This is a genomic window from Bradyrhizobium sp. LeoB3, from assembly GCF_055456055.1.
Map to the genome: position 1 here is coordinate 53,824 of NZ_JBVBEF010000015.1, position 57,398 is coordinate 111,221.

The 57,398-nt window shown below is 64.2% G+C and carries 49 protein-coding genes (1 of these 49 running past the window's edge); 25 read left to right on the forward strand and 24 right to left on the reverse strand.

What is annotated here, in order from left to right; genetic code table 11:
• A protein-coding gene (locus tag ACZXDY_RS13470) for an ABC transporter substrate-binding protein (RefSeq protein WP_028166447.1) crosses the window boundary here: on the forward strand, window positions 1–646 show its end. 695 nt of this gene lie to the left of the window's left edge; the window shows 646 of its 1,341 coding nt (coding positions 696–1,341); its start codon lies off the left edge, out of view; it ends in the stop codon at window positions 644–646.
• Here ACZXDY_RS13470 and ACZXDY_RS13475 read toward each other — a convergent pair.
• On the reverse strand, window positions 633–773 hold the full coding sequence (locus tag ACZXDY_RS13475) for a hypothetical protein (protein WP_155255375.1): 141 nt from the start codon (window positions 771–773) through the stop codon (window positions 633–635). The genes ACZXDY_RS13470 and ACZXDY_RS13475 overlap by 14 nt on opposite strands.
• Here ACZXDY_RS13475 and ACZXDY_RS13480 point away from each other — a divergent pair.
• The 6 genes from ACZXDY_RS13480 to ACZXDY_RS13505 all read left to right on the forward strand — a co-directional run bounded on the left by ACZXDY_RS13480 (window position 772) and on the right by ACZXDY_RS13505 (window position 6,855).
• The gene (locus tag ACZXDY_RS13480) at window positions 772–1,710 is read left to right on the forward strand and encodes a carbohydrate ABC transporter permease (protein ID WP_464345817.1); all 939 of its coding nucleotides are present in this window, start codon (window positions 772–774) and stop codon (window positions 1,708–1,710) included. The two genes, ACZXDY_RS13475 and ACZXDY_RS13480, sit on opposite strands and share 2 nt — an antisense overlap.
• Entirely contained in the window at window positions 1,710–2,624 is a 915-nt protein-coding gene (locus ACZXDY_RS13485; RefSeq protein WP_028166449.1) for a carbohydrate ABC transporter permease, read from the forward strand. Before ACZXDY_RS13480 ends, ACZXDY_RS13485 begins: the two co-directional genes overlap by 1 nt.
• Before the next feature lie 4 nt (window positions 2,625–2,628).
• The gene (locus tag ACZXDY_RS13490) at window positions 2,629–3,729 is read left to right on the forward strand and encodes an ABC transporter ATP-binding protein (protein ID WP_464345818.1); all 1,101 of its coding nucleotides are present in this window, start codon (window positions 2,629–2,631) and stop codon (window positions 3,727–3,729) included.
• Between the two features lie 33 nt (window positions 3,730–3,762).
• A complete protein-coding gene (locus tag ACZXDY_RS13495) occupies window positions 3,763–4,752 on the forward strand; it encodes a hydroxyacid dehydrogenase (protein WP_464345819.1) in 990 nt (329 codons plus the stop codon).
• A gap of 158 nt (window positions 4,753–4,910) precedes the next feature.
• Window positions 4,911–6,335, forward strand: a complete 1,425-nt coding sequence (locus tag ACZXDY_RS13500) for an amidase (RefSeq protein WP_464345820.1) — start codon at window positions 4,911–4,913, stop codon at window positions 6,333–6,335.
• A 103-nt stretch (window positions 6,336–6,438) separates the two neighbouring features.
• Entirely contained in the window at window positions 6,439–6,855 is a 417-nt protein-coding gene (locus tag ACZXDY_RS13505; protein ID WP_456644903.1) for a hypothetical protein, read from the forward strand.
• 134 nt (window positions 6,856–6,989) lie between these two features.
• On the opposite strand, the gene ACZXDY_RS13510 is transcribed toward ACZXDY_RS13505, so the two are convergent.
• Complete coding sequence (locus ACZXDY_RS13510; RefSeq protein ID WP_464345821.1) at window positions 6,990–7,508, reverse strand: DUF1993 domain-containing protein; 519 nt, start codon at window positions 7,506–7,508, stop codon at window positions 6,990–6,992.
• A 92-nt stretch (window positions 7,509–7,600) separates the two neighbouring features.
• On the opposite strand from ACZXDY_RS13510, the gene ACZXDY_RS13515 reads away from it, so the two are divergent.
• The gene (locus tag ACZXDY_RS13515) at window positions 7,601–8,383 is read left to right on the forward strand and encodes a transporter substrate-binding domain-containing protein (protein ID WP_464345822.1); all 783 of its coding nucleotides are present in this window, start codon (window positions 7,601–7,603) and stop codon (window positions 8,381–8,383) included.
• Between the two features lie 191 nt (window positions 8,384–8,574).
• Window positions 8,575–9,390, forward strand: coding sequence for a DUF2147 domain-containing protein (locus ACZXDY_RS13520; protein WP_464345823.1), 816 nt, complete (start codon window positions 8,575–8,577; stop codon window positions 9,388–9,390).
• A gap of 132 nt (window positions 9,391–9,522) precedes the next feature.
• Here the strand turns inward: ACZXDY_RS13520 and ACZXDY_RS13525 are convergent, their stop codons facing one another.
• Window positions 9,523–9,927: a (R)-mandelonitrile lyase gene (locus ACZXDY_RS13525; protein ID WP_028166457.1), complete on the reverse strand. Its 405-nt coding sequence runs from the start codon at window positions 9,925–9,927 to the stop codon at window positions 9,523–9,525.
• A gap of 23 nt (window positions 9,928–9,950) precedes the next feature.
• Window positions 9,951–10,649, reverse strand: coding sequence for a ribonuclease activity regulator RraA (locus ACZXDY_RS13530; protein ID WP_028166458.1), 699 nt, complete (start codon window positions 10,647–10,649; stop codon window positions 9,951–9,953).
• Between the two features lie 210 nt (window positions 10,650–10,859).
• Between ACZXDY_RS13530 and pxpB the strand changes: the two genes are divergently transcribed.
• The 3 genes from pxpB to ACZXDY_RS13545 are packed head-to-tail and all read left to right on the forward strand — an operon-like array spanning window position 10,860 to window position 13,440.
• Entirely contained in the window at window positions 10,860–11,591 is a 732-nt protein-coding gene (pxpB, locus tag ACZXDY_RS13535) for a 5-oxoprolinase subunit PxpB (RefSeq protein WP_464345856.1), read from the forward strand.
• Window positions 11,588–12,631, forward strand: a complete 1,044-nt coding sequence (locus ACZXDY_RS13540; RefSeq protein WP_464345824.1) for a 5-oxoprolinase subunit C family protein — start codon at window positions 11,588–11,590, stop codon at window positions 12,629–12,631. The genes pxpB and ACZXDY_RS13540 overlap by 4 nt, the downstream gene beginning before the upstream one ends.
• A 35-nt stretch (window positions 12,632–12,666) precedes the next feature.
• On the forward strand, window positions 12,667–13,440 hold the full coding sequence (locus ACZXDY_RS13545) for a LamB/YcsF family protein (protein ID WP_464345825.1): 774 nt from the start codon (window positions 12,667–12,669) through the stop codon (window positions 13,438–13,440).
• A gap of 146 nt (window positions 13,441–13,586) precedes the next feature.
• On the opposite strand, the gene ACZXDY_RS13550 is transcribed toward ACZXDY_RS13545, so the two are convergent.
• The 5 genes from ACZXDY_RS13550 to ACZXDY_RS13570 all read right to left on the reverse strand — a co-directional run bounded on the left by ACZXDY_RS13550 (window position 13,587) and on the right by ACZXDY_RS13570 (window position 19,392).
• Window positions 13,587–13,739 (reverse strand): hypothetical protein, encoded by a 153-nt coding sequence (locus tag ACZXDY_RS13550; protein WP_165435523.1) that lies wholly within the window; start codon window positions 13,737–13,739, stop codon window positions 13,587–13,589.
• 176 nt (window positions 13,740–13,915) lie between these two features.
• Window positions 13,916–15,511 carry a sulfite reductase subunit alpha gene (locus tag ACZXDY_RS13555; protein WP_464345826.1) on the reverse strand — a complete coding sequence of 532 codons (1,596 nt, stop codon included), beginning with the start codon at window positions 15,509–15,511 and terminating at the stop codon, window positions 13,916–13,918.
• Window positions 15,508–17,286, reverse strand: a complete 1,779-nt coding sequence (locus tag ACZXDY_RS13560; protein WP_464345827.1) for a NirA family protein — start codon at window positions 17,284–17,286, stop codon at window positions 15,508–15,510. Before ACZXDY_RS13560 ends, ACZXDY_RS13555 begins: the two co-directional genes overlap by 4 nt.
• 352 nt (window positions 17,287–17,638) lie before the next feature.
• Window positions 17,639–18,805: a CmpA/NrtA family ABC transporter substrate-binding protein gene (locus ACZXDY_RS13565; RefSeq protein ID WP_464345828.1), complete on the reverse strand. Its 1,167-nt coding sequence runs from the start codon at window positions 18,803–18,805 to the stop codon at window positions 17,639–17,641.
• Window positions 18,802–19,392 carry an ANTAR domain-containing response regulator gene (locus tag ACZXDY_RS13570; protein WP_464345829.1) on the reverse strand — a complete coding sequence of 197 codons (591 nt, stop codon included), beginning with the start codon at window positions 19,390–19,392 and terminating at the stop codon, window positions 18,802–18,804. Before ACZXDY_RS13570 ends, ACZXDY_RS13565 begins: the two co-directional genes overlap by 4 nt.
• Before the next feature lie 196 nt (window positions 19,393–19,588).
• Here ACZXDY_RS13570 and rimO point away from each other — a divergent pair, with 196 nt between their 5' ends.
• The 3 genes from rimO (at window position 19,589) to ACZXDY_RS13585 (ending at window position 23,251) form a co-directional block, all read left to right on the forward strand.
• Entirely contained in the window at window positions 19,589–20,908 is a 1,320-nt protein-coding gene (rimO, locus tag ACZXDY_RS13575; RefSeq protein ID WP_464345830.1) for a 30S ribosomal protein S12 methylthiotransferase RimO, read from the forward strand.
• Between the two features lie 276 nt (window positions 20,909–21,184).
• A complete protein-coding gene (locus ACZXDY_RS13580; protein WP_028166466.1) occupies window positions 21,185–21,826 on the forward strand; it encodes a membrane protein in 642 nt (213 codons plus the stop codon).
• Window positions 21,827–22,054: 228 nt separating this feature from the next.
• Entirely contained in the window at window positions 22,055–23,251 is a 1,197-nt protein-coding gene (locus tag ACZXDY_RS13585; protein WP_464345831.1) for an acetylornithine transaminase, read from the forward strand.
• A 97-nt stretch (window positions 23,252–23,348) separates the two neighbouring features.
• On the opposite strand, the gene ACZXDY_RS13590 is transcribed toward ACZXDY_RS13585, so the two are convergent.
• From ACZXDY_RS13590 to pcsA, 3 genes are all read right to left on the reverse strand, one after another.
• Window positions 23,349–24,323: a quinone oxidoreductase family protein gene (locus tag ACZXDY_RS13590; protein WP_464345832.1), complete on the reverse strand. Its 975-nt coding sequence runs from the start codon at window positions 24,321–24,323 to the stop codon at window positions 23,349–23,351.
• A gap of 80 nt (window positions 24,324–24,403) precedes the next feature.
• On the reverse strand, window positions 24,404–25,129 hold the full coding sequence (locus tag ACZXDY_RS13595) for a TerC family protein (RefSeq protein WP_028166469.1): 726 nt from the start codon (window positions 25,127–25,129) through the stop codon (window positions 24,404–24,406).
• Window positions 25,126–25,866, reverse strand: a complete 741-nt coding sequence (gene pcsA / locus ACZXDY_RS13600) for a phosphatidylcholine synthase (protein ID WP_051397005.1) — start codon at window positions 25,864–25,866, stop codon at window positions 25,126–25,128. The genes ACZXDY_RS13595 and pcsA overlap by 4 nt, the downstream gene beginning before the upstream one ends.
• 134 nt (window positions 25,867–26,000) lie before the next feature.
• Here pcsA and ACZXDY_RS13605 point away from each other — a divergent pair, with 134 nt between their 5' ends.
• On the forward strand, window positions 26,001–27,191 hold the full coding sequence (locus ACZXDY_RS13605) for a UbiH/UbiF family hydroxylase (RefSeq protein WP_464345833.1): 1,191 nt from the start codon (window positions 26,001–26,003) through the stop codon (window positions 27,189–27,191).
• Between the two features lie 6 nt (window positions 27,192–27,197).
• Here ACZXDY_RS13605 and ACZXDY_RS13610 read toward each other — a convergent pair whose 3' ends face one another.
• Window positions 27,198–28,151, reverse strand: a complete 954-nt coding sequence (locus tag ACZXDY_RS13610; protein WP_028166472.1) for an AEC family transporter — start codon at window positions 28,149–28,151, stop codon at window positions 27,198–27,200.
• A 118-nt stretch (window positions 28,152–28,269) separates the two neighbouring features.
• On the opposite strand from ACZXDY_RS13610, the gene hspQ reads away from it, so the two are divergent.
• Window positions 28,270–28,602: a heat shock protein HspQ gene (hspQ, locus tag ACZXDY_RS13615; protein WP_028166473.1), complete on the forward strand. Its 333-nt coding sequence runs from the start codon at window positions 28,270–28,272 to the stop codon at window positions 28,600–28,602.
• 110 nt (window positions 28,603–28,712) lie between these two features.
• On the opposite strand, the gene ACZXDY_RS13620 is transcribed toward hspQ, so the two are convergent.
• On the reverse strand, window positions 28,713–29,543 hold the full coding sequence (locus tag ACZXDY_RS13620) for an invasion associated locus B family protein (protein WP_028166474.1): 831 nt from the start codon (window positions 29,541–29,543) through the stop codon (window positions 28,713–28,715).
• 378 nt (window positions 29,544–29,921) lie between these two features.
• Between ACZXDY_RS13620 and ACZXDY_RS13625 the strand changes: the two genes are divergently transcribed.
• From ACZXDY_RS13625 to ACZXDY_RS13635, 3 genes are all read left to right on the forward strand, one after another.
• A complete protein-coding gene (locus tag ACZXDY_RS13625) occupies window positions 29,922–31,637 on the forward strand; it encodes an extracellular solute-binding protein (protein ID WP_464345857.1) in 1,716 nt (571 codons plus the stop codon).
• Between the two features lie 49 nt (window positions 31,638–31,686).
• Entirely contained in the window at window positions 31,687–33,204 is a 1,518-nt protein-coding gene (locus tag ACZXDY_RS13630) for an AMP-binding protein (RefSeq protein WP_464345834.1), read from the forward strand.
• 195 nt (window positions 33,205–33,399) lie between these two features.
• Window positions 33,400–34,626 carry a GGDEF domain-containing protein gene (locus tag ACZXDY_RS13635; RefSeq protein ID WP_464345835.1) on the forward strand — a complete coding sequence of 409 codons (1,227 nt, stop codon included), beginning with the start codon at window positions 33,400–33,402 and terminating at the stop codon, window positions 34,624–34,626.
• A gap of 25 nt (window positions 34,627–34,651) precedes the next feature.
• Here ACZXDY_RS13635 and ACZXDY_RS13640 read toward each other — a convergent pair whose 3' ends face one another.
• Together ACZXDY_RS13640 and ACZXDY_RS13645 are read right to left on the reverse strand one after the other, a co-directional pair.
• Window positions 34,652–36,046: a mercuric reductase gene (locus ACZXDY_RS13640; RefSeq protein WP_464345836.1), complete on the reverse strand. Its 1,395-nt coding sequence runs from the start codon at window positions 36,044–36,046 to the stop codon at window positions 34,652–34,654.
• A gap of 400 nt (window positions 36,047–36,446) precedes the next feature.
• The gene (locus tag ACZXDY_RS13645; RefSeq protein ID WP_464345837.1) at window positions 36,447–39,425 is read right to left on the reverse strand and encodes an autotransporter outer membrane beta-barrel domain-containing protein; all 2,979 of its coding nucleotides are present in this window, start codon (window positions 39,423–39,425) and stop codon (window positions 36,447–36,449) included.
• Window positions 39,426–39,951: 526 nt separating this feature from the next.
• Between ACZXDY_RS13645 and ACZXDY_RS13650 the strand changes: the two genes are divergently transcribed.
• On the forward strand, window positions 39,952–40,692 hold the full coding sequence (locus ACZXDY_RS13650; RefSeq protein ID WP_464345838.1) for a helix-turn-helix transcriptional regulator: 741 nt from the start codon (window positions 39,952–39,954) through the stop codon (window positions 40,690–40,692).
• A 9-nt stretch (window positions 40,693–40,701) separates the two neighbouring features.
• On the opposite strand, the gene ACZXDY_RS13655 is transcribed toward ACZXDY_RS13650, so the two are convergent.
• From ACZXDY_RS13655 to ACZXDY_RS13665, 3 genes are all read right to left on the reverse strand, one after another.
• Window positions 40,702–41,145, reverse strand: a complete 444-nt coding sequence (locus ACZXDY_RS13655) for a hypothetical protein (protein WP_464345839.1) — start codon at window positions 41,143–41,145, stop codon at window positions 40,702–40,704.
• Window positions 41,146–41,325: 180 nt separating this feature from the next.
• The gene (mfd, locus tag ACZXDY_RS13660; RefSeq protein ID WP_456644881.1) at window positions 41,326–44,844 is read right to left on the reverse strand and encodes a transcription-repair coupling factor; all 3,519 of its coding nucleotides are present in this window, start codon (window positions 44,842–44,844) and stop codon (window positions 41,326–41,328) included.
• Window positions 44,841–45,125, reverse strand: coding sequence for an FAD assembly factor SdhE (locus ACZXDY_RS13665; protein ID WP_464345840.1), 285 nt, complete (start codon window positions 45,123–45,125; stop codon window positions 44,841–44,843). Before ACZXDY_RS13665 ends, mfd begins: the two co-directional genes overlap by 4 nt.
• Before the next feature lie 207 nt (window positions 45,126–45,332).
• Here ACZXDY_RS13665 and recG point away from each other — a divergent pair, with 207 nt between their 5' ends.
• Window positions 45,333–47,441 carry an ATP-dependent DNA helicase RecG gene (recG, locus tag ACZXDY_RS13670; protein ID WP_464345841.1) on the forward strand — a complete coding sequence of 703 codons (2,109 nt, stop codon included), beginning with the start codon at window positions 45,333–45,335 and terminating at the stop codon, window positions 47,439–47,441.
• A gap of 10 nt (window positions 47,442–47,451) precedes the next feature.
• Here recG and ACZXDY_RS13675 read toward each other — a convergent pair whose 3' ends face one another.
• The 4 genes from ACZXDY_RS13675 to glmU form a co-directional block, all read right to left on the reverse strand.
• Window positions 47,452–48,309 carry a DUF1932 domain-containing protein gene (locus ACZXDY_RS13675; RefSeq protein ID WP_464345842.1) on the reverse strand — a complete coding sequence of 286 codons (858 nt, stop codon included), beginning with the start codon at window positions 48,307–48,309 and terminating at the stop codon, window positions 47,452–47,454.
• Window positions 48,310–48,399: 90 nt separating this feature from the next.
• A complete protein-coding gene (locus ACZXDY_RS13680; protein ID WP_165435607.1) occupies window positions 48,400–49,182 on the reverse strand; it encodes a DUF502 domain-containing protein in 783 nt (260 codons plus the stop codon).
• A gap of 92 nt (window positions 49,183–49,274) precedes the next feature.
• Window positions 49,275–51,101 (reverse strand): glutamine--fructose-6-phosphate transaminase (isomerizing), encoded by a 1,827-nt coding sequence (gene glmS / locus ACZXDY_RS13685; RefSeq protein WP_464345843.1) that lies wholly within the window; start codon window positions 51,099–51,101, stop codon window positions 49,275–49,277.
• Between the two features lie 384 nt (window positions 51,102–51,485).
• Entirely contained in the window at window positions 51,486–52,844 is a 1,359-nt protein-coding gene (glmU, locus tag ACZXDY_RS13690; RefSeq protein WP_464345844.1) for a bifunctional UDP-N-acetylglucosamine diphosphorylase/glucosamine-1-phosphate N-acetyltransferase GlmU, read from the reverse strand.
• 168 nt (window positions 52,845–53,012) lie between these two features.
• Between glmU and ACZXDY_RS13695 the strand changes: the two genes are divergently transcribed.
• Together ACZXDY_RS13695 and ACZXDY_RS13700 are read left to right on the forward strand one after the other, a co-directional pair.
• Entirely contained in the window at window positions 53,013–54,341 is a 1,329-nt protein-coding gene (locus ACZXDY_RS13695; RefSeq protein WP_464345845.1) for a hypothetical protein, read from the forward strand.
• A 96-nt stretch (window positions 54,342–54,437) separates the two neighbouring features.
• Window positions 54,438–54,818: a hypothetical protein gene (locus tag ACZXDY_RS13700; protein ID WP_028165524.1), complete on the forward strand. Its 381-nt coding sequence runs from the start codon at window positions 54,438–54,440 to the stop codon at window positions 54,816–54,818.
• On the opposite strand, the gene ACZXDY_RS13705 is transcribed toward ACZXDY_RS13700, so the two are convergent.
• Window positions 54,778–56,403, reverse strand: coding sequence for a glycoside hydrolase family 17 protein (locus tag ACZXDY_RS13705; RefSeq protein WP_464345846.1), 1,626 nt, complete (start codon window positions 56,401–56,403; stop codon window positions 54,778–54,780). The genes ACZXDY_RS13700 and ACZXDY_RS13705 overlap by 41 nt on opposite strands.
• Before the next feature lie 245 nt (window positions 56,404–56,648).
• Between ACZXDY_RS13705 and ACZXDY_RS13710 the strand changes: the two genes are divergently transcribed.
• Entirely contained in the window at window positions 56,649–57,236 is a 588-nt protein-coding gene (locus tag ACZXDY_RS13710; RefSeq protein WP_028165526.1) for a hypothetical protein, read from the forward strand.
• Window positions 57,237–57,398 lie beyond the last annotated feature (162 nt).

The window sequence follows — 57,398 nt, forward strand, 5'->3', positions numbered from 1 at the left end:
TGCCAAGGGCAACCTGACCGTGAAGACCGATGCGGTGCGGCAGTCGCTCGAATTCTACAAGAAGCTGATCGCGTTCCTGCCGCCGGATGTGTCGGCATGGGACGACGCTTCCAACAACAAGTGGCTGGTCTCGGGCAAGGGGGCGATGATCATGAATCCGCCCAGCGCCTGGGCCGTCGCCAAACGCGACGCGCCGCAGATCGCCGAACAGTGCTGGACGCACGGCTTCCCGGCCGGACCGAAAGGCCGCTTTGCGCCCTATCTGCCTTTCTTCTGGAACATCTGGGCGTTCTCGAAGAACAAGGCAGCCGCCAAAAGCCTCTTGGTCCACCTGTCGCAGCCGGCATCGGTCGAGAAGATGGTGGTGGCGAGCGGCGGCTATGACCTGCCCGCCTATGAGAATCTGACGAAGCTGAAGGTGTGGGAGGAGGAAGGGCCCCCGAAGGGCACTCTCTTCAGCTATCCGGACCCCTACCATAGGCAAACGCTGTCGATCGCGGCCTCGCCGGCGCCGCCCAAGGTCGCGCAGCAAATCTATGCGCAGGCAACCCTAACCAAGATGTGCCTGCGTTTTGCCCAGGGCGAAGCGATGGAAAAGACGCTCGCCTGGGCCGAAGGCGAGTGTGAAGGCTTCATGCGGAGCTGAGAGCGAGCGTGTCGTCGCGGTGGCCGTAACCGGCCGCCGCGGCGCGGACCGTCACCGCTGTTGGCGGCATCAGGTCCGACGTTCCGGATTCTCCGTTGGAATAACTCTCGCGAGGAAGATCGATCATGGCCGATGTCGCCCTTCACCCGAACCGTGTCCCGGCAACAAAAGCCACACGGAGGCGCAACGGTTTACACAATGCGCTGAGGCGCAAGTCGACGGTCGCGTTCCTGATGACGCTGCCGCTGATCCTCCTCGTCGCGGCGTTCGTCATCTATCCCGCGCTCTACTCCCTGCATCTGGCGACGCTGAACAAGTCGATGACGAAATTCATCGGCCTCGGCAATTTCGAGTTCCTGTTCAAGCGCGACACGTTCTGGCTGGTCGTGAAGCAGTCCTGCATCTTCGCGATTTCGGCCGTGATCTTCAAAGCGTTGATCGGCTTCATCGTCGCGCATTTCGTGCACAACGTTCCCGCCAACAAGCAGCGCAGATGGCGCGGCATGTTGCTGGTGCCGTGGGTGATCCCACCGGCGATGAGCACGCTGGCCTGGCTGTGGCTGTTTGATCCCTCCTATAGCGCCTTCAATTATAGCCTGTCCTTCTTCGGCATCGGGCCTATCCCATGGACCGGCGATGCGAATTGGGCGCGTTTCTCCGTCATCCTCGTCAACGTCTGGTATGGCGCGCCCTTCTTCATGATCATGTATCTGGCGGCGCTGAAATCGGTGCCCGAGCAGCTCTATGAGGCGGCCGCGATCGATGGCGCCAATTGGTGGCAGCGCATCTGGTACGTGACGCTTCCGATGATGCGCAACATCATCGCGATCACGACGCTGTTCTCGCTGATCGTCACCTTCGCCAATTTCGATATCGTCCGCATCCTCACCGCCGGCGGCCCGCTCGACCACACCCACATCTTCGCGACCTGGGCGTTCCGGGTCGGCATCGAGGGCAGCGACATTCCGCTCGGCGCCAGCGTCTCGCTGTTCATGGTGCCGATCCTCGCGGTGGCGGCGATCTTCATCCTGCGCGATATCTCCAAGCGGGGGAACGAAGCCTGATGAGCACAATCACGATCGACAAGGCCGGACCGACCCGTAAGGTCAAGAAATACGGCAGCATCAGCCGCGACCGCGCCTGGGCGCTGCGCTGGTCGTACTTCTTCCTGGTGCTGTTCGCGATCTTCTCGCTGACACCGCCGCTCTATATGCTGATCACTTCGCTGAAGAGCAGCGCCGAGATCTCGGCGGCGACCAATCCATGGTGGGTATATCATCCGACGCTTGAGAACTATATCGGGCTGCTGACATCGAACCAGTTCCTGCGTTTCTTCTGGAATTCGGCCTGGGTCTCGATCATCGTCGTCACCATCACCATGCTGATCAGCGTCCCCGCAGCATTTGCACTTGCACGGATGAAGTTCTGGGGTTCGGCAACGCTCGCGACCGGCGTGTTCCTGACCTACCTCATTCCGGACACGCTGCTCTTCATCCCGCTGTTCAAGATGTTCGTCCTGATCGGCGACTGGACCGGCATCCAGCTCATCAACCGCTGGTACGTGCTGCTCTTCATCTATCCGACGCTGACGGTGCCGTTCTGCACCTGGATCATGATCGGCTACTTCGCCTCGATCCCGAAGGAGCTCGATGAGGCCGCGATCATCGACGGCGCGTCCTGGTTCCAGACGCTGACGCGGATCTTCATTCCGGTCGCGCTACCCGGCCTGATCGCGGCGACGATCTTCGCCTTCACGGTCTCCTGGGCCCAGTTCCTCTATCCCCTGGTGTTCACGACCTCGACCGACCAGCTCGTGCTCCCGGTCGGCATCATCACCACCCTGATCAAGGGCGACGTGTTCAACTGGGGACAGATCATGACCGGGGCGCTGCTCGGCGCCGCGCCGCCGCTGATCATCTACGCCTTCCTGATGGACTATTACATTGCCGGCCTGACCGCCGGCGCGACAAAGGGTTGAACTCATGGCCGAAGTTTCGCTGCGGAAAGTCGTGAAGCGCTATGACGAAGTCGAAGCGGTGCGCGGCATCGATCTCGACATCGCCGACCATGAGTTCGTGGTGCTGGTCGGTCCATCCGGCTGCGGCAAGTCGACGACGCTGCGGATGATCGCGGGGCTGGAAGACATCTCGGACGGCGATATCACAATCGGCGGCGACATCGTCAACGACGTGCCGCCGAAGGACCGCGACATCGCGATGGTGTTCCAGAACTATGCGCTCTATCCGCATATGACGGTGGCCGAGAACATGTCGTTCGGGCTGCGGCTGAAGCACTATCCCAAAGCCGAGATCAAGAGCCGGGTCGCGGAAGCGGCCCGCATGCTCGACATCACCGACCTGATCGACCGCAAGCCGAAGCAGCTCTCCGGCGGCCAGCGTCAGCGCGTCGCCATGGGTCGCGCCATCGTGCGTAATCCCAAGGTGTTCCTGTTCGACGAACCCTTGTCCAACCTCGACGCCAAATTGCGCGTGCAGATGCGGATCGAGATCAAGAAGGTGCACCAGAAGGTCCGCACCACCACGGTGTACGTGACCCACGACCAGGTCGAGGCCATGACGCTCGCCGACCGCGTGGTGGTGATGAACCACGGCCGCATCGAGCAGATCGGCACGCCGAATGAACTCTACCACAAGCCGGCGACCCGCTTCGTCGCCAGCTTCATCGGCTCGCCCGCGATGAACTTCATGCCCTGCCGGCTCGAGGATGTCGACGGCCGGCTGCATCTGCGCCTGACCGACCGCCTCGCCTTTCCGGTGCCGCCGGCACGTTCCGCCCGCTACCAGGCGGTGCCGCGCACCGAGAGGCTCCTGCTCGGAATCAGGCCGGAACACATCGCCGAGGCCCGGCCGCATCCGCACCCGGGAGTCGAGCCGTTCGAGGCCGTGCTCGACGTCACCGAGCCGATGGGCATGGAGACCCTGGTCTATTTCACCCTCGAGGACACCCAGATCTGCGGCCGGGTCAATCCCAACGCCGGCGCGCAGGATGGTGCCCCGCTCCGCTTGGCTGTGGACCTCAACAACATGCATTTGCTAAACGAGGTGACCGGCGTCGTCCTTTGACGACGCAATTCACGTGCTAGCCAAGGGCAGGAAATGGCCACCAACAAGAAGAAGATTTTTGTCACTCAGACACTCTCATCGGGAGCACGGGCTCTCCTCAACGAACGGGACGACGTCGAACTCGTCGAATTTCCCAACCTGATCTCCGCCAGGGATTTCGCGGCCTTGTTGAAGCAGCATGCGCCGGTCCATGGTGTCGCACTTGGCCCCACCCCATTCGGCGAGCCGGAGCTCGAGGCGTCCGGAGACATGCAGGTGGTGACGCGGATCGGCGTCGGTTACGACGCGGTCGACGTCCCTGCGCTCTCGCGCCGCAAGGTACCACTGATGGTGGCAGGTACGGCGAACTCGCCGTCAGTGGCCGAACAGGCCCTGTTCATGATGCTGACGCTGGCCAAGCGCGCACAGGAAATGCATGCCGTGGTCAAGGACGGCACCTGGGCGAACCGGCTCGGCGTGCTGCCCTTCGATCTCTATGGCAAGACGGTATTGATCGTCGGCTTTGGCCGCATCGGCACCCGCACCGCCAAACGGTGCCTGGCGATGGAAATGCAGGTGCTGGTTTACGATCCCTACAAGCCGGCCAGCGAAATCGCGGCCGCCGGCTGCGAGGCGGTGCCGGATCTCGACGCGGCACTGCCGCGTGCTGATTTCATCACCATCCATTGCCCGAAGACGCCGGAAACGATCGGCATGTTCAACGCGGCGCGCTTCAGACTCATGAAGCCGACCGCCTATCTCATCAACACCGCCCGCGGCGGCATCGTCGATGAGAAGGCGCTGCACGATGCGCTGGTATCGGGCAGGCTTGCCGGCGCCGGCCTTGACGTGTTCGAGCAGGAGCCGCCGCCGGTCGGCCAGCCGCTCCACAGCCTGCCGAACGTGATCATGGCCCCACACGTTGCCGGGGTCACGGTCGAAGCCGTCGACCGGATGAGCGAGCAGACCGCACGCAACATCCTGAGCGTCCTTGACGGCGCGCCGCTGCGGCAGAACGTCATCAACCAGGACGTGCTAAACTAATCCGATAAAACCATCTATCTTCGGGCGGGCCGACAAGGATCGGCCCGTCATCAGCGCATGACCTGTGGATACCACTTCTTCCCAAAGGTCATTGCTCCAGCAAGAGGATAGAGACGAATGCGCGCCCGAAGATGCGCCGTTCGCTCTAGGTGTGGAATATGGCTTTCAAGGAATTCGGCAATTACGATGCGGTGGGCCTCGCCGAGCTGGTCCGCAACAAGCAGGTCAGCCCGCGCGAACTGCTCGACGAAGCGATCGCCCGCACGGCCAAGGTTGACCCGCAGATCAATGCCGTCGTCGTCAAGCACTACAATTATGCCGAGCAGCAGATCGACAAAGGGCTGCCGGACGGACCCTTCACGGGGGTGCCGTTCCTTCTGAAAGACCTCGATCTCCTGCAGGGAACGCGCACGACCTCCGGCGCCAGCGTTAACAGGGATTTCGTCGCGGACCACAGCAGCACCCTCACCCAGCGTTTCATCGACACCGGCGTGACCATCTTCGGCAAGACCGCGAGCCCCGAATTCGGACTGATGCCGACCACGGAGACGCGTCTGTTCGGGCCGACCCGCAATCCCTGGAATCTTGCGCATTCCTCCGGCGGTTCCTCAGGTGGCGCCGCCGCCGTTGTCGCAGCACGCATCCTGCCCGTGGCGCATGCCAGCGATGGCGGCGGCTCGATCCGCATCCCCGCTTCTGCCTGCGGCGTGTTCGGCATGAAGCCGAGCCGGGCCCGCAATCCGGTCGGTCCTGATCGTGGCGAGGGCTGGGGCGGCTTTTCGACCGCGCATGTCGTCAGCATCAGTGTGCGCGACAGCGCCGTGATGATGGACGCGATCCACGGTCCGGAGCCGTGGAGCCTCTATGTCGCGCCGCCCCCGGCGCGGCCGTTCTCGCAGGAAGTCAGCCGCGATCCCGGCCAGCTTCGCGTCTCCTTCACGGACAAATCGCCCAATGGGGAGGCGATCGACCCGGAGGTCGCCGCAGCGGTCCGCGACACCGCAGAACTGCTCGCCGGCCTCGGCCATCATGTCGAGGAGCGCGCCCCCACCCTTCCAGCGGATCCCTCCACGGTGATGACGACGATTGTCAGCGGCAACACCGCGGTCGCCGTGCGAACGATCGAGCAGCGCATCGGCCGCACCGTGACGGGCGACGACCTGGAAGTCCTGTCGCTGGCAAGCGCCCACAACGGACAAAATATCACGTCGGCGGACTACATCGCCGCGCAGCTCGCGGCGTTCCAGATCTCGCGCAGCCTCGCGATCTTCTTCGAGGGCTGCGACGTGTTCCTCAGTCCGACGCTGTGCACGCCGCCGATCTGGCTCGGCGAGATCAACACCATGTCGGAAGACCTGGCACAGATCGGGCCGATCCTGCGGCGCTACATGCCGGGTACCTCGATGTTCAACATGTCCGGCCAGCCGGCGATGTCGGTACCGCTGGCCTGGAGCAAGGACGGTCTGCCGCTCGGCATGATGTTCGCCGCCAGGCTTGGTGACGAGGCAACGCTATTCCGCCTGGCCGGCCAGCTTGAGCAGGTACGGCCCTGGAAGGACAAGCGTCCGCCGGTATGTGCGTAAGGGAAAAACTGCAGCAGGGCCAAAACTCAGCCTCATTCCGGGGTTGAGTAGATGGGAAGTGTCGGCAACCATCTTTGCCGACCAACCCCTAAGGAAAGAGATTTTGAGCCAGAGCGATCCTACCGATAATGCGCTTGCCGCCATCGCCAGCATTTTGGACGAGCAGCACGCGCCCGCGCCGATCGAGAAGCCGCAGGCCGAGCCGGGGGCGGTCGAAGAGCAGCCCGCGAGCCCGCTGCCGCAGGAGGCCCATGGCTATTCGAAAGTCGGGCCCGGCCCGATGGCCGCCCTCCGCTTCAAGTGGACGGTTCGCGAGCAGGATGGCCAGTACTATGTCGACGAGACCATCGGCGAGAATTCGAAGCCCCTGGTCAGCGGCCCGATGGATCGGGAGGCCGCGATCAGGTTCGTGGATGACCGCGAGGCCGACGCACGTCACCGCTTCGAGGTCTTGAAGCAGGAAATGGCCAGCCGCGCCGCCGTCGCCAGCCTGGTCCGGGAGGAAGGCGGCGAGATCTAGCTTCCGCATCGAGATCATGATCCGATTAGACGAAATCGGATCATGATCTCGTCTCCTTGTTTGAGCATGATCTCCGCGCAACGCTTCGCGTTTGTCGCGAGCGAAAACCGGTCTCCACTTTTCCGGATCATGCTCTACGCCGGTCTTGGCGGTCCCAGGAAATCCTTCTTGACGAGATCGACGCCGGCGTGACGCAGGATGTCGTAGGCGGTCGTGACGTGAAAGAAGAACTGCGGCACGCTGAAGCCGAGCAGCAGCGACCGCCCGGTGAACGCGCGCTGCGCGCCGCTCTTGAAGGTGAACACCACCTCCTTGTCGCTGGCCTCGTCGATCGCAGCACGCGGCAGGCTTTGGACGAAATCGATCGCGGTCTCGATCCTGCGCTTGAGCTCATCAAGATCGGGCTCGATGTCGCCGAAGCTGAGCGGCTCGTGCCCGGCCAGCAGCGCACAACAGGCGATCACATGGCGATTGGCCTCGCCCACCTGCTGCTTGAGACTGTACATGTTCGGATAGAGCCGCATGCCGAGCAGCACGGCAGGATCGATGTTTCGCGCCCTTGCGTAGGCGGACGCGTGATCGAGCAGCCCGGAAAGATTGCGAAGATATGGCATGAACACGCCGACCGATGCTTCGTAAACCGAGATTGTCACGATTTGACTTCCTTTGACTGGCTCGACACGCTCATTCCATCTAAAGCCGTGGCAACCGATTATCGTCGAGGCAATCGATGGAGGAAACTTTGATGATGCGCGCATTCGTCAGCCTTGCGGCTGCCACGTTGATGATAGCTTCCGCCCATGCTCAGCCAGCGGCGTCGCCTTCGCGGCTCGACGACATCATCCAGCGCGGGACGTTGCGTGTGGGCATGACCGGCGACTATGCGCCGTTTAGTTTTGTTGACCGGACGACGCCCGGCTTCAGGGGATTCGAGGTCGACATGGCGGAAGCGCTCGGCAAGGTGCTCGGCGTCAGGGTCGAATATGTCAAAACGGCCTGGCCGCAGATGACGAAGGATTTGGAAGCCGACCGCTTCGACATTGCGATGAGCGGCATCTCGATCACGCTGGAGCGCCAGAAGAAAGGCTTCTTCTCGATCCCGATCATGCGCGAAGGCAAGACGCCGATCACCCGCTGCACCGATGTCAACAAATACCAGACGCTTGCCGAAATCGACCATGCCGGCACGCGCGTCATCGTCAATCCCGGCGGCACCAACGAGCGCTTTGCGCGGGCGCATGTGAAGAACGCCGAGATCAAAGTCTTCGATGACAACACCAGGATCTTCGACGAGATTGCCAAGGGCGATGCCGACCTGATGATGACGGATGCGTCCGAGACGCGCTACCAGCAGAAACTCCACCCCGGCGTGCTCTGCGCGGTGCATCCCGATCACCCGTTCGACTTTGCGGAAAAGGCCTACTGGCTGCAGCGCGACGTCGCGCTGAAGTTGTTTGTGGATCAATGGCTGGACATCGCAATGAAGGACGGCACCTTCAAGCGCGTCTATGCTGCCTGGTTTGAATGATCCGATCCGCGTCGGACTGCAAGTTTGACCATCAGGCGAGCCCTAACTAGACTGTCGGTCAGCCGTTTGAACCAAAGCTGGTGGTACACGACTTACGTTTCGATTACGTATTGAAAGTGATCTAGGTCACGTTGCATCAAGTTACTGAGGTGTAGCTTCACTGACTGGGGATTCCTGTTCTGGAGGTCATCATGAAGAAGCTTCTGGCTATCGCTGCGCTTTTGCTTGCCAGCTCCACAGCGCAGGCCCAGTACACCTTCGAATATGGCGGCCGCACCATCCGCATCGATCCCGATCGCGGCACCGTCTCGATCCCTGGCGTCTACGACAATACCGGCCGCAAATCCAAGCGCGCCAAGGGTGAGGAAGGCACTCGCAAGCAGAAATCGCAGCAGCAGGAGGCGAAGACCGATTCGCAATCCGCGCCGGCTGCGGCGGCTCCCGCTCCGTCCGGACAAGCCGCAGCACCGGCGGCCGCACCGCCCGTCCCTGCTGCGCCGCCGACGGCAGCTTCCACCGCACCCTCGACCACGACAATAGCCGTTGCGCCGAGCGATAGCGCGACCGCGCCTCAGCCCTCACCGCCCAGCGCGCCAGCACCGCAGACCCAGCAGACCGCAGTGCCCGCTCCGGCCCCGGCTCCGACGGTCGCCACAGCCACTCAAGCGCCGGTCGCGAAGCCCGTGACACCAGCGGCGGCAGCGCAAGCCAATTCGCCGATCGGCATGTGGCTGACGGAGGAAAAGGAGGGCAAGATCCGCATCGAGCAGTGCGGCGCCAACCTCTGCGGCTATGCTGTCGACGAGACCTCGAACCAGAATGGCGAGCAGGTCCTGATCAACATGAAGCCCACCAAGGACAAATGGAGCGGCCGCATCCTCGATCCGAACACCGGCAGCACCTATGACTCGACGATCGCGCTCAAGGGCTCCGACACCCTGCGCGTGCAAGGCTGCGCCTTCGGCGGCATGTTCTGCGGCGGCCAGACCTGGACGCGGGTGAACTGATCTAGCCTTACGAATGCTGCGTAGCCCGGATGAAGCGAAGCGCAATCCGGGGAAGTGTCCGTGTGGCACGAGCGGTCCCGGGTGACGCTGGCGCTTCACCCGGGCTACGGAACTCTCGCGTCCTTGGGAAAACTACCCGACCTTCACATTGTATTGCTCGTCGGTGACGTGCTCCATCCAGTTCGAATAGACGCCATCGAGCGCTTCCTGCATCGCGATATGGGTCATGGCATTGGTTGGCGACGCGCCATGCCAATGCTTCTCGTTCGGCGGAATCCAGACTACGTCGCCCGGCCTGATCTCCCTGATTGGACCGCCCTCGGCCTGGACCCGGCCGATGCCGGAGATCACGTAGAGCGTCTGGCCGAGCGGATGAGTGTGCCAGGCCGTGCGCGCGCCCGGCTCGAAGGAGACGCGCGACGAGTTCAGCCGCGCCGGCGCGGGCGCCATGATGACGGGATCCTGCAGCACCGTGCCGGTGAAATATTCGGCCGGCCCGCGACGGGTCGGCCGCGTGCCAGCGATATGGATTTCCATGGGCTTACCTCGCTTTTCTGAAGTTATTTCTTGCTCGCGGCGTAGCGCGCCTTGGTTTCGGCATTCATCGGATAGAGGCCCGGCAGTTGCACGCCATTGTTCACCTCATTGACGATCCAGGCTTCCATCCGTTCCTGCTCCGGTCCCTCGGCCAGCACCTGGTCGAGGAAGGCCTGCGGGATCAGCACCGCGCCATCCTGGTCGGCGACCACGACATCGTTCGGGAACACCGCCACGCCGCCGCAGCCGATTGGCTCGCCCCAGCCGACGAAGGTCAGTCCGGCGACGGATGGCGGCGCGGCAAAACCGTTGCACCACACCGGCAGTCCCGTGCCGAGCACGCCTTCGAGGTCGCGCACCACGCCGTCGGTGATCAGCGCGGTGACGCCACGCTTCACCATCCGCGCGCAGAGAATGTCGCCGAAGATTCCGGCGTCGCTGACGCCCATCGCGTCGACCACGGCGATGCAGCCTTCCGGCATTGCCTCGATCGCGGTGCGGGTCGAGATCGGTGACGACCAGGATTCCGGCGTCGCCAGATCCTCGCGCGCCGGCACGAAGCGCAACGTGAAGGCCGACCCGACCAGCCGCTTTTGGCCCGGCTTGAGCGGCTTGGTGCCGCGCATCCAGACGTTACGCAGCCCCTTCTTGAGCAGGACCGTGGTGATGGTGGCGGTGGACACGTGCGACAGCGTCGCGATCGCTTCTGCAGTGAGGGACATCTTGAAAGATCGGCTCCGGTGGGAATGAATTGGCGCGCGCATCTTGCGAGCCGCGGCCTTCGCGTCAAGGGCGAGAATGCGATCATCGATTACGCTATCTTATCGCCGGCCCTCGGTTTAATTTATTGAAGATGCTTGGTGATTTTTCGCTAGCCGAATTCCACTGCGCAGCAAAACACGCTAGCTTGATGCTCGATGAGCAATGATGCCATGGCCGCGCGCGAAGCCCCACCCCGTCTTCTCCCGAGTGGCGACAGCGCCATCACGGTGGAATTCAGCCGCAACATCGATGACGCCGCCAATCGGCGGGTGCTGGCGCTCGACCGTATCCTTGCCGCGGCGCCGATCGCCGGCGTGACCGAGACCGTTCCGACCTATCGTTCGCTGCTCGTGCACTATGAGCCCGTGCAGATCGACTTTGAAGCGCTCGGGGAACAATTGCTCACGCTGGCGCGGCGCCCCGATCCGGCCGCCGCAAGAACCCGGCGTTGGCGCATCCCGGTGGCCTATGGCGGCGAACATGGCATCGACCTCGAGGACGTCGCCAAGACCCTCGACACCACGCCTGACGAGATCGTCAGGCGGCATGTCGGCGGCGACTACCGCGTCGCCATGATCGGCTTCACTCCCGGCTGGTCCTATCTCAGCGGCCTGGACAAGTTCCTGCACATGCCGCGTCGCCAGAATCCGCGTGTGCTGACGCCGGCTGGCACGATTTCAATCGGCGGCGTGCAGACCGGAATCCAGTGCATCGCCGGACCCAGTGGCTGGCACCTGCTCGGCCGCACCGCCGTCCGCACCTATCAGCTTCACCGCGATCCGATCTTCCTGCTCGAGCCGGGCGACACTGTCAGCTTCACGGCGGTCGACGCCAAGACCTACGTCGAGCAGGATCGCGCCGCGGAAGCCGGCGAGTTCGTCGCCGAACTGGTCGCCGCATGAGCAAGCTCATCGTCTCCTCGATCGGTCCGGCGAGCTCCGTGCAGGACGGCGGCCGGCCCGGCTCGCAGCGCTATGGGCTAACCCCCAGCGGTGCGATGGACCGGCTCGCTCTGGCAGCCGCGAATGCACTGGTCGGCAATGAGCTCTTCGCTGCTGCAGTGGAGATCGGACCGTTCGGTGCGAGCTTCACCGCACGTTGCGGCGCGGTACGTATTGCGCTTGCGGGCGCCTCGCGCAGCGCCGACGTCGCGGGACGAGTCGTGGCGTTCGATACCTCGGCGACCCTCGCCGAAGGCGAGACGCTGACGCTCGGTTTTGCCAAGCGCGGCGCGTTCAGCTACCTCGCGATCGAGGGCGGAATTACGGGAGAGCCGATGTTCGGCAGCCTCGCCGTGAACGCGCGCGCAGGCGTCGGCAGCCCCTATCCGCGCCCGCTCCAGAGCGGCGACGAGCTCCAGGTGCAACGTGCCATCGGTGCGGCCGAGCGGCGGATCGCGTTGCCCGAACGGCCGGACGCACCGATCCGCATCCTGTTCGGTCCGCAGGACGACGAATTCTCCGAGGACAACAAAAAGCTGTTCCTCGACAGCGAATGGAAGATTTCCGCAACCAGCGATCGCATGGGCTACCGGCTCGAAGGCCCGGTGATCAAGCATCTGCACGGGCACAACATCGTCTCCGATGGCACCGTGAACGGCAGCATCCAGGTGCCCGGAAATGGCCAGCCGATCGTGCTGATGCCGGACCGCGGCACCAGCGGCGGCTATCCCAAGATCGCCACCGTCATCTCCGCGGATTTAGGTCGGTTCGCCCAGATTTCCGCCGGACACGCGTTCCGCTTCAAGACAGTCACTATGGCCGAGGCGCAGGCCGAAGCTCGAAAATTCGCCGAATTGGTCGCTACCCTGCCGGATCGGCTGCGCCCGCTCGAAGGCCTTGATCTCAACCTCGAAGCACTGAGCGCGGCCAACGTCGCGGGCCACGCCGTCAACGCGGTCGATGCCGCGACATGGCAGGTCGCGGAATCAGCGACTAGCTAACCAATAGCCAACCGACGCAAAGCGGGACCAGCACCATGACTGCTACCATCGACCTCAACTGCGATCTCGGCGAAAGCTTCGGCCCATGGGAGATGGGTAACGACGCCGCGATGATCGAGCTTGCGACCTCCGTCAACATCGCATGCGGCTACCATGCTGGCGACGCCGACATCATGCGCCGCACCGTGGATCTGGCGAAGGCGCGCGGGGTGAGCATCGGCGCGCATCCCGGCTACCGCGACCTGCACGGCTTCGGCCGCCGTCCGGTTCCCGGTCTCAAGTCATCGGAGATAGAGAACCTCGTCGCCTACCAGATCGGCGCGCTCCAGGCGATCGCGACCGCGGCCGGCCACAAGGTGACCCATGTGAAGGCACATGGCGCGCTCTCCAACGTCGCCTGCGAGGACGATATGACGGCGAAAGCGATCGCGAGCGCGATCAAGGCAGTCGATCCAAGCCTGATCTTCGTCGTGCTCGCCAACTCGAAACTGGTGCGCGCCGGCGAGGAAGCCAATCTCCGCCTGGCGCATGAAGTGTTCGCCGACCGCGCCTATGAGGACGACGGCAATCTGGTCTCGCGCAAGAAGCCTGGCGCGGTGCTCCACGATCCCAAGGCGATTGCCGATCGCGTGGTGCGGATGGTGCAGGACGGCGCGGTGGTCTCGGCGTCAGGCAAGGTCATCAAGATGCGCACCGATACCGTGTGCATCCACGGCGACACGCCCGGGGCGGTCGACATCGCGCGCGGCGTGCGGCAGGCCTTGAAGGATGCGGGGATCGCGGTCGCGCCGTTCAAGACGGCACATTGACAATCCGCTGAAGTGGCGGCGCGTCCGCCTGCGTCGTTGCAAGCGCAAGCGAAGCAATCCATCTCGCCACTTGCGGAGACATGGATTGCTTCGCCGCTATCGCTCCTCGCAATGACGGCCGGAGACGATCGAGCCAAACAATGTTCTTAGAACGGATGGACGGACAGCGTGCCGAACACGATCGCTGCGATCACGGCGAAAGCGCTGTAGAGCGCAACCGTGTGAAACCCGGTCCCCGATTTCCGCGACAGGCTGCGCGCGTAAAGATGCAGGCGGGCTTCCGCCGATAGTTCGCGCATCGTCGATCTCCAATGCAACATTTGCTGCATATGGAATAGCGTTCGCGCTCGAACGCAAGACGGGCCAAAAAATAGCGATGCCGCCGCTTCCGGCCGCTTCCTTCGAAGGGAAAACTTCTCCGCGTTGTGGGCGGAGAAGAATATTATTCGTTCGAATTTGAGCTCGGATTTACCGCTCAGTAAACGTCGAGCTGGAACCTGCTCTTCTTCTTAAGGTCGGCAACGAAGGCGATCGCCTCGTCCACCGAGCGGGCCCCGAACTGGGCGACGATATCGACCAGCGCGCGCTCGACATCCTTGGCCATGCGCTTGGCGTCGCCGCAGACATAGACATGCGCGCCTTCGGCAAGCCAGGTCCAGAGCTCTCGGCCGACCTCGCGCATGCGGTCCTGCACGTAAAACTTCTTCTCGCCATCGCGCGACCAGGCGAGCGACAGTCGCGTGAGCAGGCCCGCCGTCTTCATCGCGTTGAGCTCGTCGGCATAGAAGAAATCGCAGTCGCTGCGCTGATGGCCGAAGAACAGCCAGTTCTTCCCTTGCGCTCCGGTGGCGCGGCGGTCGAGCAGGAAGGCGCGGAACGGCGCGATGCCGGTGCCCGGCCCGATCATGATGATCGGCGTCTTCGGATCCTGCGGCAGCGCAAAGCCGTGCGCCTTCTGAACGTAGACATTCAGCTCGTCACCGGGATTGATGCGTTCGGCCAGGAACGTCGAGGCCAGCCCAAGCCGCCTGCGCTTGTTGATGATGTAACGCACGCAGTCCACCGTCAGCGACAATTTTCCGGGCGTTGCATTGTGCGATGAGGAGATCGAATAGAGCCGCGGCTGCAGCGGCTCCAACGCCTCGACGAAAGCTTCCGGGTGTGGCCGCACCTTCGGGAATTTCTGCAGCACCGCCATCACGTCGAGCGTCGCCGCATCTCCGTCAGGATCCTCGCCTTGCGCGAGCGCCCGCGCCTTCTCACGCTGCGCGCCACCGGTCAGATAGGTGATCAGTTCGAACAGCGAGTCCGGCGCAGGCGACAGCGAGACGTCGTTGAGCAGCACGTCGCGCAATGTCTTGCCGCGGACTTCGGTCACGTGCGATGCGCCGAGCAGCGCGATGATCTGGTCGACCAGGCCGAGATCGTTCCTGGCGAAAATGCCGAAGGAATCGCCCACCACGTAGTCGAGCCCGCTCTCGGCGAGATCGAACTCGATATGCCAGGTCTCCTTCTCGGAGCCGGGCTTGTTGAGCAGTCGCCGCGAGACGAACTTTGCCGGCACTGGATTGTCCCGCGAGCGTCCGGGCTCGCCGGCAGGCGTTGCGGCGGCAGCCGCTGCTTCGGACGGTGCAGCAGGCGCCTTGTCGAGCTCTTCATAGAGAGCCTTCAGCATCCGCGCGGTGTCCTTGCCGCCGGGGACGCAGAGGTTGAGCCGCGCTTCGCTCTTGCCGGCAATCGCCTCCGAATAGTCGTGGCAGTTATATCCGCACTGCCCGCAATCCTGCTGCGCCATCGCCGCCATCATGCGCCGCCGCAGCGGGCGTCCCTCGGCAAGCTTCATGCGCTCGGCGATCGGCATGGTCTGGTCATGCCACGGCGCTTCGCCGTCATCGCCGTCGCCGGTTGCGCCTTGCATGACGGCCGCGCCTTGCTCTGCAGACAATGGCGTTGCGACGTCCGGCGACAAAAGTCCGGCAAAGAAGCCGTTGAGCCAGGAGCGCTGCGCTTCAGAGAACGGCGCGCTGGCGGGGATGATGTCGAGTTTCGGTGGAGGCGTGATCTGGTTCATGCGGATGCCTCGGCGAGTTTGCGCAGCGTCTCGCCATCATGGCGGCGCGCGAAGGAAAGGAAGGGTTCGTCAGCAGATGAACGATGCGCGAGATAGGCCTTCAGCAGCTTCTCGATCGTCTTCGGCGCGTCTTCGGCCTTAAGGTCGTGATAGACCTCCTGCCCGACATCGGCATCGGGGCCGAAGCCGCCGCCGGTGAAGAGATGATAGCCCTCGACCGGATCGGCGTCCTCGCCGACATCCACTTTCGCCGCGATCAGGCCGATATCGCTGATGTAGTGCTGCGCGCAGGAATGATGGCAGCCGGTGACGTGAATGTTGACCGGCTTGTCCATGGCAACACGCGGCTCGCACCAGTCGCCGATCTCGGCAGCGTGGCGCTTGGTATTCGAGGCGGCAAAGCGGCAGCCGGCATTGCCGGTGCAGGCAATCAGCCCGGCACGGATGTGCGAGGCCTCGACAGCGAGCCCGATCGTCCTGATCGCGGCGATTGCGAGTTCGATATCCTCGTCGCGGACGCCTGATATCAAGAGGTTCTGCCAGACGGTCAGGCGGATCTCGCCATCGCCGAGATCGCGCGCGATCTTGGCCAGCCCACGCATCTGCTCGCAGGTGAGCTTGCCGAGCGGCAGCGATACGCCGATCCAGTTCAATCCCTCCTGCTTCTGCTTGTGCACACCGATATGCGCCATGCGGTCGGTCAAAGGCCGCGGCGCCAGCGCCTCAGCCGGCACGCGGGTGAAGGGTTGCTTCAGCCGCTCCTCGACCAGCTTGAGGAATTGATCGTGGCCGATCCCATCCAGGACATATTTCAGCCGCGCCTTGTTGCGGTTGGTGCGGTCGCCGAGATCGATGAAGACGCGGACGATCGCGTCCGCCACCTTCGTCGCCTCGTCCGGCTTGACGATGATGTCGGAGTATTTTGCAAAATCCTTGTGCCCGGTAATGCCGCCGAGGCCGAGCCGGAACCAGACCCCTCGCTCCACGCCAAACCCGTCCTTCACCTCCACCGCCGTGAAGGCGATGTCGTTGGTCTCTTCCAGCACCGCGATCCGGCCGCCGCCATCGAAGGCGACGTTGAACTTGCGCGGCAGGCCGTAGAGCGAGCGCTCGTTGAGGATGTGGTAGTGCCACTCGCGCGCGTAAGCGCGCGTGTCCAACAGCTCCTGCGGATCGATGCCGGCGGTTGGCGTGCCCGTGACGTTGCGGATATTGTCCGCGCCGGAGCCGCGCGAGCACAGGCCGAGGTCCTGTATGCCCTCGATCAGTTTCACCGCGTGCTTCGGCGGGATTTCGCGCACCTGCAAATTCGCGCGCGTGGTGACGTGGGAGTACGGGCCGCAGAGTTCTTCGGCGAGATCGGCCAAGCCTGCGAACTGCCAGTGCTTCAGGATGCCGTTCGGAATGCGCAGGCGGCACATGTAGGAATCCTGCGCCGGCGCGACGTAGAACAGGCCGAAATAGCGCCAGCGGAAATTATCGGCAGGCGACGGCGGCGCGTTGTCGAGCGCCTGTTGCTTCAGGCGCGGATAGGCATCGAAAGGATGCTCGTCGCGTTTGAATTTTTCCTGGTCGACGAGCTTCTTGCCTGAGGCGATGACCTTGTCCTGCGCCTTGATATGCGCGGCATCCGGGCCGGTCGGCTCGGCACTGGTTTTGGGGGCGCCCCCGCCAAGCCCGCGGCCGACCCGGCTGATCTGCAGGCCGGTGGCAAAGCCTTCGAGGTAGCGTTTCTGCTCGTCGGAGAAGTCGACTGAGAGCGGCTCGATTTTCATGGTCTGCGACGAAGCTCCTGCGGCCACGGCGAGTGGCGTCAACGAGGTGAAAGCGACCGCTCGGAACCGGCGTGGCCTTACGACGGCGTTGCTCGATTCCTGGGAACGGTCCGATCAGCCTCGTTGCTGCGGAAATCCATCTTGGACGTGAGCCAGCAGGCATCTGCGACAGGCTGGCCGCACTGCAACATTCAAGTTGCGTGCCAGACGTTGCCGGAGAAAATATCTCGTTATTTCAGTCTATTAGCGGAACAGGCCGCGGGTCTGGAGGCTCGCCTCGTTGCGAATTTTCGAGCAGCCCGCTCAAAATTTAGCCGAGCTGCGGCTACTGCCTACGATCGCAGCACAGGCCTTACGGCTTCCAGTAACCGATCTTGAACGCGGCCAGATGCCCCTGGATATCGTTGGGATCGAAGGGTGGCCCGGCGAAAGCGCCGATCGGCTGGGGCGCATCGGTGGCTGCCGGGCGACGTCCCACAGCCGCGTCATAGAGGTCGGGCCGGAACACGTCCATGGCCGTCTTCAGAGCATCCGGCTTCATGGCCGCCTGTCCCCACCGCACCATCTGCGCATAGAGCCACGCGGCCTGCGCCGGATCAGGTCGCGCCGCGCCGTGCCGGCCGACCAACAGGTAGCGACTGCTTTCGCGCTTGACGCCGTCGGGCGAGATCTTGAGCCGGCCGTCGAGGGTGCGCTGGATCACCTCGGCGTCGACGCCGATCCGCTCCGGCTGCGCCAGGATCGCAGCCGCCTCGGCGCGGTTTTCCGGCTGCTCGATGAATTCAGCGGCGCGCAGATGCGCCCGCACCAGCGCTGCGACGACGTCAGGATTCTTCTCCGCCCAGTTCTGCCTGATCGCCAGCACCTTCTCGACCGCGGCGACCAGGATGTCGGAAACGAAATGCAGGATGTGGCCGATGCCGAGATCGACCGCGACCGAGTTCCAGGGCGCGCCGACGCAGAACGCATCGACATGACCATTGGCGAGGCTGTCGACCATGTAAGGCGGCGGCAGCACCACGAGCCGCACGTCCTCGTCCGGGTCGACACCTCCAGCCGCCATCCAGAACCGCAACTGGTAATTATGGGTCGAGAACGGGAACGTCATGCCGAACGTCAGCGGCTCCGCCCCACTCTTGCGCCGCTTGGCGACCACGCGCGACAGCGCAAGCGCTGTTAGCATCGGGTCGAAACGGTCGCCGGCGATCTCCTCCATGATCGCAGCATGCAGCGGCGGCGAGACCGTGATCGCGTTGCCGTTGAGGCCGAGATTGAAGGGCGCCACGATCGGCACCTTGACGTGGCCAAGGCCGAGGCTTGAGGCGATCGCGACCGGCGCCAGCAGATGCGCGGCATCGAACAGGCCGATATTGAGCTTGTCGCGGACGTTCGACCACGACACCTCCCGCACCAGGGTGATGTCGAGCCCTTCGGCGACCGCAAAGCCCTTGTCGGCGGCGACGATCAGGGCGGCGGCGTCGACCAGCGGAATGAAACCGATGCGAAGCGGTGTGGTCATTTGAGCAACTCCGACGCGGTCAGGATCGACTGCGCGATCTCGCCGATCTTCTTTTTCTCGCGCATCGCCGTGGAACGCAGCAGCACATAGGCTTCGTCTTCGGTGAGGCCCTTCAATTTCATCAGGATGCCCTTGGCACGGTCGATCACCTTGCGCTCTTCCAGGGCATGCTTGGTGCGGTCCAGTTCGTCCTGCAGTCGCGCGAACGCGTTGAAGCGGGACACGCAGAGGTCGAGGATCGGCTTGATACGCTGCTTGTTGAACCCGTCGACGATATAGGCCGACACGCCCGCCTCGACGGAGGCCTGGATCGAGGCGGCGTCGCTCTGGTCGACGAACATGGCGATCGGCCGCCGCACGGCCCGGCTGACCTGGAACATCTGTTCCAGCACGTCGCGGCTGGGGTTTTCGAGGTCGATTACGATGATATCGGGGTCGACGGCGTAGATTCGCGCCAGCAGGCTGTGCATTTCGCTGATATGCACGACGCTGATATAACCGGCCTCGCGCAGGCCCTCCTCCAGGATCGCGGCGCGGATCGGACTTTCATCGACGATGACGATTTTCGGAGACGACTCGGCGGCCATCGCTCACTCGTGTTCTCTAAAAACTATCCATAGCACGACGGAAGCCAGCTCAAAGCCTTGTAATTATGGACAATTGGGACTAGCTCCTGCCCATCAATCAGGCAGATCTAGATATGCAGCAGGCGGCCGCGCCAAAAATGTCGTTCGTTTCGCTTGGACGTCCCTGGGACAACGAATGTAAAGTTTCGGGGCTCTCATGAAACCAGCGCCACGCATATCCTTTACGAGTCTGGGTTGCCCCAAGGCGCTTGTGGATTCCGAGCGCATCATCACGCGGCTGCGAGCGGAGGGCTATGAGCTCGCGCGCAAGCATGACGGCGCCGATATCGTGATCGTCAACACGTGCGGCTTCCTCGACAGCGCCAAGCAGGAATCGCTCTCGGCGATCGGCGAGGCCATGGCCGAGAACGGCAAGGTGATCGTGACCGGCTGCATGGGGGCGGAACCCGAGCAGATCGAGCGCGCCTATCCCGGCGTGCTCTCGATCACCGGTCCACAGCAATATGAGAGCGTGCTCGACGCCGTGCACCGCGCGCTGCCGCCGATGCACAACCCGCATCTCGACCTGGTGCCGCCGCAGGGCGTCAAGCTGACGCCGCGCCATTATGCGTACCTGAAAATTTCCGAGGGCTGCAATAACCGCTGCACCTTCTGCATCATCCCGAAGCTGCGCGGCGACCTGGTGTCGCGGCCTGCCAACGACGTGCTGCGCGAGGCCGAGCGGCTGGTAAAGGCAGGCGTCAAGGAACTGCTGGTCATCTCGCAGGACACTTCGGCCTATGGCGTCGACCTGAAATATGCCGAGAGCCCGTGGCAGGATCGCGCCGTCCGCGCCAAATTCTTCGACCTCGCAAAAGAGCTCGGCGAACTCGGCGCCTGGGTGCGGCTGCAATATGTCTACCCCTACCCGCATGTCGACGAGGTCATCGGCCTGATGACCGAGGGCAAGGTGCTGCCCTATCTCGACATCCCCTTCCAGCATGCGAGCCCGGATGTCCTGAAAGCCATGAAGCGTCCCGCCGCGCAGGACGAGACTCTGGCGCGGATCAAGCGGTGGCGCGAGCAGTACCCGGAGCTTGCGCTGCGCTCGACCTTCATCGTCGGCTTTCCCGGTGAGACCGATTCAGATTTCGCTTATCTGCTCGACTGGCTTGACGAAGCAGAGATCGACCGCGTCGGCTGCTTCAAATACGAACCGGTTGCAGGTGCGACCTCCAACGCGCTCTCCGGCGCCGTGCCGGATGAGGTCAAGCAGGAGCGCTACAACGCGCTGATGGCGCGCCAGCAGAAGATCTCCGCGCGTCGGCTGAAGCGCAAGGTCGGCACGCGCCAGCAGGTCATCGTCGACGAGGTCGGCCCCACCGTCGCGCGAGGCCGCTCGAAAGCCGATGCGCCGGAGATCGACGGCGCGGTCTATCTCTCGAGCCGCCGCCCGCTAAAGGTCGGCGAGATCGTCACAGCGAAGATCGAGCGCTCGGACGAATACGACCTGCACGGCAGCGTCGTCGGATTCTGAGCGGCTTCTACATCAATAGTTGCGGCCACTTCGGACGTTTTGATCCAGCGCAATGCTCGTTGGGCGTCCGCGAAACGATATTCAAAATTCAGAGAGTCATGCTGCCACCTCGGCGGCAAGGAATTGGCGTCGCCCGATAAATTCGCAGCCTGCGAAGCCGCTTTCGCGCGCCCAATCTTAGATACTCATCTATAATTACAACAACTTCAAGATGTCACGCTCCATTCACGGACTCGGCCTATGGCTCGCGCACCTTCAAATCTTAAGGGGTGAATGATGAGCCGCATCTCGGACACACTGCGAACGCAACGTTGGGACGATTACCGCTACTACCACCAGAGCCGCATCAATCAGACGCTGCACCTGATCAGCGCTCTCATATTCCTGGTCTGCTACGGGCTGCTGTTCACCGATCCGGCGATGGCCGGCTTGGTCGGCTGGCTCGCGATGTTGACGCGGCAGACCGGGCATTTCTTCTTCGAGCCCAACGGCTATGACGCCGTGAACAAGGTCACCAACGAATACAAGGAAGCGATCAAGGTCGGCTACAACCAGAGCCGCAAGATCGTCCTGCTGGTCGTCTGGGGCCTCGCGCCGGTCGCGCTGTTTGCCTTTCCGACGTTGTTCGGCCTGTTCTCACCGCCGGTCACCAGGCTCGATTTCATCCGCCACGTCGGTACCGTGTGGCTCGCGATCGGCATCGCCGGCGGGCTCGCTCGCATGATTCAGCTCTTCGTCATCAAGGACGTGCCGACCGGGCTGATCTGGGTCTGGAAGGTCCTGACCGATCCGTTCCACAACATCGCGCTGTACTACAAATCGCCGCTTGCCCTGCTCCGCGGCGAGCTGATCGACACATCGATTGTCGATGCCGATTGGGGCGAGGAGGAGACCGAAGAGGCGCGGCGCGCGACTTGACATTCCCTGCCCTTGGGCTGTATGGCCCATCGCCATGAAGCTGAACCGGACCATCCGCCGCGCCACTTTCCGTCGTCGCACCCGCGACGATGATGGGTTGCGCCATGTCCGACGCCAGCGCTGACTAGCTAGTTCAGCCTAAGGTTTTCGAGAAGGCCGCACCCTCAAAAGTGCGGCCTTCTTGCGTTGCCGCCTGCCCTTTCATCCCAGCCAATCAAGGAGCCTGACATGCCCAACGCCCTGCCTCCGTTCGACGCGCTGATGGACATCACCGCGCGCCCGAAGACCGTGTTTGTCCGCGGCGAAGGCTCCTATCTCTGGGATGATTCTGGCCGCCGCTATCTCGATTTCATGCAGGGCTGGGCCGTCAACTGCCTCGGCCATTCGCCGCCTGCGGTCGCGGAAGCACTGGCCACACAGGCCAAGTGTCTGTTGACCCCGAGCCCGGCCTTCTACAATGAACCCAGCCTCAAGCTTGCCAATGCGCTTGTCGAGAACAGCTGCTTCGACGAGGTGTTCTTCGCCAATTCCGGCGCGGAAGCCAATGAAGGCGCGATCAAGCTCGCGCGCAAATATGGGACGAAATACAAGAACGGCGCCTTCGAGATCATCACCTTCGAGGGCGGCTTTCACGGCCGCACGCTGGCGACCATGTCGGCCTCCGGCAAGAAAGCATTCGAACCACTCTTCGAGCCGAAGGTGCCTGGCTTCCGCAAAGCGCGGCTCAACGACATTGCCTCGGTGAAGGAGCTGATTTCATCGAATACGGTTGCCGTGATGCTGGAGCCGATCCAGGGCGAGGCCGGCGTCTGGCCCGCGACCGATCAATTCCTGAAACAGCTGCGCGCGCTGACCGGCGAGCAGGGCCTGCTCCTGATCGTCGACGAGATCCAGACCGGCATGGGCCGCACCGGAAAGCTCTTCCATTACGAACATGCCGGGATTGCACCTGACATCATGACGCTCGGCAAGGGCATCGGCGGCGGCGTGCCGCTGGCCGCCCTGCTCGCGACCGAGCATGCGGCCTGCTTCGAGCATGGCGACCAGGGCGGCACCTTTAACGGCAATCCGCTTATGTGCGCGGCGGGGCTTGCCGTGCTCGAGCAGGTCGGCAAGTCGGAATTCCTGAAGTCCGTCGCTGATACCAGCCTGTTCCTTGAAAGCGAATTGCAGCGCCTCTCGGCCCGGCATGGCCTCGGCGAAGTGCGCGGACGCGGACTGTTGCTTGCGCTCGATCTGAAATTGCCTATCGGCGCAGCGATCGTGGCGCAAGCGTTCTCGAAAGGCCTCTTGATCAACGCGCCGCAACCCGACGCACTGCGCTTCATGCCCGCGCTCAACGTGTCTCGGACCGAGATCGCGGAGATGACCGAGGGTCTGGATGCAATCCTCACACAGGTAGGAGCCGCGCGCCGGGTGGCGTAACCGTCCCATCGTCATTCCGGGGCACGCGAAGCGTGAACCCGGAATCTCGAGATTCCGGGTTCGATGCTAACGCATCGCCCCGGAATGACGGTCACGATTACGGCCTCAAAATCGACGCCCCCGTGGTCGCGCGGCTCTCCAGATCGGTATGCGCTCGCGCGGCATCCTTCAGCGCGTAAGCATGGTTGATCGGCACGTGCAGCTTGCCGTTGATCACGGCGGCAAACAGCGTGTCGGCGCCTTCGAGCAATTCCTTCCGGGTGGCGACGTAGTCGTTGAGCTTCGGCCGGGTCGCAAACAGCGAGCCGTGATTGTTCAGTTCGGCGAGCGCAAATGGCGGCACCGGGCCGGACGCGTTGCCGAAGCTCACGAACAGGCCCCGCGGCCTCAGGCACGACAGTGAACCCGGGAAGGTGGTCTTGCCGACGCCATCATAGACGACGTCGCAGAGCTCGCCCCGGCTGATCTGCTTCACCCGCGCGACAAAATCCTCCTCATTGTAGAGGATGACGTGATCGCAGCCATTGGCGAGCGCGAGATCGGCCTTCTCCTTTGAGCCGACGGTGCCGATGACGTGGGCGCCCATCGCGCGCGCCCATTGGCAGGCGAGCAATCCGATGCCGCCGGCCGCCGCATGGATCAGCACGCGGTGATGCGGCTCCACCTTGAAGGTCTTGTGCAGGAGATACCAGACCGTCAACCCCTTCAGCATCAGCACGGCGCCCTGCTCATAGGTGATATGGTCGGGCAGCTTCACCACCTTGTCGGCGGGGATGACGCGCTCGGTGGCATAGCCGCCGAGGTTGAAATAATAGGCGACACGGTCGCCGGGATGGAAATTGGTCACGCCGGGTCCGACCGCCACCACTTCGCCTGCCGCCTCGTTGCCGGCGATGAAGGGAAGACCGGGCGCCTTATAGAGGCCGGTGCGGAAATAGGTATCGATGAAGTTGAGCCCGATCGCGTGCTGACGAATCCGCACCTCGCCCGCCGCAGGTGCCGGCACCTCGACATCCTCGTAAGTGAGGACTTCCGGGCCTCCCACCTTGTGCACGCGCACGGCCTTGGTCATATCGGCTCTCCTCAACTTATCCCGTAGCCACGGAACCGAATGCCATCGGCGCCTTGTTGTCAACTCGCGGGCTGGATCGGCTACTTGACCGCCTTCTTGCGGTTACGCCTCGCCAGCACGTTGAACGTCTCCACCGCGGCTGCGAATGCCATCGCAAAATAGATGTAGCCGCGCGGGATGTGGAAGTGGAAACCGTCGGCGACCAGTGCCACGCCGATCAACAGCAGGAACGCCAGCGCCAGCATCTTGGTGGTCGGATGCTCTGCGACAAAACGCGCCACTGGCCCCGACGAGACGTACATGACGATACAGGCGATCACGACGGCGGCGATCATGACCTCCAGATCCTGCGCCATGCCGATCGCGGTGATGATCGAGTCCAGCGAGAACACCATGTCGATAATGATGATCTGGACGATCACCCAGAAGAACGCGCTGCGGCCGGACGCCGCCTCTTCGTCACCTTCCCGCGCTTCCACCTCGCCGTGGATCTCATGCGTCGCCTTTGCGATGAGGAACAGCCCGCCGCCGATCAGGATGATGTCGCGCCAGGACAGCGCGAGCCCCCTCACCGTGATCACCGGCTCCGTCAACCCGATCAGCCACACCAGGAGGCTGAGCAGCAGGATGCGGAACACGAGCGCCAGGAACAATCCGATCTGACGCGCGCGCTTTGCCTGGTGCGGCGGGATGCGGGAGACCAGCACCGACAGGAAAATCACGTTGTCGATGCCAAGCACGATCTCCAGCGCAGTCAACGTGAGTAGCGCCGCCCACGCTTCCGGGCTGGCCAAAAGTTCGATCATGCTCTGAGTGACCTCATCAACCGGATGACGGCGTCGCTGCCGGCGACATAGGCCGCGATCACGCAGAGTGCCACGATGATCGGCGTGCCGACGTCAAAGTCACGGGCGAGCGTGTACAGCGCCAGCACCGCTCCGGCGGCCATCAGCCACAGTGTGAGCCAGCGCAGCCGCGTGACACGCAGGGGATGCAGCACGTGGAATGGCGCGAAGGTGAGCGCGATCATAATCGCCACGGCAAGGCTCGACCACGCCGGCGGCAGATGCAGCAGGAACAGGTAGAATGCCACTGCGTTCCAAAGGCCCGGAAAGCCGCGGAAATGATTGTCGGCGGACTTCATCCTGCGATCCGCGAAGTACAGCGCGCTCGAGATCACGATACCGATGCCGAGGATCGGCGCCGCCAGCGGCAGCAGCAAATGACTAGCCGTGATCGCATAGGCGGGAACAAAGACATAGGTGACGAAATCGACGACGAGGTCGAGCACCTCGCCGGACCAGTTCGGCTGCAGCCGCACCACGTCGAGCTTGCGCGCAATCGGACCGTCGATCGCATCGATGACCAGCGCCACCCCGAGCCAGCCGAACATATTGGCCCAGTGCTCGCGCACGGCCTCCATCAGCGCGAGCAGCGCGACGCCCGCCCCCATCGCCGTGAAGATATGCACGGAGAACGCCGCCATCCGCATCCGCAGCGATGCCGGAAACGTAGCTGGCTGGCTGGTCTGGTCGATTTCCATCGCCGGGCAGTGCTATCAGGAATCGCCTGTGTTTGCATATCCGCGCTTGCGGCGTTCCGCCGCGCAAATCGGTGGAAAGATTTTAGCGAATTTGATGGCTTGAAAATGCCGCCAATCCCGTCAAATGTTCCGATATGAGTGATGCACCGCATGTCTATGACGCCGTAGTCGTCGGCGGTGGCCCTGCTGGGCTGACCGCCGCCATCGCGCTTGCGGATGCCGGGGCGAAGACCGCCCTGCTCGCCCGCCGCGCGCCCTACGCCGACAACCGCACCACGGCGCTGCTCGGCGCCTCCGTCGAGCTGCTCGAGCGGCTGGATGTCTGGCGGCGTCTGGCCGAGAAGGCCGCGGCGCTGAAGGTGATGCGGCTGGTCGATGACACCGGGCGGCTGATCCGCGCCCCGGAAGTGAGGTTCTCGTCCGACGAGATCGATCTTGAGCAGTTCGGCTTCAATATCGACAACCGCTCGTTGGTCGCGGCGCTCGAACAACGTGCGGCCGAACTGCCTGGTCTGACCCGCATCGACGACGAAGCCGAGATCATCAATCCGGAAGACACCATGGTCACGATCCGGACCGGCCGCCGCGAGCCGCTGGCGGCGCGGCTGGTGGTCGGAGCCGACGGCCGGCAGTCGCAGTCGCGCGAGGCGGCCGGCATCGAAATCAGCCGCCGCGACTTGAAGCAGTCGGCCCTCACCTTCAACATCGCCCACTCGCGCCCGCACAAGAACATCTCGACCGAATTCCACACACAGCACGGCCCCGTCGTGTTCGTGCCCCTGCCCGGCAACCGCTGCAGCGTGGTCTGGGTTTCCTCGGCCGCGGAAGCCGAGCGGCTGAAGGCGCTCTCCGATGCGGAACTGTCTGACGCCGCCGAGAAGCAATCGCATTCGATTTTCGGCCGCGTCGAGGTCGAGCCGGGGCGCAATCTGTTTCCTCTGGCGATCGAACAGCCCAGGCAGTTTGCCAGGAACCGGGTCGCGCTGGTCGGCGAGTCCGCCCATGTGGTGCCGCCGATCGGCGCGCAGGGCCTCAACCTCGGGCTGCGGGACGCAGCCGATATCGCCAGGCTCACCGGCGAAGCGCTCGCGCATGGCGAGGACCCCGGCTCGCCGCAGGTATTGGCGCGCTACCAGGCGGCACGGCGCGGCGATGTCATGAGCCGGACCTTCGTCATCGATCTCGCCAACCGTTCGCTGCTCAGCGATTTCCTCCCGATGCAGTCGATCCGCGCCACTGGCCTGCACCTGATCGGATCGATCGGCCCGCTGCGGCGGCTCGCCATGCGCGAGGGACTCGCGCCGTCTTGGCGGCGCGTGAGCTGAAGCTCTTTAGGGAAAGCTTAGCCTTCCCGTCTGCAGCACCCACATTACGCTGGTCAGCGTCACGACGGAGGCAAAGGTGCCGACCAGCACGGCGACGGACGCCGGTTTGACCCAGGTGTCGTTCTGCCGCGCGATCACGAACACGTTGAGCGCCGGCGGCAATGAGGCCATCAGCACCGCGGTCGCAGCCCAAGGCTGAGCGAAGGGACCGAACGCCAGCATCAAGCCGAACGCGAGCAGCGGATGGACCAGAAGCTTGACGGTGATCACGCCCGGCACGTCCCACGGAATCCGATCGAGCGGCCGCAGCGCGACGGTGACGCCGAGCACGAACAGCGCCACCGGCGCCGCCGCGTTCTGCAGGAACAAGAGCGTACTATCCAGCGCAACCGAAAAACGCAGGTGCAGGGCCGCGGCAAGTGCGCCGAAGCACGCCGCCATGATCAGCGGGTTCAGCACGATCTGGCGCGCCGTCACCCCCAGCGCGTGCAACAGCGAGGGATGCTCGCGGTCCGTCAGTTCGATCAAGAGCGGCACGATCGAGAACAGGAAGATGCTGTCACAGCAGAAGATCAGCGCGGTCGGCGCAGCAGCCTTCGGCCCCAACACCGCGAGCGCCAGACCCGGACCCATGTAGCCGATGTTGCCATAGGCGCCGGAGAGCCCCGCGAGCGTCGCCTCGCGCAGCGACAGCCGCCCCAGGAGCTTGGCGACCAGCATCGCCAGGAAGAAGGCGATCATCGTTCCGAGCGTGGTCGCCACCAGGAACGGCGGATTGTTGAGTTCCGAGAACGGCGTCTTCGACATGATGCCGAATAGAAGCGCCGGCAGCGAGACGTAGAGTAGGAAGAAATTCATCCAGGCAAGCCCCGACTCGGGCAGACCCTTGGCCTTGCCGCAGGCGAAACCGATGAAGATCAGCCCGAAGTAAGGCAGCGCAAGATTGAGGATATCGACCACGGAAGGCGTCTTTTTGGGGATTTTCCAAAGGAAATGCCGGAAAATCCGGCAGGAGGCGAAAGGTTAATTCGCGCGCTTGCCCCTAGCATCCGCCGTCATCATGGTCTATCGACGAGCTATGATAAAAGCGCGTACCGCTAAGTTCCAGATTGGGCAGATCGTCCGCCACCGGGTGTTTTCCTTCCGGGGGGTGATCTTCGACATCGATCCGGAGTTCAACAACACCGAGGAGTGGTGGCTGTCGATCCCGGAAGAGGTGCGGCCGCACAAGGATCAGCCCTTCTATCACCTGCTCGCCGAAAACGCCGAGACCGAATACGTCGCCTACGTCTCCGAGCAGAACTTGCTGCCCGACAATTCCGGCGAACCGGTCCGGCACTCCCAAGTTGCCGAGATATTCATCCAAGACAAGTCCGGCGGCTACCGTCCGCGCAATCCTTCGCTGAATTAGCTCGCACGCGACACGGATGCTGCATCGCAGCGGCGCGGATCAGATCGTTCCCGTAGCAAAAAAGGCGCTCCTGCGGGAGCGCCTTTGACGTATCGGGAAGCTTCCCGCCGTTACTTCGCGGGGGGCGGGCTGGAGACGCCCGTCGCCGGCGGATTGGCCTCAAGCTTCTTGCGGGCCTCTTCCGCGCGCTTCTGCAGCTCTTCCTGCAGCTTCTTCTGGTTTTCCTCGAACACCTTCGGGTCGGTCGGCGGACCGTCATAGGCTTTGGCGAATTCGTTGACGAGCGGCAGCGGCAGCGTCAGCGGCGCGCCGTTGGCGTTGATCGCCTGCACCACCAGGTTCTGGCCCTTCTTCAGGCTGTTGAGCAACTCGGGGGTTGCCTCATAGTCCGACATGCAGCCATTGGCGAAGCAGATCACATAGGGCGCCTGCTGCGGCGGGTTGTTGTCGACGATGATGCGGGTGCCGTGCACGAGCTGCATGCCGAGCGGGAGCGTGACGCGCAGGATCTTCTTCGGCTCACCCTCGGGCTCGATGATCACGGCGGCGATCACCGGCTGGCCGGACTCGATACGGCCGTCCTTGCCCGTGAAGCAGACCTGCTTGGCGTTGGCATCCTGGCCCTTGAGGCAGAACTTGGTCCAGGGCGCGTAGATGAGCTGAACCTGCTGATCCTGGGGCGGCGGCTGCTGCGGCTGGGCTTGCGCGGTCGGAGCGCCCTGGGCGGGCGGCTGACCTTGGGCCGCCGGCGCGGGCGCCTTGGGGGCAGCCTTCGGCGCCGCCTTGGGAGCAGCCTTCGGTGCCGCTGGTGCGGCAGGAGCCGCCGGCTGCTGAGCTCCGGCCTCGGGAACAAGCACGGCCGCGGACAGGGCCGTCGCTGCCAAGGCGGCGAAAATTCGCCCACGCGGCCGGGCCGACGCGGCCAAGATACGGAAATTCATTGCGGAAAACCCTTTCTCAACGGCGGCGCCCGAAACCGCTGCAGGCACCGACACCTAGCCGTTTGGGGCGGCTGTCTCCTAGTCAATTGAGGCGGATACGTGACAGGCGTTGCCGCCTTGTTCAATTGCACGCCTTCAATACAGCGGCAGACGAAAAGATCAATGCCGGCAAGCAGGTTTGCCCCAACGTCACGGCGAGTTGCAGGGTCCTGTGGTAAAGCTCGTTCCGTGAGATTTCGCGAATCAGACCGACGCGTTGCTCCGCGCGTTTCTTGGGTTGCATCTGGGCGTGGCGCCCTCGCCGCGCTGGGTTTTGCCATCGTGCTCGCGCTGGTCGGGACCAGCCCGGCGCAGGCGGCGGAAAGTTATGCGATCGCAATGCACGGCGCGCCGGCATTGCCGGCCGATTTCACCCATATGCCCTACGCCAATCCCGACGCGCGCAAAGGCGGCCGGCTGACCTGGGGCATTCTCGGGACGTTCGACAGCCTCAACCCGCTGATCGTTCGTGGTCTCGCGGTGCAGCAGATCAGGGGCTTCGTCGTCGAGAGCCTGCTGGCGCGCGGCAATAACGAGCCGTTCACGCTCTACGGCCTGCTCGCCAAGACCGTCGAGAGCGACGATGCGAGAAGCTACGTTACCTTCCATCTCGATCCCCACGCCCGCTTCTCCGACGGCAAGCCCGTCACGGCCGAAGACGTGCTGTTCTCCTGGGAGCTCCTGCGCGATCACGGCCGTCCCAACCACCGGCAATATTATGCGAAAGTCGCGAAAGCCGATTCCCCCGATCCGCTCACGGTGCGCTTCGATCTCACAGGCGCCAACGACCGCGAACTGCCGCTGATTCTCGGCTTGATGCCGGTGTTGCCGAAACACGCGGTCGATCCGGCGACCTTCGAGGACACAACACTGACGGGACCGATCGGCTCCGGCCCCTATCGCGTCGGCGCGGTGAAGCCGGGCGCGAGCGTCACGCTGGTGCGCAATCCGGATTATTGGGGCCGCGACCTTCCGATCAATCGCGGCCTCTACAATTTCGACGAGATCAGGCTCGATTTCTACCGCGAGGCCAACGGCCAGTTCGAAGCCTTCAAGCGCGGGCTCTACGATTTCCGCGTCGAGGCCGAGCCACTGCGCTGGCACGACGGCTATGATTTCCCCGCGGCCCGCAACGGCGAGGTAATCCGCGACACCATCAAGACCGGAATGCCGCAACCTTCCGAATACCTGGTGTTCAACACCCGCCGTCCGCTATTTGCAGACGTCCGCGTGCGCAAGGCGCTGACGCTCCTGTTCGATTTCGAATGGATCAACCGCAACTACTTCTTCGGCCTCTATGCCCGCAGCGGCAGCTTCTTCGCCGGCTCGGAACTGTCCGCCTATGGCCGCCCTGCCGACGAGCGCGAACGAGAATTGCTGCAGCAGGCGAACGCGCATATTGCGCCCGACATTCTCGACGGCAGTTATCACCTGCCGGTCAGTGACGGCTCAGGCCGCGATCGCACCGCGCTGCGCGGCGCACTCGCACTGCTGTCGGAGGCCGGCTACGAGCTCGAGGGCACTGTGCTGCGCAACCGCGCGACCAAGGCGCCGTTTGCATTCGAGATCCTGGTGACGACCCGCGACCAGGAGCGGATCGCGCTCGCCTACCAGCGCGACCTCAAGCGTGCCGGCATCGAGGCGCGCGTGCGGGCGGTCGATCCGGTCCAGTTCGACCAGCGCCGGCTCGGCTATGAGTTCGACATGCTCCAGAACCGCTGGGATCAGTCACTGTCGCCCGGCAACGAGCAGTCGTTCTATTGGGGCAGCCAGGCCGCCGATATCCCCGGCACCCGGAATTACATGGGCGCCAAGGATCCGGCGATCGATGCCCTGATCGCCGCGCTGCTGGAGGCGCGGGAGCAGCCCGCCTTCGTCTCGGCGGTGCGGGCGCTGGACCGCACGCTGATGTCCGGCTTCTACGCAATTCCGCTGTTTAACATCGCGGAGCAATGGATCGCGCGCTGGAATCGGATAGAACGACCAGAGAGCACTGCCCTGACCGGCTACCTGCCGGAGACCTGGTGGCAGAAGCCAGAGCCGCAACCGAAGTAGCCGCAGGCCAAGTAATGCAACCGAAGTTGATGCAACCGACGTTGAACCCGTGACCCAGTCCGCTTCGCCCACTCTTGATTCCCTGTTCAAGCGCGTGCTGGCGCGGCAGCCGGACGCACTGGCGCTGGTCGATCCGCTCAACAAGCAGCGCATCACCGGCCAGACGCGCAAGCGGCTGACCTATGCGCAAGCCGACCGCGCGATCTCGGCGCTAGCGGCGCATTTCATTGAAGCGGGATTGCCGGCCAATTCCGTGCTGGCCGTGCAATTGCCGAACACGGTCGAATTCGCGCTGACGGTGCTGGCGGCCCATCGCTGCGGCCTGGTGGTCGCGCCGATGCCGCTGCTTTGGCGGCACGCCGAACTGACCGCGGCATTGAACCGCACCGCCGCGCGGGCAATCGTGACGACGAGCCGGATCGACGGCGTCATCTACGCCGACTTCGCGATGAACGCGGCGGCGGAAGCGTTCTCGATCCGCCATGTCTGCGGTTTCGGCAGCGACCTGCCTGAAGGCATGGCGTCGCTCGACCAAGCTATCCTGCGGGAATCCTCGACCACGCGGGCGGTGATCCAGGACGGCCGCAAGGCCTCGCTGATCTCCTTCGATGTGACCGCCGATGGCTTCCGTCCGGTACCGCGCGCCCATTTCGCCGTGATCGCCGGCGGACTTGCGATGTCGCTGGAAAGCGACGTGCCGCAGGGCGCAACCATCATGTCAGCTTTTACCCCGATGTCCTTCGCAGGCCTGGCTTCTTCGCTTGCGGTCTGGCTGCTCACCGGCGGCACTTTGGTGCTGCACCACCCCTTCGATGAAGAGGTGCTGCAGACCCAGATCAACGACCATGCCTGCGACACGCTGATTGCGCCTGCGCCTCTGGCGCTGCGGCTGGCTGAACTTGACCTCGACGTCAACATGCCGAGCGTGCGCAACGTGATCGGGCTGTGGCGGGCGCCCGAACAGGTCGCCGCCGGCGCCTCCTGGACCGCGCAGCGCGCGACGCTGACGGACGTCTATCTGTTCGGCGAAGCCGGCCTGTTTGGCGCGCGCCGGACCGCCGAGGACGGTTCGCCCGCGCCGATCAAACCGGGTCCGCATGGCGCGCCGCGCGAGCTTCCGGGCTCCTCCATTGCCGGCGAGATCCTGCTGACGCCAACGGGTACGCTTGGCCTGCGTGGGCCGATGGTGCCTGCCGCAGCCTACGCACCGCCGCAAGTGCCGAACGACACGTTGATAGCGCCGCCCCCCCGCGACTACGTCGACACTGAATACGCAGCGCGGCTCGACCGTTCGACGGGCGCCATCAATATCACCGCGCCTCCGTCCGGCATCATGGCGGTTGGTGGCTACCGCTTCCTCGCCAACGACCTGCAGGAATGGTCGCGCCGACTCGGCCAGGGCGCGTTGCTCACCGCTCTGCCCGACCGCCTCGCCGGCCATCGCCTCGCCGGACGCGCCCAGGACAATGCGCGCGCCCGCAACGCCATGACAGAACTCGGCCTCAATCCATTGATGGTCGAAGCCTTTCGCGATCGGACCGGCGGCATTGAGCAAACCCCGCGTTAGAGCGTGGTCCGGAAAAGTGGAAACCGGTTTTCCCTCGCGACAAACGCGAAGCGTTTGCGCGGAGATCATGCTTAAACAAGGAGATGAGTTCATGATCCGATTTCGTCAAATCGGATCATGAACTAACGTTGACGCTGCATTAAGCGGCGGCAACTAGCATCGCAGCCAACGCTTCCGCCCGATCCGAGTTGCCGAATGCCCCAGCAAGGCCCGATCCTGATTGCCTCGACCACGGGTCGGCCAGCCTTTGCGCGCGCGCTCGATGAGAGCAGGCTGTTCCCGGTAATCGAGACCACATGGACTGACGCCGCGCGCGCTGTCACCCAGGTACAGCCAGCCGCCGTGATCGCCGCTGCCTCGAGCAGAGATGAGGCGGGACTTGCCGAATTGGCAGCGATGATCGCGCCACGCCAGCCCTATCTGCCGCTGATCGCCGTCAATCCCGAAGCGGCGTTGCCCGACAATGCCATTCCGTTCTTTCATGCCGAGAAGCATCCCAGTCGCCTGGTCGCGCGTCTGAACGCGGTGCTGCGCATCCGCTCGCTGCATTCGACCGTGATGCGGCGCCTGGTACCGCCCTCGCCGATCCTGCTTTCGGATATCGACACCAGCCGCGACGCGACCGTGCTCCTGATTGGCCGCGGCGGCGCCTACCCGGCGCTCTCGGTTGTGCTCGGCGAGCGTTGCGGCGTGGTCGGCGCACTCAGTATCGAGGCGGCCGCCAAGCATCTCAATTCTCGCGACGTCGATGGCATCGTTCTCGGCGAAGGCTTTACGCTGCGTGTGATCGATGCCTTCCTGACGGTGCTTGCCGAAGACGCCCGCTTCCGCAATCTGCCGGTCGTGGTAACGCCGGACGGGCTTGCCCCCAGCTACGAACTGCCCCATCTCGAGCTGGTTGCCCGCGAGCCGGCCGACGTCGCCGCGATCGCTCTGCCCTTGGTGCGCCAGCACGCATTCGAAGTGCATTTGAGCCGGACGTTGCGCGCGATCGACGCCAAGGGCCTGATCGATGCGCGCACTGGCCTGCTCACCCGCATTGCCTTTGAGCGCGATTTCGCCACCGCCGTCTATCAGGCCACCGAGCACGGCGGCGCGTTGAGTGTGGCGCGCTTCGCCTTCGATCCCGACCATCCCCGCGCGCAATTCGACGGCGCGCGCATTATCAGCCGCCTGATGCGCCAGATGGATTTCGGCGCGGCCCAGGAAGACGGATCGGTCATCGTCGTATTTGCGGGCGCCGACTTGCGCAACGCCCATGCCATCGCGCGTCGCCTGTCCAGCGTCATGCGCCACACCAGCCATGGCACGCACGATATGCGTTCCGATCCCAGCGTGAGCGTCGCTACGCTGCTGTCGAACGACACGGCAAGATCGCTGCTCGCGCGGCTACACGACGAGGCGCACCGCGCGGCATCATAGCGGCGCAAGGAGCGCCTGCCTCCGATCAAGACCGCGGCGGCACGTTTGCGAACAGCGGGCCTAATCCTTCCGCGATGGTGAGATGGGCGATGACGGCATCACGCAACTTTGGGTACGGCAAGCCGGCGAGCATTGCGGTCTGGATGACGGCCATGACCTCGCCGGCCTCGGAACCGATCATTGAGAAGCCGAGGACACGGTCGTCATTCGCGCTGACGACCACCTTCATGAAGCCATCGGTCTCGTCGGTTGCCTCGGTGCGCAGGACATGGCTCATCGGCAGCTTCGCGACACGCGCAGGGATACCCTGCCGCTTGGCTTCCTGCTCGGAGAGGCCGACACGTGCGAGCGGCGGATCGGTGAACACGACATAGGGAATGAGGCGATCATCGGTCCTGCGGCTGCCGCCGACCATGTTGTCCCTTACAATTCTGAAGTCATCGATCGAGACATGCGTGAACTGGGGACTGCCGCAGCATTCGCCGATCGCCCAAACACCGGGCGCACTCGTTTGCAGTCGTTCGTTGACCCGGATGAAGCCGCGGGCATCGAGTTCTATTCCGGCTTCGTCGAGCCCGATGCCGGCGGTGTTGGCGACCCGGCCAACTGCCACAAGCAAGTCGCTGCCTTCGATCTTCTCTTCACCCTTGGGGGTGCGCACGCTCACCGAGACTGTATCGCCGGAAACACCATGGACACTGACGGGCTGGGCGTTCAGCAACACGTCAATCCCCTCGCCGCTCAGAATGCGCTGAATCTCTTCGGCCGCATCGGCATCTTCCCGTCCCATGAGCTGGCGACCCGGCTCGATGATTGTCACCCGGCTGCCGAACCGACGGAAGCCCTGTGCCATTTCGACACCGACATAGCCGCCCCCGAGTACGATCAAGTGCGACGGCGCGTAGTCGAACTCTAGCGCTTCGATATGAGTAAGCGCACGCCCGGCCTTGAGACCGGCGATCTCAGGAATGGCTGCGTGCGTACCAACATTGAGGACAACCTCGTCACCGGCGAGCAAGCGGGTACCCCCATCGTTCAACGCGACCTGAAGGGTCTTCGGACCCACGAAGTGGCCGCTGCCCATGATGAGTTCCGCGCCGCTCTCCTTGTAGGCGTTCAGGTGGAATGCGATCTCGCGGTCGACCATGCCCTGTTTGCGAGCGCGCACCTTGCCCATATCGGTTTTGACGGCGCCAGTCAGTGTCCCGAAATGCGCAGCGTTCCGCACGAGGTGAGCGACCCGCGCACTCCAGATTTCATTCTTCGACGGGAGACAGGCGACTGCCGGACAGGAGCCGCCGACCCAGCGGCGCTCGACCACGGCGACTTTCTTGCCGGAACGGCCAAGGTGCCATGCGAGCTGCTTGCCGCCCTGACCGCTGCCAAGGATGACGACATCGAAGCGTTCAGCCTGAGACATGGATCATCTCCCTGTTGTCTCGGAAACGGACCCTTACTGCGGAGGACATAGGATTGCGCCAGAGGCGCCACCGCTATGCGCCGCTGATCGTGATCGCGCTCGTATGGTTGCGGCTGGAACCTTCGGGGTGGAGAGCGCTGCCCTGGCTGCCGCCACGCCGAAGTTCCCCCGCACGACACTCATCGCGTGTGGTGGGGTTTGCGTCGCGCCTCTGCTAGAGCATGATCCGGAAAAGTGTGAAGCGGTTTTCCGAAAGATCATGCTCAAACAATAACCTAAAGCGCGATGATGATTCATCCTCATCTCATCGCGCTTTAGTGCGCTCCTGGATCATGATCTCCGCGCGAACGCTTCGCGTTGTCGCGAGGGAAAGCCGGTTTCTACCTTTCCGGATCGGGCTCTAGAATCTCCAGGAGAAGCTGCCCTTGACCGAATGATCCTGCACGCGGTTCGCGAGCTGGCCGACGTAGGAGATGCCGACGCTGGCTTGCGGCGTGACCCGCAGGTCGAGCCCGCCTTCGACCAGCGCCGCGTTGCGCGCGAGCGGGACGCCCGCGACCATGAAGTTCGCGCCCGTGCTCTGGAACGCCAGCGCCGCCGTCGGGGTGACATCACCGAGCGCGTACTGCCACGCCACCGAGGCGCGCGGCGTCAGCGACATGCCGTTCGTCAGCAGGAAGCTGGTGGCGATGCGCGCGCCGAGCGTCGAGTAGCCGACGTCTTCCTTGGTGCCGGAGCCGAGCAACGCGGCGATGCCGCTACCGCCGGTCTCATTGAAACTGTTGGTGTCGAGATGGACCCAGGCGAGCCCCGCAAACGGTTCGAGCGCAACCTGTCCGACGGTCAGCCCATAACCCACCTCGCCGAACACCTGCGCCGTGGTGGCGTCGTAGCGGGCGCGCGCGGTGTCGAAGAAGTTCGGGAAGACGATCGAACGGCTGGTATCGAGCGTGCTGAAGCTTGTCGCCGCACCGCCGCGCAGGCTGAGCGCACCGTAGGTCGCACCGACATAACCGGCGAGATGGGCGGTCTCGACATCAGCGGAACTCGTCCGGTCGCTGACGCGGACGGTTGAACTGGTGTAGCCGCCGGCGATGCCCACGATCCAGTTGGGAGCGAAGCGATGGTCGACGCCGCTGAAGAAGCCGGCAAGATCGCGCGTCATGCCTGCGGCATTGCCGTTGCCGTCGAACCGGCCCCAGGCGCCGACGCCCTGCGCCCAGAACGCCGTCTCGGGAAGCCGCGCGGGCGGCGCTTTCATCGGGAAAGCCGATTTGCCCACCCCCGCATAGGCGAGCGCAGGACTGGCCGACGCGGCCAACTGCGGGCCTCCGGAGGTGAGCGCGGCCATCGGCCCCGCGTCGCCGGTGAATGAAGCCTGCCGCAACCGTCCGAGCACGGCCTCGCGCAGATAGCGGGCGTCGTCGATCATTGCGGTCTGCGCGCTGGCACGCACTTCGCCCGACAGCGCATCGAACGCCTGCCGCGCGCCGGCCGCACTCTGGTTGAGCACGGCAATCACCAGCGGGCTGGTCAGTGAACTCTCCTGCAAGGCGCCGGCCGCCGCGCGCTGGTTTGGGGTCTCCGCGACGTCGGGGAATGCGGTGCTGCTGCGGGCGAATCTCAGGAATACGTCGTTGGCACCGTAGCTCAAAGTCGGCGTCAGGAAGATGAGGCTGCTGCTGACATCCGCAAACGTGCCGGTGACGCCGCCGTTCGCGGTGAGGATGGTGTAGACTGTCTGCGGCGAAAAGATTCCGCTCTGCGCCAGCGCCAGCACGGTGCCCCCCGTGACGCTTGCGGTCCCGGTAGCGACAATCCGATCGGATTGGCCGGCCGCATTGGTCTCGACTTGGTAGATCGAGCCGGCCGCGAAGTTGAGATTGCCGGCGACGTTCAGGGTGCCGATCGAATTGCCGGGCGCGACGGCGCCGCCATTCGCAACAGCGAGGCCGCCGATGGTACCGATGCCGCCGAGCGTGCCGCCGCCGTTCACAGTGACGGTGCTGGCGAGGCTCGCGCCGGCGTGGTTGTCATCGCCGACCACGAGCTTGCCGGCATTGACGGTGGTTGGACCGGTGTAGGTGCTCTGGCCATTGAGAACCAGGGTCTTCGAACCGGCCTTGATGAGAGCACCGCCTCCGGTGATCACATTGCTGAGCGTGATGTCCAGGGATTGGTCAAACGTCAGCGTGCCGGCCTGGATTGCAATATTGCCGGTCAGGCCCGGCGTCGAACTGCCGAAGATGAGTGTGTTTGCCCCACCAAGAAACGTGAGAGCATTGGCACGTGTCACGCCGTCGTTGGACAAGCCGCCTGAAATCGTGCCGTTGTTGATGACAGTGGCATCCGTGCCGACGATGCCGGCGCCGCCGCCAAGGGTGCCGCCGCTCCAGCCATCTCCCCCGATGATCGATCCTGTGTTGCTGAGGGATGAACCTGACAGAATGGCACCGGCTCCGCCACCACTGCGCGCCGCCCCACCGCTGCCGCCTCCGAGACCGCCGCGAATGATGCCGCGGTTGTCGAGCGACGAGGCGGCACTCAGAGACACGCCAGCGCCGCCGCTCCCAGCGGGAGCCAGGACGCCGCCATATCCCACGGCGCCGCTGCCGCCTATGCCGCCGGTGATGTTGCCAATGTTGACAACCGAAAGTGCGGCCCCGGCAAGGCCGGCACCGCCAGCGCCTCCGACGCCACCACCTCCAGCGCCGACGGCTGCGCCGGCCGTCCCGCCGGTGCCCCCAGCGATTGTCCCGGTGTTGGTGAAGCTGGCACCTGTGGCACTGAATTGAACGCCCACGCCACCGCTGCCGCCACCACCGCCGGTGTCAGGATACGGGGGGCCACCGTAAATTCCCGACTTGCCGCCGTCGCCGCCACTGCCACCGGTGATGGTCCCGCTATTGCTGCTGGCGCCGTTGCCGGTGATCACGGCTCCGTACCCGCCTGCCCCGCCACCGCCGCCGCCGCCCGCGCCCCCCGAATTGGCGTCGCCGCCCTTGCCGCCTCGGCCGCCGACTATCGTCCCAGTGTTGGTCAGAATCGTTGTGCCGGCGCCGTTGCCATTGTATCCGCCGCCACCGCCGCTTCCGCCCAGGAGGCCGGTCTGTCCGTCATGGCCGTTCGGATCGCCCGCCGTACCTCCGGTGCCACCAGGAAGACCGCCGTACGCACTACCACCGTCACCGCCCCCCGCGCCGCCGCCGCCGCCGCCAGCGAGCGAATCAGCACGTACGCTATGGCCTGGATTCCCGGTGTAACCAGCGCCGCCACCCCCAGGGGTCCAGCCGAACCCGGGGCCGCCCTGACCTCCGTCAGCCCACGCCGCCATGGTGAAGCCGACAACCACACAAAAAGCGGTGGAACCGACGCGCATGACGCGCCGAACGTGCCGGCGATGACAATCGTGGCCCCGCGACTGGCGGTCCGAACATTTCCACGTCATTGCAGCCCCCACGACACTACCAATTTTCCGCACGCGCCTGTGGTTGCCGCAAAGCCATTTGCACGACTTCTGATCACGTCAACCTGTGCGGCGACTTGCCCATCACCGATGCCGATGTTCGCGCGAAAGTTCGCGACATTGGACTTCAGCAACGTTCATACTTACGCTGGCTCCTCAACGACGCCGAGGAAACAACGCACGCACCCAAACAGTCTTCGATGAATCACGATCTGACTACTGACCGCAAGGTATACAGGCGGTGGCGTGAGCGTTAAGAAAAACGAGCGAGACTTTGCTGCAACAGATTGGGTTCTCGATCGCCGCAAATCTCGCGCAAATAGATTCAATTCCAACCAGAAACTGCAACGCAGAATCCCATGGGCAACCGGGACGGTAGCTCGACACCGAAATCATCCGCCTTTACGAATCGAAACCCGATCTCCACGCGCTACCCGATTTGCTGTTCACGAGCGTCAGTCGTCTGATCGACGCGGAAGTCGTGAGCTTTTCCGAATTCCATCATGCGAGTCAGGATTTTCGCGCGTTGGTTTCGGTCGAAGACGATCCTGAAAAGCGTGCGCGCGCGATGCAGGCGTTTGCCCGTCACCGACAATCGCACCCGTTCTGGCAGTATGACCCTGCCTTCTACGGCGAGCGCGCGCTGCGCGAGTCGGATTTCTTCACCGATGAAGAGTACGTCGAACTCCCCATGGCCAGGGAAGCGTTCCTGCCGTCAGGTGCCCGTCGGATGATGGCGATCGTGCTGCAGCATGAAGACTATGTGGTCACGATCGTCGGCCATCGTGTGCTCAATCGCCCGCCCTTCAGCGATTTGGATCGCGACCGTCTCGAAGCGTTCCGTCCGCACATTCTAAGAAGCTATCGGCAGGCTCAGCAGCGCACTCTCGCCAAGCTCACTCCGGCCGATCGGCTGCGACTGGCCTTCCCCACGCTCACGCCGCGCCAGATCGAGGTGGCATCGTGGATTGCCCTGGGCAAGTCGAACGATGAGATCGCTGGCATCCTCAATATCGGCGTCGATGCGATCAAGGCGCACGTCAAGGCGATCAACAGCAAGATCGACTCGGACAGCCGCCGTGCGGCGATCGTCATCGCCCACACCACACCGCCTTTCGCCGATCTGCCGCCGCTCTGGAAGCTCGGCCTCGATGCGTGGGACGGCCAGGCGCAGCCGTAAGCTTCTTGGTCAGTAGCACCGCATGATGTTGACGGTCTGCTCTCCGCCGCGCCGTCCGGGGACCGTCACGCTCTCCGAGGGGCAGCTCGAGACATAGGGTCGATCGGAAGGTGCAACCATTGGCGGATAGCGATGGGCCCAGTCCCAAGGGACGTCATAGGTGTAGGTGTTGCGGAAGTCGCCCGAGACCGATTGCGATTGCGGTATGCCGGCGATGCCTTCGCCGATCGCTGGCGCATCGAAATAGCCTGCTGTGCCCGGCCAGAAGCCACCGACAAAGCCTCGCCGATGCGGCCGGAACGCAGGACCAACGTGCCCGCGCACAACCGACGGCGCCGAAGCAACCCCGGCGCGCGCTGCTCCTCCCGACCTCGCGGATGCATCATTCGCAGCGAACAGAAGCGCTGCTGCGCCAACAGACGCGATCAACGCGCCACAGATTCGATAGCTCATGGTACGCACCAACTCGCCAATTACGGAGCCGCATTCGGCGCACGCTAGGCCATGCGCTTTCGTGCCGCCAACGCATACTTAACTGGTAGTTAAGCAGTAATATTAACAGCCAGCTATTGTCTCAAAAGCTCGGGATCGGCCGCGCTGCGCGACCGGCATCCCGCGGACAGGAAGGCAAGCTTACGCCGCCTTCTTGTTCTCGGCGAGATTGGCAAGTTGCCGCAGGATTTCCGTTGTCCCTGCAAGCCGTTCCTCCGGAGTCTTCCATTCCTGGAAGAACACGACCTTCATGTCGGGCCGCACCTTGGCGGCCTGGCCATGCTGGCGGATGAAGGCAACCAGGCGGTCGGGTTGGGCAAAGGCATTGTCGCGGAACGAGATCACGGCGCCCTTCGGGCCGGCATCGACCTTCTCGACATTGGCGCGGCGGCAATAGGCCTTGATGGTGGCGACCTTGAACAGATAGCGCACCTCGTCGGGCAGCACGCCGAAGCGGTCGCGCATCTCGACTGCGAAATTGTCGATCTCCTCTTCGGTGTCGAGATCGGCGAGCCGCCGGTACAGCGACAGCCGCACCGAAAGATCGTTGACGTAATCCTCGGGAATGAGCACGGGCATGCCGATCGTGATCTGCGGCGACCAGCGGTCGGCGGCAGGCTCGGCGACGCCGGCTTTGAGGTTGACGATCGCCTCCTCCAGCATCGATTGATAGAGCTCGAAGCCGACCTCCTTGATGTGACCGGATTGCTCCTCGCCGAGCAGATTGCCGGCGCCACGGATGTCGAGGTCGTGGGAAGCGAGCTGGAAGCCCGCGCCCAGCGTCTCCAGCGACTGCAGCACCTTGAGCCGCCGTTCGGCCTGCGCCGTGATCTTCTGCTGCGCCGGCAGCGTGAACAGCGCATAGGCCCGCAGCTTCGAGCGACCGACGCGGCCGCGGAGCTGATAGAGCTGGGCAAGGCCGAACATGTCGGCGCGATGCACGATCAGCGTGTTGGCATTGGGGATATCGAGCCCTGACTCGACGATCGTGGTCGACAGCAGGATGTCGTATTTGCCGTCGTAGAACGCCGACATGATGTCCTCGATCACGGTCGGCGGCATCTGGCCGTGCGCCACCGCGACCTTCATCTCCGGCACGTTCTTGTCGAGGAAGTCCTTGACACCAGCGAGATCCTCGATCCGCGGCACCACATAGAACGCCTGCCCGCCGCGATAACGCTCGCGAAGCAGCGCCTCGCGAATCATCAAGGGATCATGCGGCGCGACGAAGGTGCGCACCGCGAGCCGGTCAACCGGGGGCGAGGCAATGATCGAGAGCTCGCGCACGCCGGTCAGTGCAAGCTGCAGCGTGCGCGGGATCGGCGTCGCGGACAGCGTCAGCACATGCACCTGCGCCCGGAGCTGCTTCAGCCGCTCCTTGTGGCCGACGCCGAAATGCTGTTCCTCGTCGACGATCAAAAGGCCCAGGTCCTTGAACTTGATCGACTTGCCGAGCAGCGCATGGGTGCCGACGACGACATCGACGCTGCCGTCAGTGAGCCCCTTCTTGACCTGCGTCAGCTCCTTTGTCGGGATCAGCCGCGAGGCCTGCGCGACATTGACCGGGAAGCCGCGGAAGCGCTCGGCAAAGGTCTTGCTGTGCTGGCGCGCGAGCAGTGTGGTCGGCACCACGACCGCAACCTGCTTGCCGTCGAGCGCGACCGCAAATGCCGCGCGCAGCGCCACTTCGGTCTTGCCGAAGCCGACATCGCCGCAGATCAGCCGGTCCATGGGGCGGCCGCTCTCGAGGTCCTTCAGCGTCGAGTTGATCGCGCCGAGCTGGTCCTCGGTCTCCTCATAGGGGAAGCGCGCGCAGAACTCGTCATAGACATGCGGCTGCACCGGCATCTTCGGCGCTTCATGCAGCATGCGCTCGGCCGCGATCTTGATCAATTCGCCCGCGATCTCGCGGATGCGGTTCTTCAGTTTCGCCTTGCGCGCCTGCCAGCCAGTGCCGCCGAGACGATCCAATTCGACATTGGCGCTGTCGGAGCCGTAGCGCGACAGCAGCTCGATGTTCTCGACCGGCAGAAACAGTTTTGTCTCCGCCGCATAATGCAGCTCGAGACAGTCATGCGGCGCGCCGCCGACCTCCAGCGTCTGCAGGCCGACGAAGCGGCCGATGCCGTGCTCGACATGGACGACGAGATCGCCGGCCGACAGGCTCGTGACCTCCGAGATGAAGTTGTCGAGCTTGCGATGCGCCTTGCGCGGCCGCACCAGGCGGTCGCCCAGGATATCCTGCTCGCTGATGACGGCGACATCGTCGGTCTCGAAGCCCGATTCCATGCCGAGCACAGCGAGCATTGCCTCGTTGCGCGGGGTCGCCTGCACCATGCGCCAGGTGTTGACGTTGGTGACATTGTGGAGCTTGTGGTCCTGAAGCATCGAGCCCATGCGGTCGCGCGAGCCCTCGCTCCACAACGCAATCACCACCTTCTTGCGCTGCGCCTGCAGGGCCTGCACATGGGCGGCGACGGCCTGGAACACGTTGATGGAGGTATCGGCGCGCTCCGGCGCGAAGTTGCGGCCCTGCCGCGCGCCGGCGTCGAACACCTCCGTGCTGCCTTCGGGCACGGCAAACGGCGTCAGCCGCGCCAGTGCGCCATCGTTCAGGCGCTGCGTCCATTCTGCCTCGGTGAGATAGAGCTGGTCCGGCGGCAGGGGCTTGTAGATCGCGCCGCCACCGGGATGCTCCATCGCCTCGCGCCGCGCGTCATAGTAGTCGACAATCTGCTTGAAGCGCTCGCGCGCGGCGTCCTCGCCCTGCGGCTCGATCGCGATCGGCGCGCCGTCGAGATAGTCGAGCAGCGTGTCCATCCGCTCCTGGAACAGCGGCAGCCAGTGCTCCATGCCGGGATGGCGGCGGCCTTCGGTGACGGCTTCATACAGCGCATCGTCGCGCTCCGGCGCGCCGAAGGCGGCGACATAACCCATCCGGAAGCGGCGGATGGTCTCCGTGGTGAGCTGGAATTCCGAGACCGGAACCAGATCGAGCCCGCGCATGTCCAGGAGCGTACGCTGGGTCTCGGCATCGAAGGTGCGGATCGACTCCAGGGAATCGCCGAAGAAATCGAAGCGCACGGGCTGCTCGAGCCCGGCCGGAAACAGGTCGAGGATGCCGCCGCGCACCGCATATTCGCCGGGCTCGCGCACGGTGGAGGAGCGCGTATAGCCGTTGTGCTCAAGCCAGGCGACGATCGAGTCCATCGGCACGACATGGCCCGGCGCGACCGACAGCGCCTGCGCCGCCACCACCTCGCGCGCCGGCACCCGCTGCACGATGGCGTTCACGGTGGTCAGCACGATCAGAGGCTTGTCGCTGCCGGCGAGCCGCGACAGTCGTGCCAGCGTGGTCAGGCGCTGCGCCAGGACGCCACCATGCGGCGAGACACGGTCATACGGCTGGCAGTCCCAGGCCGGGAACTGCATCACGGCAAGATCGGGCGCGAAGAATTCCAGTGCGCGGGCAAGCTGCTGCATCCGCGCCCCGTCGCGGCAGACCACGGCAAGGCTGACCGCCGGCCGCTTCGGCTTCGCCGCGATCGCGCGCGCGAGATCGGCGATGATGAGCCCCTCGGCCCCCTCCGCGACATTGGCAAAGGTCACCGCGCGCCCGGGGGCCAGCAGCGCGGCGGGCGATTTGGCTTGTGGTTTCATGTGTCGTGTTCCACCGCGCGAAACGCCTTGATGCGGCCAAACAGCGCCCCTGCCTCGTCAAGCGGCCTGTCGCCGATTAGCGCGGCATAGAGGTCGGGATCGGGCACCTCGAGCAGATGCTCCAGCTCGGACAGTTCGGCCTCCGAGAGGTTGCCGATTTCGGCGTCCGCAAAGCGGCCGAGGATGAGGTCCATCTCGCGGGTGCCACGATGCCAGCAGCGAAACAATAGCCGCTTGCGGCGGTTGTCGAGCCCGCCGCTCGACCGTGTCGTTCCCGTCATGTCGCCAAATCCATCCAAGCGCCAAAAGCCCGGACGTGCCGGGCGGGGGTGATATAGCGACTGGGATGACCGATGTCAGCCCTTCTTGTGCCCAATTATCAACGCCTCCCGTCATTGCCGGGCTTGACCCGGCAATCCATCCTCTTTTGAAGATGGATGCGCGGATCAAGTCCGCGCATGACGTGTCTCGCACGACGAAAGACCTGAATGCGCCCTGCTCTGCTCAATCCCCTGTTCGCGCCGGTCACGAGCCTGTCAGGCGTCGGGCCGAAGCAGGACAAGCTGCTGCGCTATCTGCTCGACCGTAGCGAGACGCCGCGGCTGATCGATCTGTTGCTGCATCTGCCCGCAAGCGTGATCGACCGCCGCGCGCGGCCGAAGATCCGCGACGCGGTTCCGGGCACGATGGTGACGCTTGAGGTCACGATCGACCGCCATCGCCCGGCCCCGCCGCGCAATTCGCGTGCGCCCTATCTCGTCTATGCCAGCGACGACACCGCCGATGTGGTGCTCACCTTCTTCCGCGCCCAGCCGGGCTATGTCGAGAAGCTGCTTCCCGTCGGAACCAAGCGCTATGTCTCCGGCACCTTGCAGATGTACGACGGCATCCCGCAGATCGTGCATCCCGACCGCGTCGTCGACGAAGAAGGTTTTGCAAAACTCTCCGGCATCGATCCGGTCTATCCGCTGACCGAGGGACTTGCGATCGGCTCGCTCCGCCGTGCCATCACGCAGGCGCTGCAGAAACTGCCCGCATTGCCAGAGTGGATCAGCCCGGAGGTGCTGCGCCGCTGCAGCTTTCCGCCGATCGCGGAAGCGCTGCAGCGTGTACATGTGCCGGTCGAGCTCACCGACATCCTGCCTGACGGCCCGTTCTGGTCGCGCCTTGCCTTCGACGAACTGCTCGCCGGGCAATTGGCGCTGGCGCTGATCCGCGCCCAACTCCGCCGGCCTGCCGGCGACCGCAATGCCGGCGACGGCAATCTGCGCAACAAGATCATCGACGCGCTGCCCTATGCACTGACGGCTTCGCAACGCTCCGCTATGGCAGCGATTGCAGAAGATCTGCGCCAGCCGGTGCGCATGCTGCGCCTGCTGCAGGGCGATGTCGGGTCCGGCAAGACCGTGGTGGCGCTGCTCGCGGCCGCGGCCGTCGCCGAAGTCGGCAAGCAGGCCGCGCTGATGGCCCCGACCGAAATCCTGGCGCGGCAGCACATCAAGACCATCGCCCCGCTAGCGGAGCGCGCCGGTCTTCGTGTCGCGATCCTCACCGGCCGCGAGAAGGGCAAGGAGCGGCGCGAATTGCTGGCCAGGCTCGAGGCCGGCGAGATCGATCTTTTGGTCGGCACCCATGCGCTGATCCAGGACGACGTGATCTTCAAATCGCTGGCGCTTGCGATCGTCGATGAGCAGCATCGCTTCGGCGTGCGCGAGCGGCTGGCGCTGACATCGAAAGGCGAAGCGGTGGACGTGTTGGTGCTGAGCGCCACGCCGATCCCGCGCACGCTGGTGCTCACCTATTTCGGCGACATGGACATCTCCGAATTGCGAGAAAAACCGGCCGGTCGCCAGCCGATCGATACCCGCGCCGTGCCGGCAAGCCGCATCAGCGACGTCATCGACGCCGTCGGCCGCGCGCTGACGGCGGGCAAGCTGGTCTACTGGATCTGCCCGCTGGTGGAGGAATCCGAAGCCGAAGGCACCGAACACCTGACCAACGCGACCAAGCGGTTCGAGAGCCTGCAGAAGCGTTTCGGCGACAGTGTCGGTCTCGTCCACGGCCAGATGAAGGGCGCGGAGAAGGACGCCGTGATGGCGCAGTTCGCAGCGCATGAGATCACGCTGCTGGTCGCCACCACGGTCGTCGAGGTTGGCGTCGACGTACCGGCGGCGACCATCATGGTGATCGAGAACGCAGAGCGTTTTGGACTTGCGCAACTGCATCAATTGCGCGGCCGGATCGGGCGCGGCTCGGAGGCGTCAACCTGCCTGCTGCTCTACCAGGAGCCGCCCGGCGAAATCGCAAAAGCGCGGCTTAAAGTGATCCGCGAAACCACCGACGGCTTCCGTATCGCCGAGGAAGACCTGAAGCTGCGCGGCGAAGGCGATGTGCTCGGCATCCGCCAAAGCGGCCTCCCCGGCTACCGCATCGCGCGGCCTGAGGTGCACGGTCAGCTCATCGCGCAGGCCCGCGACGAAGCGCTACGCATCATGAAGGACAATCCGAAGCTGAAAGGCGAGCGCGGCGACGCCTTGCGCTGCCTGCTCTACCTGTTCGAACGTGACGAAGCCATCCCGCTGATCGGCGCGGGGTGAGCGGCGCGCCTCAACCCTTCTTAACCTTGCAGCTCTCGGCGAACGCCCGCAGCTTCGCGACGTCCTCGCCCGCGCCGCTCGCATCCGCAGCGATGTGCTCGAACAGCCGCGCGAATCCCTCATAGGCGAGACTGGCGGGATGATCCGGGCCGAGGAAAGCGGCGATCTCGCGCATCTCGGCGACCCAGCGATACGCCTTCGGCACCATATCGGGCAGCGCATTCCCGATCCGCGCCAAAATGTGCGGCTGGCTGAGTGCCAGTTCGTCGCGTAACGCGTCCGCGGCGCCCGCGCGCGTGGCCGCCAGCACCATGGCGGCGCCGACGGCCGTCAGGCCCTTGTTGATGCCCGCATACGACATCTTGAGCGCGGAAGCAGCGCCGACCGGCCCTTCGACGATGCGCAAGTCGAGACCGAGTTGCTTGAGCACTGCGAGGTCCTGCGCATGTTCGCCCGAGACATAGAATGCCGGTCCGGCTGAGCCTGGTTTCGGCGGCAAGCCGATGACCGCGCCATCGACGAAGCGCGCGCCGGAAGCCGCGATGATGTCGGCGACTTTCTGCACCGTCTCGACATTGACGGCATTGCAATCGACGACGACAGGTCTCGTTCGGTGTTTCGCGATATTGGCCGCCAACTGCTCGGCCAGCGCGATCGCCTCGCCGGGCGGCACGATCGACAAGATGATGTCGGCAGCGGCGATATCGGCCTCGTCGGCCGCCACCATGCCGGCGGCCGCCGCGCGTTTGGCGCTCGCTTCGCTCCGGCCGTGAAGTGAAGTCAGGACGCGGGCGCCGTGTTCGGCCAGGCGTTGCGCCACCGCGCTGCCCATGGCACCCGGCGCGAGGATCGCGATCGTATAGGACATGATGGATCCTGAAGGTTTTTGCGAGACCGCACTTGTAGAACGATCCGAAGGCGAGCACGAGTTCGCCTGACCTTCAAAATCGGGAGAGCCCTATTCCACTTTCGCAGGCGCGGGCTTCGGCTGCAGCGTGGAGGCGGAGTTGGCGATGCGGGCGGCGTTGGCGACACCGGCGAGCGCGGCGACGCGCTTTGCATCGCCGGAGCCCGGCTGGACGACGCCGGCGGACATGATCAATGTCGCGGCATCCTCGGCGCTCAGCTCGACCTCGATGATCTTGCTCTTCGGCACGTAGAAGAAAAAGCCGGTGGTCGGGTTCGGCGAGCATGGCAGGAACACCGAGATATGTTCCTCCTCGCCCGGCAGACTCGCCGCGATGTTCGCGCTCGGCGATTGCGAGATCAGGACGATCGACCACATGCCCGGCGAGGGAAATTCGACCAGGCCGACGCGGCGGAAGCTCGATCCGTTGCCCGAGAACAGCGTCTCGAACACCTGCTTGAGGCCGCGATAGATCGCGCGCACCGCCGGAATCCGCCCCAGCAGCCGCTCGCCGAGATCGACCAGCGTCCGGCCGATCAAATTCGCGGTAAGGAAACCGAGCAGCGTCAGCGCGATCACCGCGACGACCAGCCCGGAACCGGGCACGCCGAATGGCAGGTAAGTTTCAGGGCGATAGGCCGAAGGCACGAACGGTCGCACCAGGCCGTCGACCCAGGTCACGAACCACCAGGTCAGATAGAGGGTGATCGCCACTGGCCCCGTGACGATCAGCCCGGTCAGGAAATAGTTTCGAAAGCGGGCCATCAGGCCGCGCGGGCCGTCTGGCGAGTGTTCGCCCGGGGGCGGGATCGGAGGCGGATTCTCGGGGCTCATTATGGTTCCAGGTCGCAGGGCGCAGCCAGAATCTCCCAGCTAAGCCATCCTAGCAGGTTTTTGAAGGGCCAACGTAATCCGGGCGGTTGCGGCTATTCGACCGTAACCGACTTCGCAAGGTTGCGCGGCTGGTCGACGTCCGTGCCCATGACCACTGCGGTATGATAGGCGAGGAGCTGCACCGGAACGGCATAGACTATCGGCGTAAAGGCCGCCGCCATGTCCGGTAGCACGATCGTGACCAGGGAATCGACGGTCGCCTCCGCCGCCCCCTTGGCATCGGTCATCAGGATGATGTTGCCGCCGCGGGCGGCCACTTCCTGCATGTTGGAGACCGTCTTCTCGAACACCTTGTCGAAAGGCGCGATCACCACGACCGGCATGTTCTCGTCGATCAGCGCGATCGGCCCGTGCTTGAGCTCGCCGGCGGCATAGCCCTCGGCGTGGATGTAGGAAATTTCCTTCAGCTTCAGCGCACCCTCGAGCGCAAGCGGATAGCTGGTGCCGCGGCCGAGATAGAGCACATCGTGCGATTTGGAGATCTCGCGCGCGAGCTTCTCGATCTGCGGCTCCGTGGTCAGCGCCGCCGCGATCAATCGGGGAACCTCGACGAGGCCGTGTACGAGCCGGGCCTCGTCCGCATCCGACAGTTCGCCGCGCGCCTTGCCGGCGGCGACCGCGAGCGATGCCAGCACCATGAGCTGGCAGGTGAAGGCCTTGGTCGAGGCGACACCGATCTCCGGACCGGCCAGCGTCTGCAGCACGGTCTCGCTCTCGCGCGCGATCGTCGAGGTCGGCACGTTCACCACCGAAACCGTATGTGCGCCCTGCTCTTTCGCGTAACGCAACGCGGCCAGCGTGTCGGCAGTCTCGCCGGATTGCGAGATGAAGATCGCGAGATCGCCTTTCCGCAAAGGCGCCTCGCGGTAGCGGAATTCGGACGCGATATCGATCTCGACCGGCAGGCGCGAGAACCGCTCCAGCCAATATTTCCCGACATAGCCCGCATAGTTCGCGGTGCCGCAGGCGGTGATCGAGACGCGCTGGATATCCTTGAAATCGAACGGCAGCTTGACCGGCAACGTGACCCGCTCGGTCGCCATGTCGATATAGCGGGCGAGCGTGTGGCCAACCACTTCCGGTTGCTCGTGGATTTCCTTGGCCATGAAGTGGCGGTAGTTGGCCTTATCGACCAGGAATGCCGATGCGCCTGACTTCAGCACCTCGCGGTTGGCGACCGCGCCATGCTCGTCATAGATCACGCCGACCTCGCGCGACAGCACCACCCAGTCGCCGTCCTCGAGATAGCTGATCGTATCGGTGAACGGCGCCAGCGCGATCGCGTCCGATCCCAGATACATTTCGCCGTCGCCATGCCCGACCGCGAGCGGCGAACCTTTGCGGGCGCCGATCAGGAGGTCATTGTGGCCGTTGAACAGGAACGCCAGCGCGAACGCGCCGCGGAGCTGCGGTAGCGATGCCTTCACCGCGTCCTGCGGCGAATAGCCCTTCAGGAGGTAGGAGTTGACGAGATGGGCGACGACCTCGGTGTCGGTTTCGCTGGAGAATTTCGCGCCGTGCTTCTCGAGCTCCTGGCGCAGTTCGCGAAAATTCTCGATGATGCCGTTGTGGACGACAGCGACATTGTCCGTCGCATGCGGATGCGCATTGCCCTCGGTCGGCCGGCCATGCGTCGCCCAGCGCGTATGCCCGATGCCGGTGTGACCATCGAGCGGCTCGGCGTGCAAACGCGCTTCCAGGTTCTTCAATTTTCCTTCCGCGCGCCGCCGCACCAGATGGTCGCCCTCCAGCGTGGCGACACCAGCGGAATCGTAGCCGCGATATTCAAGTCGCTTGAGCGAATCGACCAGCTGCTCCGCAACCGGTGCCCGTCCGAGAATGCCGATAATGCCGCACATGCGGATCAAAATCCCCAAATCGCCGAAAATTTGCCAAACCGACGACACGCTCCCTTAACGGGAAACGCGGGTACCAACAAACTCAATAATTATTGCGGATTGAGACAGTGTTAAAGGGAAGATTAACGGGTGCGGCAGACGGATCCAACCTGCCCCTTCCTGTCGCCACAAACCGCCGCAGTCATTCCGGGGCGTCCGAAGGACGAGCCCGGAATCCATTGGGCCGCAGGTGCGGGGGAGAAATGGATTCCGGGTTCGATGCTATCGCATCGCCCCGGAATGACAGCGTCGTTCCGTCGAAAGAGAGCACGACATCGTAGGATGGGTAGAGCGATGGGTTTCGCTTCCGCTCTGCCCATCTTACGGGACAAGCAATCTACGGCGTCAGCTTCCCTTTGCGGCCTTCGCTTTCATCTTGATCTCGCGATAGCGCGCAGCGCCGCCTTCGCGGACGGATTGCGGGCTGCGTTCGACGGCCATCGCATCGTCGGGCACGTCCTTGGTGATGACGGAGCCCGAGCCGATATAGGCGCCGGCGCCGATCTTCACGGGCGCGACCAGCGAGGAATTGGTGCCGATGAAGGCGCCCTTGCCGATCAGGGTCTTGTGCTTGAGGAAGCCGTCATAGTTGCACGTGATGGTGCCGGCACCGAGATTGGAGTTGGCGCCGACATGGGCGTCGCCAACGTAAGAGAGATGATTGACCTTGACGCCCTCCTCCAGGATCGCAGCCTTGGTCTCCACGAAATTGCCGATCCGCGAGCCGTCGCCGAGCGAGGTGCCGGGCCGCAGCCGCGCATAGGGACCGATCGAGACCTTGTTGCCGATCGTGGCCTCGACGATGTGCGAGAAGGAGTGGATCACCGCGCCATCGCCGATGCTCACGCCGGGGCCGATCACCACGAAGGGCTCAATGGTGACGTCACGGCCGAATTTGGTGTCGGCGGCGAGATAGACGGTCTCCGGCGCGATCAGCGTCACGCCGGCCTCCATCGCAGCCTTGCGCAACCGCGCCTGCAGCACCGCTTCGGCTTCCGCAAGCTGCGCCTTGGTGTTGATGCCGCGCACTTCGTCTTCGCTGGTCTCGATCACGACGGCCTCCAATCCTTTTTCACGTACGATGGCGACGGCATCGGTCAGGTAATACTCGCCCTTGGCGTTGGCATTGCCGATCTCATCGAGGATGCCGAGCGCCTGGCGCCCGTCGAACGCCATCACGCCGGCATTGCACAGCGTGATCTTGCGCTCCTCGGCGCTGGCGTCGGCCTGCTCGCGGATCGCAACGAGCCTGCCGTTCTCGACCACCAGCCGGCCGTAGCCGGTGGGATCGGCGGCGCGGAAGCCGAGCACCGCGAGCGCGGCGCCATTCTTCAGCGGCGCGCGCAGTCGCTCGAAGGTCTCCGCCGATATCAGCGGCGTGTCGCCGAACGCGATCAGGAGATCGTCGGCTCCAGCAGCGATCGCCTCGCGCGCCGCCAGCACCGCATGGGCCGTGCCGAGCCGCTCGCGCTGCACGAAGGTACTGGCGTCAGAACGGACCCGCCGCGACTCATCCGCGACCGCCTGATGGTCCGGCCCGACCACCACCGCCAGCGAAGCGCCTGTGCCATTCGGCGCGGCACGCAGCACATGGGACAACAGCGACTGTCCGGCGACGGGATGCAGGACCTTCGGCAGCGAGGATCGCATGCGCGTGCCCTCGCCGGCCGCGAGCACCACCGTCAGGCTGGATCGAGCAGTCATCAAAACCCTCAAATATTGTCCGCGGATCGCGCCAAGCCGTCTTAATTGGTTTCCCCGGGAGAGGAAACCTATTCGCCTCGCGGGTTGGCTACGGATCGGGTTCCCCGCGCATTTCCTGTTAATCTTTGCGGCGTGATTCGGCGGGCCTTGAGGAGGGCCAAAGGGGTTTTGGCCAAAGATCCTGACAATCTGGCAGGCGATCTCGGCGCGGAAAGCACCGGCGGTTTGTTTACAGGCCTGCTTGCCGAGGAAGACGAATTCGACCGCCGCACGCTGTGGCGGCTCGGCTCCTGGGGTCTTGCCGCGGTCAGCGCCGTCACGCTCGCGGTCCTCGCCAACCAGTCCTCGCTCGGGTGGCGGCGCGACCAGGGTGCCGCCGCGGAGGTGGCGCGGCAGGCGCAGCAGATCCAGATGCTCACCAAGGAGAGCCAGAACGAGGCGCGGCGGCTTGCGTCCGCGATCGAGACGCTCAACTCCGACCGCGACCGGCTCTACACCCGCGTCACCGTGCTGGAGCAAGGACTGGATTCGGTTACCGGCACGATCGCGAAGCAGAGCACGGCGGCTGCACCACAGCCCGCCCCCTCGCCATATCCCGCGTGGGTGCAAGAGCCGGCAGCGCATCATGCCTCGGCTCCGGTCGTGGCCCCAGTCGCGGCAACGACACCCGCTCCAACCGCGCCCGAGAAACCAGCCGCCGAAAAGCCCCCGGTGCTGGCTTCGGACAAGCCACTGGCCGCTGCGAGCGAGAAGCCGCCCGTGGAGAAACCGCCGGTCGTTGCTGCCAACACGGCGCCCGCCGCCCCCGCGCCAGCCAGCAATCCGGACCCGGCCGATGCCGCGGCAGCGTCGCTGCCCGCGATGCCGCTCGTCGGCGCGGCGTCGATAATCGGACCGCCCGTTCCTGCCGCGAGCAAGCAAGTCGAGCCGGCCATGCCCGCTGCCACGGTCACCGCCAGCCCCATGCCCGAGGTGGTCGCCGCGGCACCTGCCGCTGGTGACGCGGAGAAAGCGAAAGAGGACGCCGGCGCGCCGAAAGCCGAGGTGCTGCGTACCGAATTCGGGGTCGATCTCGGCACCGCCAATACGGTGCCGGGGCTGCGCGCGTTGTGGCGAGGCCTGTTGAAATCGCGCTCGAACGCTCCACTGTTCAACCTGCGCCCGATCATCGTCATCAAGGAAGGCGCCAATGGGCTCGGCATGCAGCTTCGCCTGGTTGCCGGCCCGCTGCGCGACGCCGGGGCCGCGGCGAAAATCTGCGCGGTGCTCGCCGAGAACGACCGCCCTTGCGAGACCGCTGTTTTCGACGGCCAGCGCCTGACGCTCAAGGACGAGCCGGAGCCGACGGCGACGACTCCCAACAAGCCCGCACCACGCCGGCACGCGGCACCGAAACGAGCGGCAGCTCCAGTGGTGGTCGAGGAGCCGCCGAAGAAGCCGGAGCCGCCTTCCGCAGTCTCGGCGATCACCTCAATGTTCGGTCGCAAGGAGCAATAATGGCGTGACCGCAAGACGTTGCGGCGACATTTTCACTCGCTTTCATGCCGCCCGAAGCGGCTTGTCCTCGTCCCCTTTCGCGACCATATTCGCGCGATGACAAAGACCCCGTTTCGCCTTACGCCCTATCAGGTGCAGTTCCTGCTGATCGTCGGTTTCCTCACCGTCGGTTACGCACTTTACGTGCGCTATCTCGTGATCGAATTCTCAACTGTCGCGCTCGCCTGCGATGCGGGCCTGCAGACCATGAACTGCAAGGTGCGCGCGCTGGCGACGACCCTGTTCCGGAACTCGGTGTTCGGCATCGTCGCGCTCGTGATCGCGACACTGCACGTGCTGCGGCCGTCGATCGTCCTGATGACCGGCGGGCTGATCGCGGCGGGGTTCGGGATCGTGCTCTACAATGTCGCGCTGTCGGGGATCGCGATCGGCCTGCTCATTTTGGGCTTTGCGCGACCCGCGCCCGCCACAGCGTAAGCGCCAGCAACACATATATCGCGCAGGTCCAGACCGACTGCCAGTTGTCGGTCCCCTCGTTGAGGAAGGTATAGCCGGCCGCAACCAGCAGAAGGCCGGCGAACACGGCCTCCGCGATCGGCCTTACCCCTTCCTGCGGCCGGTTGAGCAGCATCAGCAGCGCAAACGGCACCACCGCCATGGTGAGCGAGGCGAACGGAAAGTCCTTGTAGCGCGGGTCGAAGGTGAAGCCGAGTGCGGTTTCTGCCCCGATCACGGTCGTCACGATCAGCGACAGGCCGAGCAGCGCTGTGAGCAAGGTGCCGTGCCGGTACTGGCGCGGTCCGAGCAGTTCGAGGAAGGTCGGCAGCGACTTGCCCTCCATCAGCGCGTGAGCCGACAGGATCGGCGCGAGGATGGCTGCCGCAAGCAGCGTCCCCCATTGCACCCAGCCGCCGGTCCCGTAGCTCTCATAGATCATCTTGTCGATGGCAACCCCGAGCAGGATCCCGGCGCTGGTTGCGGAGACGCCGACCGCGATCCAGGACATGACCCGCGGCGTCCATGGCCGCCGCCGGACCGCCAGCCAGGCCACGAGGAAGGTGACGAAGCCCAGCCCAAGGCCAGCGCCCAGGTACCATTTCCAAAGCGGGTAATTGCTGATGGCGACTCCGGGCGGGTACTTCACCACGCGATTGACGGAGTCGAACAGGCCCCAATAGCCGCCGACCGTACCCTCGAGCTGGCGCTTCCAGGGCTGGTCATAGGCCTCGATCAGGTTGACGCGGAAACCCTCGCGCTTGGCGAGATCGAGGATTTCCGAGACGATCCGCGCCTGGTTGGTGCGCGATGGCAGCGCCCCCTCGCGCATCCTGCCCATGCTCGGCCAGCCCGTCTCCCCGATCAGGATCTCCTTGTTCGGGAATGCCACCGCCATCCGCTTGCGGATGGCATCGACATGGGCGGCGGCGAATTTCGCCCGCACCGGCATGTCTTCCCAGTAAGGCAGGATGTGAATGGTGACGAAATCGACGGCGTCATAGACCTCGCGGTTGCGCAGCCAGAATTCCCAGACATCGGCATAGGTCACGGGCACCTGGACCTGGGCCTTCACTGCGCGGACATAGGCGGCGAGATCCGCGGTCGTCATCTCTCCGCGCAGCAGCACTTCGTTACCGACGACCAGCGCCGTGATCACACCCGGATATTGCTTGGCGAGCCCGACCGCGACCGCGATCTGGGTCTGGTTCTTGATCCGGTCGCTGCCGAGCCAGATGCCCTGGATGACTTTCAGCCCGACCTTCGCCGCGAGGCCCGGCACCTGGTCGAGCCCGTTCTCGATCGAATAGGTGCGCACACACTCGGTGACCTTAGCGAGATCAGCCAGATCCTGGGCGATCTGGTCGGCCGAAATGTGCGTGGTGGGGATCAGCGGCGTCTGCGTATCGCGGAACGGCGCATAGGAGACGCATTGCAGCTTTGCATTGGGGTCGATCGGCGCGCGCGCAAGCGTAATCGGCGTGGCGAGCCACCACCACACGGCCGCAATCAAACCCAGCGATATCAGGAGAAGCGCCAGTGGCGTACGAAGAGAAATCGGTTCCATCCTCCGGGGGACCGTCGATTAGCCGGTCATGCACCGTCTGCCAAGAGCACGAGTCGGGCAATAGCAAGGTTGTCCTGCGACAGTTTTGCGCTGTTGCGATAAAGTTGTGACTTTGCTGGACAAAATCTGAAATACCGGTCATGGGATTCCGCCAGCGTCTCCGCCGCACTGGAGACCTATTTGGACGGCATTACGCCATGGCCGTTCGAGATGATTTGTTGGGCGGGAAATCGATCGGGGAAGGTATGGGTGGACGGGTGCTTCAGTTCAAAATCGCGGTCTTGCGCCATTTCGCCACTGCCGGCCTCGCGCTTCTGATCGGTACCGGTGCCGCTTTCTCCCAAAGCGGCACGCCGAATCCGCAGGAACAGTCGAAGCAGGGAAACGCTCCGTCCGACGTCACCAAGGACAATCAGCGCAAGACCGACGAATTCGTCGAGGCCACGCAGGCGATCAACGGCCCGGCCGGAAACCCGGAATGCGTCTGGCTCGGCCGGCGCGTGGTGCGGCTGATGTGGCTTGATGACCTCGACACCGCCTTCCGCCACCTTGACCTTTACGATCGCTTCGGCTGCCCCGGCGGCCATGTGCAGGCGACCTTCCGCTGCCTGACCCGGTTTGGCGCCACGATCGACGACAAGGTGCCGCGCAGCCTCGATGGCCGCATCCACGCTTGCTGGATCAACCCCGGCGCCCAGCCTCCGGCGGCCGCAGCCGCTGCGGCAGCGCCCAACCCGCAAGCGCCGCCCGCCACGGCTGGCAACGCTGCGCCGGCACCTGCCGCCTCACCTTCTCCAGCGCCGACGGCCTCGCCGTCGCCGGCCGCGAAATAACCGCCTTCGACTTTGGAACGAACGCGACTTCCGTCATTTGAGCTGCGTGGCGCCCTCAAAACGCCATGCGGTCATATCAGTTGTGGAATCGCGTGGCAGGATTATCTTGCAGTTTACCGCCATGTCGGTCGAACCTAGGGGACGGGTTCGCTTTCTCCTTTC

Bases quoted from the DNA above. Each gene is read 5' to 3' on its own strand.
- ACZXDY_RS13480 (WP_464345817.1), top strand. From the start codon at position 772: ATGGCCGATGTCGCCCTTCACCCGAACCGTGTCCCGGCAACAAAAGCC.
- ACZXDY_RS13475 (WP_155255375.1), bottom strand. From the start codon at position 773: ATGATCGATCTTCCTCGCGAGAGTTATTCCAACGGAGAATCCGGAACG.
- ACZXDY_RS13485 (WP_028166449.1), top strand. From the start codon at position 1,710: ATGAGCACAATCACGATCGACAAGGCCGGACCGACCCGTAAGGTCAAG.
- ACZXDY_RS13490 (WP_464345818.1), top strand. From the start codon at position 2,629: ATGGCCGAAGTTTCGCTGCGGAAAGTCGTGAAGCGCTATGACGAAGTC.
- ACZXDY_RS13495 (WP_464345819.1), top strand. From the start codon at position 3,763: ATGGCCACCAACAAGAAGAAGATTTTTGTCACTCAGACACTCTCATCG.
- ACZXDY_RS13500 (WP_464345820.1), top strand. From the start codon at position 4,911: ATGGCTTTCAAGGAATTCGGCAATTACGATGCGGTGGGCCTCGCCGAG.
- ACZXDY_RS13515 (WP_464345822.1), top strand. From the start codon at position 7,601: ATGATGCGCGCATTCGTCAGCCTTGCGGCTGCCACGTTGATGATAGCT.
- ACZXDY_RS13520 (WP_464345823.1), top strand. From the start codon at position 8,575: ATGAAGAAGCTTCTGGCTATCGCTGCGCTTTTGCTTGCCAGCTCCACA.
- ACZXDY_RS13525 (WP_028166457.1), bottom strand. From the start codon at position 9,927: ATGGAAATCCATATCGCTGGCACGCGGCCGACCCGTCGCGGGCCGGCC.
- ACZXDY_RS13530 (WP_028166458.1), bottom strand. From the start codon at position 10,649: ATGTCCCTCACTGCAGAAGCGATCGCGACGCTGTCGCACGTGTCCACC.
- pxpB (WP_464345856.1), top strand. From the start codon at position 10,860: ATGGCCGCGCGCGAAGCCCCACCCCGTCTTCTCCCGAGTGGCGACAGC.
- ACZXDY_RS13540 (WP_464345824.1), top strand. From the start codon at position 11,588: ATGAGCAAGCTCATCGTCTCCTCGATCGGTCCGGCGAGCTCCGTGCAG.
- ACZXDY_RS13545 (WP_464345825.1), top strand. From the start codon at position 12,667: ATGACTGCTACCATCGACCTCAACTGCGATCTCGGCGAAAGCTTCGGC.
- ACZXDY_RS13550 (WP_165435523.1), bottom strand. From the start codon at position 13,739: ATGCGCGAACTATCGGCGGAAGCCCGCCTGCATCTTTACGCGCGCAGC.
- ACZXDY_RS13555 (WP_464345826.1), bottom strand. From the start codon at position 15,511: ATGAACCAGATCACGCCTCCACCGAAACTCGACATCATCCCCGCCAGC.
- ACZXDY_RS13560 (WP_464345827.1), bottom strand. From the start codon at position 17,286: ATGAAAATCGAGCCGCTCTCAGTCGACTTCTCCGACGAGCAGAAACGC.
- ACZXDY_RS13565 (WP_464345828.1), bottom strand. From the start codon at position 18,805: ATGACCACACCGCTTCGCATCGGTTTCATTCCGCTGGTCGACGCCGCC.
- ACZXDY_RS13570 (WP_464345829.1), bottom strand. From the start codon at position 19,392: ATGGCCGCCGAGTCGTCTCCGAAAATCGTCATCGTCGATGAAAGTCCG.
- rimO (WP_464345830.1), top strand. From the start codon at position 19,589: ATGAAACCAGCGCCACGCATATCCTTTACGAGTCTGGGTTGCCCCAAG.
- ACZXDY_RS13580 (WP_028166466.1), top strand. From the start codon at position 21,185: ATGAGCCGCATCTCGGACACACTGCGAACGCAACGTTGGGACGATTAC.
- ACZXDY_RS13585 (WP_464345831.1), top strand. From the start codon at position 22,055: ATGCCCAACGCCCTGCCTCCGTTCGACGCGCTGATGGACATCACCGCG.
- ACZXDY_RS13590 (WP_464345832.1), bottom strand. From the start codon at position 24,323: ATGACCAAGGCCGTGCGCGTGCACAAGGTGGGAGGCCCGGAAGTCCTC.
- ACZXDY_RS13595 (WP_028166469.1), bottom strand. From the start codon at position 25,129: ATGATCGAACTTTTGGCCAGCCCGGAAGCGTGGGCGGCGCTACTCACG.
- pcsA (WP_051397005.1), bottom strand. From the start codon at position 25,866: ATGGAAATCGACCAGACCAGCCAGCCAGCTACGTTTCCGGCATCGCTG.
- ACZXDY_RS13605 (WP_464345833.1), top strand. From the start codon at position 26,001: ATGAGTGATGCACCGCATGTCTATGACGCCGTAGTCGTCGGCGGTGGC.
- hspQ (WP_028166473.1), top strand. From the start codon at position 28,270: ATGATAAAAGCGCGTACCGCTAAGTTCCAGATTGGGCAGATCGTCCGC.
- ACZXDY_RS13620 (WP_028166474.1), bottom strand. From the start codon at position 29,543: ATGAATTTCCGTATCTTGGCCGCGTCGGCCCGGCCGCGTGGGCGAATT.
- ACZXDY_RS13625 (WP_464345857.1), top strand. From the start codon at position 29,922: ATGCACGGCGCGCCGGCATTGCCGGCCGATTTCACCCATATGCCCTAC.
- ACZXDY_RS13635 (WP_464345835.1), top strand. From the start codon at position 33,400: ATGCCCCAGCAAGGCCCGATCCTGATTGCCTCGACCACGGGTCGGCCA.
- ACZXDY_RS13640 (WP_464345836.1), bottom strand. From the start codon at position 36,046: ATGTCTCAGGCTGAACGCTTCGATGTCGTCATCCTTGGCAGCGGTCAG.
- ACZXDY_RS13645 (WP_464345837.1), bottom strand. From the start codon at position 39,425: ATGCGCGTCGGTTCCACCGCTTTTTGTGTGGTTGTCGGCTTCACCATG.
- ACZXDY_RS13655 (WP_464345839.1), bottom strand. From the start codon at position 41,145: ATGAGCTATCGAATCTGTGGCGCGTTGATCGCGTCTGTTGGCGCAGCA.
- mfd (WP_456644881.1), bottom strand. From the start codon at position 44,844: ATGAAACCACAAGCCAAATCGCCCGCCGCGCTGCTGGCCCCCGGGCGC.
- ACZXDY_RS13665 (WP_464345840.1), bottom strand. From the start codon at position 45,125: ATGACGGGAACGACACGGTCGAGCGGCGGGCTCGACAACCGCCGCAAG.
- recG (WP_464345841.1), top strand. From the start codon at position 45,333: ATGCGCCCTGCTCTGCTCAATCCCCTGTTCGCGCCGGTCACGAGCCTG.
- ACZXDY_RS13675 (WP_464345842.1), bottom strand. From the start codon at position 48,309: ATGTCCTATACGATCGCGATCCTCGCGCCGGGTGCCATGGGCAGCGCG.
- ACZXDY_RS13680 (WP_165435607.1), bottom strand. From the start codon at position 49,182: ATGAGCCCCGAGAATCCGCCTCCGATCCCGCCCCCGGGCGAACACTCG.
- glmS (WP_464345843.1), bottom strand. From the start codon at position 51,101: ATGTGCGGCATTATCGGCATTCTCGGACGGGCACCGGTTGCGGAGCAG.
- glmU (WP_464345844.1), bottom strand. From the start codon at position 52,844: ATGACTGCTCGATCCAGCCTGACGGTGGTGCTCGCGGCCGGCGAGGGC.
- ACZXDY_RS13700 (WP_028165524.1), top strand. From the start codon at position 54,438: ATGACAAAGACCCCGTTTCGCCTTACGCCCTATCAGGTGCAGTTCCTG.
- ACZXDY_RS13705 (WP_464345846.1), bottom strand. From the start codon at position 56,403: ATGGAACCGATTTCTCTTCGTACGCCACTGGCGCTTCTCCTGATATCG.
- ACZXDY_RS13710 (WP_028165526.1), top strand. From the start codon at position 56,649: ATGGGTGGACGGGTGCTTCAGTTCAAAATCGCGGTCTTGCGCCATTTC.